Source organism: Lederbergia citrisecunda, from assembly GCF_018343695.1.
GTDB lineage: Bacteria > Bacillota > Bacilli > Bacillales > Bacillaceae_C > Lederbergia > Lederbergia citrisecunda.
The window spans coordinates 4,452,327-4,509,997 of the sequence record NZ_JAGYPJ010000001.1; the positions used below are offsets into that span (position 1 = coordinate 4,452,327).

At 37.7% G+C, this 57,671-nt stretch carries 60 protein-coding genes, 1 riboswitch and 2 other annotated features (2 of these 63 cut by a window edge); of the genes, 47 read left to right on the forward strand and 13 right to left on the reverse strand.

The genetic code is table 11. The features are described 5' to 3' along the window. Nucleotides 1–166, forward strand: partial view of a carbohydrate ABC transporter permease gene (locus tag KHA93_RS21695; RefSeq protein WP_432806358.1) — the final stretch only. The gene continues 782 nt to the left of window position 1, outside the view; the window shows 166 of its 948 coding nt (coding positions 783–948); the start codon falls outside the window, past its left edge; the stop codon is at nucleotides 164–166. Then, nucleotides 163–987, forward strand: a complete 825-nt coding sequence (locus tag KHA93_RS21700) for a carbohydrate ABC transporter permease (RefSeq protein ID WP_213112624.1) — start codon at nucleotides 163–165, stop codon at nucleotides 985–987. The genes KHA93_RS21695 and KHA93_RS21700 overlap by 4 nt, the downstream gene beginning before the upstream one ends. Nucleotides 988–1,101: 114 nt before the next feature. Here the strand turns inward: KHA93_RS21700 and KHA93_RS21705 are convergent, their stop codons facing one another. Then, nucleotides 1,102–1,809 carry a Crp/Fnr family transcriptional regulator gene (locus KHA93_RS21705; protein WP_432806332.1) on the reverse strand — a complete coding sequence of 236 codons (708 nt, stop codon included), beginning with the start codon at nucleotides 1,807–1,809 and terminating at the stop codon, nucleotides 1,102–1,104. Further along, on the reverse strand, nucleotides 1,802–2,473 hold the full coding sequence (locus KHA93_RS23770; protein ID WP_213112625.1) for a hypothetical protein: 672 nt from the start codon (nucleotides 2,471–2,473) through the stop codon (nucleotides 1,802–1,804). Before KHA93_RS23770 ends, KHA93_RS21705 begins: the two co-directional genes overlap by 8 nt. A gap of 261 nt (nucleotides 2,474–2,734) precedes the next feature. Here KHA93_RS23770 and KHA93_RS21715 point away from each other — a divergent pair, with 261 nt between their 5' ends. The 4 genes from KHA93_RS21715 to KHA93_RS21730 are packed head-to-tail and all read left to right on the forward strand — an operon-like array spanning nucleotide 2,735 to nucleotide 6,102. Beyond that, entirely contained in the window at nucleotides 2,735–3,637 is a 903-nt protein-coding gene (locus tag KHA93_RS21715; RefSeq protein ID WP_213112626.1) for an ABC transporter ATP-binding protein, read from the forward strand. 1 nt (nucleotide 3,638) lies between these two features. Beyond that, nucleotides 3,639–4,376, forward strand: coding sequence for an ABC transporter permease (locus tag KHA93_RS21720; protein ID WP_213112627.1), 738 nt, complete (start codon nucleotides 3,639–3,641; stop codon nucleotides 4,374–4,376). Between the two features lie 3 nt (nucleotides 4,377–4,379). Next, entirely contained in the window at nucleotides 4,380–5,522 is a 1,143-nt protein-coding gene (locus KHA93_RS21725) for an ATP-binding protein (RefSeq protein ID WP_213112628.1), read from the forward strand. Continuing rightward, complete coding sequence (locus KHA93_RS21730) at nucleotides 5,500–6,102, forward strand: response regulator transcription factor (RefSeq protein WP_213112629.1); 603 nt, start codon at nucleotides 5,500–5,502, stop codon at nucleotides 6,100–6,102. Before KHA93_RS21725 ends, KHA93_RS21730 begins: the two co-directional genes overlap by 23 nt. A 38-nt stretch (nucleotides 6,103–6,140) precedes the next feature. Here KHA93_RS21730 and KHA93_RS21735 read toward each other — a convergent pair whose 3' ends face one another. Then, entirely contained in the window at nucleotides 6,141–6,902 is a 762-nt protein-coding gene (locus KHA93_RS21735) for a methyltransferase domain-containing protein (protein WP_213112630.1), read from the reverse strand. 95 nt (nucleotides 6,903–6,997) lie between these two features. On the opposite strand from KHA93_RS21735, the gene KHA93_RS21740 reads away from it, so the two are divergent. Both KHA93_RS21740 and mscL read left to right on the forward strand, forming a co-directional pair. Then, nucleotides 6,998–8,476 carry a GGDEF domain-containing protein gene (locus KHA93_RS21740; protein ID WP_213112631.1) on the forward strand — a complete coding sequence of 493 codons (1,479 nt, stop codon included), beginning with the start codon at nucleotides 6,998–7,000 and terminating at the stop codon, nucleotides 8,474–8,476. A gap of 71 nt (nucleotides 8,477–8,547) precedes the next feature. Further along, nucleotides 8,548–8,946, forward strand: a complete 399-nt coding sequence (gene mscL / locus KHA93_RS21745; RefSeq protein ID WP_213112632.1) for a large conductance mechanosensitive channel protein MscL — start codon at nucleotides 8,548–8,550, stop codon at nucleotides 8,944–8,946. Between the two features lie 56 nt (nucleotides 8,947–9,002). Here mscL and KHA93_RS21750 read toward each other — a convergent pair whose 3' ends face one another. Next, a complete protein-coding gene (locus tag KHA93_RS21750; protein WP_213112633.1) occupies nucleotides 9,003–9,539 on the reverse strand; it encodes a YceI family protein in 537 nt (178 codons plus the stop codon). Between the two features lie 201 nt (nucleotides 9,540–9,740). Between KHA93_RS21750 and KHA93_RS21755 the strand changes: the two genes are divergently transcribed. From KHA93_RS21755 to KHA93_RS21780, 6 genes are all read left to right on the forward strand, one after another. Next, nucleotides 9,741–11,036, forward strand: coding sequence for a pyrimidine-nucleoside phosphorylase (locus KHA93_RS21755; protein WP_213112634.1), 1,296 nt, complete (start codon nucleotides 9,741–9,743; stop codon nucleotides 11,034–11,036). 108 nt (nucleotides 11,037–11,144) lie between these two features. Further along, complete coding sequence (locus KHA93_RS21760) at nucleotides 11,145–11,699, forward strand: nitroreductase family protein (RefSeq protein ID WP_213112635.1); 555 nt, start codon at nucleotides 11,145–11,147, stop codon at nucleotides 11,697–11,699. Nucleotides 11,700–11,900: 201 nt separating this feature from the next. Continuing rightward, a complete protein-coding gene (locus tag KHA93_RS21765; protein ID WP_213112636.1) occupies nucleotides 11,901–12,053 on the forward strand; it encodes a hypothetical protein in 153 nt (50 codons plus the stop codon). Nucleotides 12,054–12,326: 273 nt separating this feature from the next. After that, nucleotides 12,327–12,791 carry a MarR family winged helix-turn-helix transcriptional regulator gene (locus KHA93_RS21770; RefSeq protein ID WP_213112637.1) on the forward strand — a complete coding sequence of 155 codons (465 nt, stop codon included), beginning with the start codon at nucleotides 12,327–12,329 and terminating at the stop codon, nucleotides 12,789–12,791. Beyond that, on the forward strand, nucleotides 12,779–15,907 hold the full coding sequence (locus KHA93_RS21775; protein WP_213112638.1) for an MMPL family transporter: 3,129 nt from the start codon (nucleotides 12,779–12,781) through the stop codon (nucleotides 15,905–15,907). The genes KHA93_RS21770 and KHA93_RS21775 overlap by 13 nt, the downstream gene beginning before the upstream one ends. A gap of 254 nt (nucleotides 15,908–16,161) precedes the next feature. After that, nucleotides 16,162–16,956, forward strand: a complete 795-nt coding sequence (locus KHA93_RS21780) for a phosphotransferase family protein (RefSeq protein ID WP_213112639.1) — start codon at nucleotides 16,162–16,164, stop codon at nucleotides 16,954–16,956. A 40-nt stretch (nucleotides 16,957–16,996) separates the two neighbouring features. Here the strand turns inward: KHA93_RS21780 and KHA93_RS21785 are convergent, their stop codons facing one another. Beyond that, on the reverse strand, nucleotides 16,997–19,135 hold the full coding sequence (locus KHA93_RS21785; RefSeq protein WP_213112640.1) for an MMPL family transporter: 2,139 nt from the start codon (nucleotides 19,133–19,135) through the stop codon (nucleotides 16,997–16,999). 610 nt (nucleotides 19,136–19,745) lie between these two features. On the opposite strand from KHA93_RS21785, the gene KHA93_RS21790 reads away from it, so the two are divergent. From KHA93_RS21790 to KHA93_RS21815, 6 genes are all read left to right on the forward strand, one after another. Continuing rightward, nucleotides 19,746–20,273 carry an RNA polymerase sigma factor gene (locus KHA93_RS21790; RefSeq protein ID WP_233711272.1) on the forward strand — a complete coding sequence of 176 codons (528 nt, stop codon included), beginning with the start codon at nucleotides 19,746–19,748 and terminating at the stop codon, nucleotides 20,271–20,273. Further along, complete coding sequence (locus tag KHA93_RS21795; protein WP_213112641.1) at nucleotides 20,257–20,997, forward strand: hypothetical protein; 741 nt, start codon at nucleotides 20,257–20,259, stop codon at nucleotides 20,995–20,997. Before KHA93_RS21790 ends, KHA93_RS21795 begins: the two co-directional genes overlap by 17 nt. A gap of 176 nt (nucleotides 20,998–21,173) precedes the next feature. Continuing rightward, entirely contained in the window at nucleotides 21,174–22,628 is a 1,455-nt protein-coding gene (gene gucD / locus KHA93_RS21800; protein WP_213113086.1) for an alpha-ketoglutaric semialdehyde dehydrogenase GucD, read from the forward strand. Between the two features lie 26 nt (nucleotides 22,629–22,654). After that, entirely contained in the window at nucleotides 22,655–23,527 is an 873-nt protein-coding gene (locus tag KHA93_RS21805) for a fumarylacetoacetate hydrolase family protein (RefSeq protein ID WP_213112642.1), read from the forward strand. Between the two features lie 6 nt (nucleotides 23,528–23,533). Further along, on the forward strand, nucleotides 23,534–25,531 hold the full coding sequence (locus KHA93_RS21810; protein WP_213112643.1) for a YjhG/YagF family D-xylonate dehydratase: 1,998 nt from the start codon (nucleotides 23,534–23,536) through the stop codon (nucleotides 25,529–25,531). Between the two features lie 134 nt (nucleotides 25,532–25,665). Beyond that, complete coding sequence (locus KHA93_RS21815; protein ID WP_233711276.1) at nucleotides 25,666–26,577, forward strand: aminoglycoside phosphotransferase family protein; 912 nt, start codon at nucleotides 25,666–25,668, stop codon at nucleotides 26,575–26,577. 36 nt (nucleotides 26,578–26,613) lie between these two features. Here KHA93_RS21815 and KHA93_RS21820 read toward each other — a convergent pair whose 3' ends face one another. Further along, the gene (locus KHA93_RS21820) at nucleotides 26,614–27,489 is read right to left on the reverse strand and encodes an NAD-dependent epimerase/dehydratase family protein (protein ID WP_213112645.1); all 876 of its coding nucleotides are present in this window, start codon (nucleotides 27,487–27,489) and stop codon (nucleotides 26,614–26,616) included. 298 nt (nucleotides 27,490–27,787) lie between these two features. Here KHA93_RS21820 and KHA93_RS21825 point away from each other — a divergent pair, with 298 nt between their 5' ends. The 8 genes from KHA93_RS21825 to KHA93_RS21860 all read left to right on the forward strand — a co-directional run bounded on the left by KHA93_RS21825 (nucleotide 27,788) and on the right by KHA93_RS21860 (nucleotide 36,650). Beyond that, complete coding sequence (locus KHA93_RS21825) at nucleotides 27,788–28,930, forward strand: glycerate kinase (RefSeq protein WP_213113087.1); 1,143 nt, start codon at nucleotides 27,788–27,790, stop codon at nucleotides 28,928–28,930. 270 nt (nucleotides 28,931–29,200) lie between these two features. Then, nucleotides 29,201–30,313, forward strand: coding sequence for a DUF4362 domain-containing protein (locus KHA93_RS21830; protein ID WP_233711278.1), 1,113 nt, complete (start codon nucleotides 29,201–29,203; stop codon nucleotides 30,311–30,313). Between the two features lie 88 nt (nucleotides 30,314–30,401). Then, nucleotides 30,402–31,619, forward strand: coding sequence for a translocation protein TolB (locus KHA93_RS21835; RefSeq protein ID WP_213112646.1), 1,218 nt, complete (start codon nucleotides 30,402–30,404; stop codon nucleotides 31,617–31,619). Between the two features lie 151 nt (nucleotides 31,620–31,770). Then, on the forward strand, nucleotides 31,771–32,595 hold the full coding sequence (gene larE, locus KHA93_RS21840; RefSeq protein WP_349772330.1) for an ATP-dependent sacrificial sulfur transferase LarE: 825 nt from the start codon (nucleotides 31,771–31,773) through the stop codon (nucleotides 32,593–32,595). Then, the gene (larB, locus tag KHA93_RS21845; protein WP_213112648.1) at nucleotides 32,592–33,401 is read left to right on the forward strand and encodes a nickel pincer cofactor biosynthesis protein LarB; all 810 of its coding nucleotides are present in this window, start codon (nucleotides 32,592–32,594) and stop codon (nucleotides 33,399–33,401) included. Before larE ends, larB begins: the two co-directional genes overlap by 4 nt. After that, on the forward strand, nucleotides 33,398–34,765 hold the full coding sequence (gene larC, locus KHA93_RS21850) for a nickel pincer cofactor biosynthesis protein LarC (RefSeq protein ID WP_213112649.1): 1,368 nt from the start codon (nucleotides 33,398–33,400) through the stop codon (nucleotides 34,763–34,765). Before larB ends, larC begins: the two co-directional genes overlap by 4 nt. A gap of 281 nt (nucleotides 34,766–35,046) precedes the next feature. Further along, a complete protein-coding gene (locus KHA93_RS21855; RefSeq protein ID WP_213112650.1) occupies nucleotides 35,047–35,580 on the forward strand; it encodes a dihydrofolate reductase family protein in 534 nt (177 codons plus the stop codon). A 101-nt stretch (nucleotides 35,581–35,681) separates the two neighbouring features. After that, the gene (locus KHA93_RS21860; RefSeq protein ID WP_213112651.1) at nucleotides 35,682–36,650 is read left to right on the forward strand and encodes a phosphotransferase enzyme family protein; all 969 of its coding nucleotides are present in this window, start codon (nucleotides 35,682–35,684) and stop codon (nucleotides 36,648–36,650) included. A 163-nt stretch (nucleotides 36,651–36,813) separates the two neighbouring features. Here the strand turns inward: KHA93_RS21860 and KHA93_RS21865 are convergent, their stop codons facing one another. Then, nucleotides 36,814–37,245, reverse strand: a complete 432-nt coding sequence (locus tag KHA93_RS21865) for a hypothetical protein (RefSeq protein ID WP_213112652.1) — start codon at nucleotides 37,243–37,245, stop codon at nucleotides 36,814–36,816. 320 nt (nucleotides 37,246–37,565) lie between these two features. Here KHA93_RS21865 and KHA93_RS21870 point away from each other — a divergent pair, with 320 nt between their 5' ends. After that, entirely contained in the window at nucleotides 37,566–37,769 is a 204-nt protein-coding gene (locus tag KHA93_RS21870) for a zinc ribbon domain-containing protein (RefSeq protein ID WP_213112653.1), read from the forward strand. Nucleotides 37,770–37,811: 42 nt separating this feature from the next. Here KHA93_RS21870 and KHA93_RS21875 read toward each other — a convergent pair whose 3' ends face one another. The 4 genes from KHA93_RS21875 to KHA93_RS21890 are packed head-to-tail and all read right to left on the reverse strand — an operon-like array spanning nucleotide 37,812 to nucleotide 42,303. Beyond that, nucleotides 37,812–39,356, reverse strand: a complete 1,545-nt coding sequence (locus KHA93_RS21875) for a hydantoinase/oxoprolinase N-terminal domain-containing protein (protein ID WP_213112654.1) — start codon at nucleotides 39,354–39,356, stop codon at nucleotides 37,812–37,814. Further along, complete coding sequence (locus KHA93_RS21880) at nucleotides 39,353–40,447, reverse strand: S-methyl thiohydantoin desulfurase family protein (protein WP_213112655.1); 1,095 nt, start codon at nucleotides 40,445–40,447, stop codon at nucleotides 39,353–39,355. Before KHA93_RS21880 ends, KHA93_RS21875 begins: the two co-directional genes overlap by 4 nt. A 1-nt stretch (nucleotide 40,448) precedes the next feature. Further along, nucleotides 40,449–41,726 (reverse strand): cytosine permease, encoded by a 1,278-nt coding sequence (locus tag KHA93_RS21885; protein ID WP_233711282.1) that lies wholly within the window; start codon nucleotides 41,724–41,726, stop codon nucleotides 40,449–40,451. Then, complete coding sequence (locus tag KHA93_RS21890) at nucleotides 41,716–42,303, reverse strand: TetR/AcrR family transcriptional regulator (protein WP_213112657.1); 588 nt, start codon at nucleotides 42,301–42,303, stop codon at nucleotides 41,716–41,718. Before KHA93_RS21890 ends, KHA93_RS21885 begins: the two co-directional genes overlap by 11 nt. 187 nt (nucleotides 42,304–42,490) lie before the next feature. Here KHA93_RS21890 and KHA93_RS21895 point away from each other — a divergent pair, with 187 nt between their 5' ends. From KHA93_RS21895 to KHA93_RS21930, 8 genes are all read left to right on the forward strand, one after another. Continuing rightward, entirely contained in the window at nucleotides 42,491–43,393 is a 903-nt protein-coding gene (locus KHA93_RS21895) for a TIGR01777 family oxidoreductase (protein WP_213112658.1), read from the forward strand. A gap of 34 nt (nucleotides 43,394–43,427) precedes the next feature. Further along, a riboswitch (TPP riboswitch) is annotated at nucleotides 43,428–43,537 on the forward strand. Between the two features lie 93 nt (nucleotides 43,538–43,630). Continuing rightward, nucleotides 43,631–44,608 carry an ABC transporter substrate-binding protein gene (locus KHA93_RS21900; RefSeq protein WP_213112659.1) on the forward strand — a complete coding sequence of 326 codons (978 nt, stop codon included), beginning with the start codon at nucleotides 43,631–43,633 and terminating at the stop codon, nucleotides 44,606–44,608. Between the two features lie 15 nt (nucleotides 44,609–44,623). Beyond that, the gene (locus KHA93_RS21905; protein WP_213112660.1) at nucleotides 44,624–44,914 is read left to right on the forward strand and encodes an MTH1187 family thiamine-binding protein; all 291 of its coding nucleotides are present in this window, start codon (nucleotides 44,624–44,626) and stop codon (nucleotides 44,912–44,914) included. An 11-nt stretch (nucleotides 44,915–44,925) separates the two neighbouring features. Continuing rightward, nucleotides 44,926–45,666 (forward strand): ABC transporter permease, encoded by a 741-nt coding sequence (locus tag KHA93_RS21910; RefSeq protein ID WP_233711284.1) that lies wholly within the window; start codon nucleotides 44,926–44,928, stop codon nucleotides 45,664–45,666. Nucleotides 45,667–45,670: 4 nt separating this feature from the next. Continuing rightward, nucleotides 45,671–46,405 carry an ABC transporter ATP-binding protein gene (locus KHA93_RS21915; protein ID WP_213112662.1) on the forward strand — a complete coding sequence of 245 codons (735 nt, stop codon included), beginning with the start codon at nucleotides 45,671–45,673 and terminating at the stop codon, nucleotides 46,403–46,405. Between the two features lie 2 nt (nucleotides 46,406–46,407). After that, nucleotides 46,408–47,181 (forward strand): TatD family hydrolase, encoded by a 774-nt coding sequence (locus KHA93_RS21920; RefSeq protein ID WP_213112663.1) that lies wholly within the window; start codon nucleotides 46,408–46,410, stop codon nucleotides 47,179–47,181. 85 nt (nucleotides 47,182–47,266) lie between these two features. Then, the gene (locus KHA93_RS21925; protein WP_213112664.1) at nucleotides 47,267–48,148 is read left to right on the forward strand and encodes a YitT family protein; all 882 of its coding nucleotides are present in this window, start codon (nucleotides 47,267–47,269) and stop codon (nucleotides 48,146–48,148) included. A gap of 27 nt (nucleotides 48,149–48,175) precedes the next feature. Continuing rightward, nucleotides 48,176–48,403, forward strand: coding sequence for a hypothetical protein (locus tag KHA93_RS21930; RefSeq protein ID WP_233711286.1), 228 nt, complete (start codon nucleotides 48,176–48,178; stop codon nucleotides 48,401–48,403). A 30-nt stretch (nucleotides 48,404–48,433) separates the two neighbouring features. On the opposite strand, the gene KHA93_RS21935 is transcribed toward KHA93_RS21930, so the two are convergent. Further along, on the reverse strand, nucleotides 48,434–48,781 hold the full coding sequence (locus KHA93_RS21935) for a hypothetical protein (protein ID WP_213112665.1): 348 nt from the start codon (nucleotides 48,779–48,781) through the stop codon (nucleotides 48,434–48,436). Continuing rightward, entirely contained in the window at nucleotides 48,781–49,260 is a 480-nt protein-coding gene (locus tag KHA93_RS21940; protein WP_233711288.1) for a hypothetical protein, read from the reverse strand. The genes KHA93_RS21935 and KHA93_RS21940 overlap by 1 nt, the downstream gene beginning before the upstream one ends. Nucleotides 49,261–49,737: 477 nt before the next feature. Further along, nucleotides 49,738–49,987: a binding site (T-box leader), on the forward strand. A gap of 32 nt (nucleotides 49,988–50,019) precedes the next feature. Beyond that, nucleotides 50,020–50,298, forward strand: a binding site (T-box leader). 65 nt (nucleotides 50,299–50,363) lie between these two features. Here KHA93_RS21940 and trpD point away from each other — a divergent pair. The 10 genes from trpD to KHA93_RS21990 form a co-directional block, all read left to right on the forward strand. Then, complete coding sequence (gene trpD / locus KHA93_RS21945) at nucleotides 50,364–51,389, forward strand: anthranilate phosphoribosyltransferase (protein ID WP_213112666.1); 1,026 nt, start codon at nucleotides 50,364–50,366, stop codon at nucleotides 51,387–51,389. A 1-nt stretch (nucleotide 51,390) separates the two neighbouring features. Continuing rightward, nucleotides 51,391–52,179, forward strand: a complete 789-nt coding sequence (gene trpC, locus KHA93_RS21950) for an indole-3-glycerol phosphate synthase TrpC (RefSeq protein WP_213112667.1) — start codon at nucleotides 51,391–51,393, stop codon at nucleotides 52,177–52,179. A 6-nt stretch (nucleotides 52,180–52,185) separates the two neighbouring features. Beyond that, entirely contained in the window at nucleotides 52,186–52,818 is a 633-nt protein-coding gene (locus KHA93_RS21955) for a phosphoribosylanthranilate isomerase (protein WP_349772368.1), read from the forward strand. Continuing rightward, the gene (gene trpB / locus KHA93_RS21960) at nucleotides 52,796–54,001 is read left to right on the forward strand and encodes a tryptophan synthase subunit beta (RefSeq protein WP_213112669.1); all 1,206 of its coding nucleotides are present in this window, start codon (nucleotides 52,796–52,798) and stop codon (nucleotides 53,999–54,001) included. Before KHA93_RS21955 ends, trpB begins: the two co-directional genes overlap by 23 nt. Next, nucleotides 53,994–54,785 carry a tryptophan synthase subunit alpha gene (gene trpA / locus KHA93_RS21965; protein ID WP_213112670.1) on the forward strand — a complete coding sequence of 264 codons (792 nt, stop codon included), beginning with the start codon at nucleotides 53,994–53,996 and terminating at the stop codon, nucleotides 54,783–54,785. The genes trpB and trpA overlap by 8 nt, the downstream gene beginning before the upstream one ends. A gap of 61 nt (nucleotides 54,786–54,846) precedes the next feature. Next, a complete protein-coding gene (locus KHA93_RS21970) occupies nucleotides 54,847–55,125 on the forward strand; it encodes a YbyB family protein (protein WP_213112671.1) in 279 nt (92 codons plus the stop codon). Between the two features lie 391 nt (nucleotides 55,126–55,516). Beyond that, nucleotides 55,517–55,759 carry a hypothetical protein gene (locus KHA93_RS21975; RefSeq protein WP_213112672.1) on the forward strand — a complete coding sequence of 81 codons (243 nt, stop codon included), beginning with the start codon at nucleotides 55,517–55,519 and terminating at the stop codon, nucleotides 55,757–55,759. A gap of 227 nt (nucleotides 55,760–55,986) precedes the next feature. Further along, nucleotides 55,987–56,832 carry a metallophosphoesterase gene (locus tag KHA93_RS21980; RefSeq protein ID WP_213112673.1) on the forward strand — a complete coding sequence of 282 codons (846 nt, stop codon included), beginning with the start codon at nucleotides 55,987–55,989 and terminating at the stop codon, nucleotides 56,830–56,832. A 529-nt stretch (nucleotides 56,833–57,361) separates the two neighbouring features. Continuing rightward, nucleotides 57,362–57,505, forward strand: a complete 144-nt coding sequence (locus tag KHA93_RS21985) for an anti-repressor SinI family protein (RefSeq protein ID WP_349772331.1) — start codon at nucleotides 57,362–57,364, stop codon at nucleotides 57,503–57,505. Nucleotides 57,506–57,641: 136 nt separating this feature from the next. After that, nucleotides 57,642–57,671 carry the start of a DUF2512 family protein gene (locus KHA93_RS21990; RefSeq protein WP_213112674.1) on the forward strand. The gene runs 330 nt beyond the window's last position, so the window shows 30 of its 360 coding nt (coding positions 1–30); its start codon is at nucleotides 57,642–57,644; its stop codon lies off the right edge, out of view.

Sequence of the window (57,671 nt, forward strand, 5' to 3'; positions counted from 1 at the left end):
GGGAGCGGGTTTTGTAACGGATGTTCCCGGTACGTTTATGTTTGAAACGACGTTTAGAGGAAATTACTATGCGAATGGATCTGCTATTTCGATTATTATGCTTTTATCCGTCGCAATCTTCATCGTTCCGTATTTGATTAAGAATCGAAGAGGTGATATGTCATGACAGCAAAGCGCATAGGACTTCGAACAACTCTTTATCTGTTCTTGATATTATTAAGCTTGTTTTATCTCATGCCGCTTTATGTCATGATCGTCACTAGTTTAAAACCTTTTGCAGAAGTGTCATTAGCTACGATGTGGAAACTACCATCCACATTTGATTTTTCTAGTTATAGCTTTGCTTTTAAAAAATTGGCACCAAACTTAATGAATAGTTTTTATTTAGTCATTCCTGCTACGATTTTGGCTGCCATGATTGGATCAATGAATGGCTATGTATTATCAAAATGGAGATTTAAAGGATCCGAATGGGTTTTTACGGCACTATTATTTGGAATGTTTATTCCTTATCAAAGTATACTAATTCCACTTATTGAATTTTTAAGAAGCATAGAACTGTATAATAGTATTACTGGTTTAGTGTTTGTCCATGTCGTATATGGGATTCCTGTTACAACACTGATGTTTCGAAATTTTTATGCCAATATTCCAATGGACCTAATTGAATCGGCCAAAATGGATGGGGCAGGATTTTTACGTATTTATTGGAATATTATGATCCCTCTATCAATTTCAGGATTTGTCGTCGTAGGAATTTGGCAGTTTACAAATATATGGAATGAGTTTTTATTTGCCGTGACAATCACGACAAACAAACAACAGCCTGTTATGGTCGCGCTACAAAATTTATCGGGGAGTCAAATTGTAGAATGGAATGTGCAAATGGCAGGTGCGCTCTTGGCAGCACTGCCCACTTTACTTGTCTATATTATTTTAGGGAAATACTTCGTTAGAGGATTATTAGCGGGATCGGTAAAAGGATAATGATATAAGAAGCGCACGGCGCCTGGAGCTAGACAGCAAAAGCCTTATTTCAAAATTTCTTAATAAAACTAATACTTTACTTTAGAAAAAGGGCGACCTCCGTGGTCAGCCCTTTTAGTCTATCTTGCATATTTCTATTGGACATATTTCACAATGATTTTCTTCTCTTAAATATTCCAAATCATGAACGAGAATTTTCCCATCTTGCATTGAAAGTTTGCTGTCTTTTTTTAAGGTGCTTAACATCCGATTAACGACTTCGCGACTCATGCCGCAAAAATTGGCAAGCTCTTGATTGGTAAGTGACAAATCAATAAGAATGCCGCCTTCTTGCTCTACTCCATAACTGTTCGTCAAACGTATTAATGTTGAATATAGTGCACCTTTTTTTCCGTGTAAAATAAGGTCGCGGAATTTAGACTGCATTTTTTTATGATGGAGGCTCATCATTTTCATAAATTCAACATTTAAGCTTGGTTTAAGAAGTAGGTTCTCCTCTAAAACATCTTTTTTGATTTTAGCGCAAACGCTATCCTCGATTGCTCTTGCGTGAACAGTGTATGGTGAAGAGTCAGCGTACAAAGAAATTTCATAAATAAAATCGCCTTCGCTAAAAATTTGAAACGCAATCTCACGTCCATCCGGTGATACCTTTCCAATGCGAATTTTTCCTGAGCGGATGTAATAAATCCCGTCAGCAAGATCGCCTTCTTGAAATAAATATGCATCTTTTTTCAATTCAATATCATGATGGACAATGGCAAGAAGACCTTCTAGATTGGCGGATTCGACCTTTCCATTCATATGATCACACCTATTCATTATAGAAGGAGATGTCCCCTTCTTCATTAATACTCATTTTGCGCCCATCTTTAAAAGTAATCTCAAGAGGATGTGTTTCACTCATTTTTTTGGAAAAATACCATCTTCTACCTGGTGGAACAAGGACGATAAAAGTATCTCTCTTTCCAAGAAAATTTAATTCATCGGGCACGATATTTGAGCTTCCAAACAGTGAAATACCAAAATCCTGTATTTCCTCTCCAACATTTGCAACACGAGGAGTTGTTATGCTAACTTCACTTATATTTAAAAAAGAAGCTACCGATAAATCTCCGAATAAATCTCTTTTTCTCCTTCCGATTAATTCAATCACATTTCCAGCTGGATCCTCGAAATACATTGAATCGGCATCGAAACTTCGAAAATACACTTCATTACGCCCATTTTCTCGGTTTAAAGGAAGTCTGTTTTGTATCCAGTCTTTCATCATCGAAAACTGATTTCCTGGTATGTTGATGGCAAAATGATAAAATGCTCTTCGTTCTAATTGTTTAAATGTAATAGTTGATTCGCCGACTTGCACAGTGAACTGATCAGCCATTGCTTCAATAATTTGAAGCTCTAAAATATTACCATAAAATCGTCTTAGTGCCTTTACTTTATCTGTATAAAACGTGACGGATTTAAACATAACATCACCCACAATTGTTCAGCCTCAGCGCCTACTGAAAAAGACTTCTCCCTCTAATAAGCAACAGCGATTCTCTTGTTGGTTCATTTATCTAAGTCGAAGTCCCAGTAGCTATACGTCGATTAGTAAGGCGCTTTCGCTTTTCTTTCATTATATCATTATTGAAGCTTGATAAGATGACAAATGTCATCTTATTTTCATGACATTACTTACTGATGTTCCCTCTCGATCATTTATAAAATGGTATTAAAGATTTGTGAGGGAGAGGTTTGAATGGAACGCGTAATTGACATTAAAGGGTTGACGAAATCGTTCAAGGAAAAGAGAGCAGTAAAGGATGTTTCTTTTACCATAAAAAGAGGGGAAGTAGTCGCGATTCTTGGCCCAAATGGAGCAGGGAAAACAACGACTATGTTAATGATGCTCGGTTTGTTGAGCCCATCTAAGGGCGATGTAAAAATATTTGATGAAGAAGCTAATTCTAAGCATGTTCGTGAAAAAATAGGAGTCATGCTCCAAGAAGTAAGCATTATGGATGGGCTGAAGGTGAAGGAGATTATAAGTTTGATTCGGAATTATTACCCTAACCCGTATTCATTAGATCACCTCATTCAAATTACAGGACTGAATCAAGATGATTTGAAGAAGCGGACAGAGAAACTTTCAGGAGGTCAAAAAAGAAGAGTTGGTTTTGCGTTGGCACTAGCAGGAAATCCAGATCTATTATTTTTTGATGAGCCGACGGTAGGAATGGATATAACAGCGCGAAAGATATTTTGGGAAACCGTGAAGGAGCTTGCAAACCAAGGAAAGACGATCCTTTTTTCAACTCATTATTTACAGGAAGCAGATGATGTCGCTAATCGCATTTTATTATTCAATGATGGAACTATTATCGCAGATGGAACACCAGAAGAGATTAAGAAAAAATTATCCAAGCAATCTGTTTCTTTTATAACGAATGACGTAATTCCAAGAAAAATGTTTCTCGAACATCCTTTTGTAACCGATATGTTTGAAAAAGACGGTAGGATCTATCTCGTGACGGAGGATACTGATTTAGTGCTTGCTAAAATTTTTGAACTGAAATTAAACGTAAAAGACATTCGAGTAGAAAAAGGACGACTAGACGAAGCTTTTGAACAATTGACAGGTGAACATAAGGAGGTTATTTAAAATGAATGTATTATTGCTTCAATGTAAAGCTGAAATATTGCGTATGTTTCGAAATCCCTATTATATTTTTTGGTCACTTTTTATGCCCATTGTATTTTATATCGTTTTTACAAAAGTAGTAAATATTCAGGTGCCTGACAAAAAGGTTTGGGATGCGCATTATTTAATGTCCATGACCACATTCAGTGTAATGGGAAGTGCCATCATGACGATGGGAATCAGGATCGTACAAGAACGCAAGGAAGGCTGGACTACTTTTATCCAAACAACGCCTCTTTCGGGTTCAGTGTACTTTTTGGCAAAAATGACTGGCCAGACAGTTGTACATCTCTTTTCCATTATCGTTATATTTATTGCGGGAGTATTAATAAATGGAATTTCACTGCCAATCCATGTTTGGTTATTGAGCGGGGCTTGGATTCTTCTTGGATCATTGCCATTTCTCGGACTTGGTGCATTAGTTGGAACGATGAAACGAGTTGATACTGCAACGGGTGTAAGTAATTTCATTTACATGCTTCTTGCTATTAGCGGCGGGATGTGGATGCCAATGGACATATTACCTAAGATGGTCCAAAAGATAGGAAGTTGGCTTCCATCATATAACTTTGGGAATGGCGCTTGGGAAATTATTCGTGGGAATTCACCGGAATTTAAGAATTATATGATTCTAGCAGGTTACCTTCTTATTTTCATGGTATTATCGACATATATAAGAAGGAAACAGGAAGCGGTGTAATGATTGAAAAAATTTGAAGTTTTTCCTAAAAAATTCGGTGTTTTACCTTATATATTTCTAATTTATTTAGTCCTTCCGTTTTTTTATGTGGTAGAGGAACAAGGAATGAAAGCAGTTATTGGATATCTTCTTATACTGCTTTTCCTCATTTCTTATCGGCAGTTATATTTTTTAATTCCCTTTAAAAAATTTTCTATTTGGATAATAATACAATTTATCATTATTAGTATTCTTAGTATTTGGTTTAATCCCAATAACTTGTTTATGGGCTTTTTTACTGCAAATTTTGTTGGGTGGTTTCCAGATAAGAAGCTTTTTAGATGGGCATTTATTTCTTTCACAGCAGTGCTTGCTGCATCTATGATATTTATCGTTATACAAGGACATTTTTCTAATTTTTATTACTTTCTCCCATTTCTTTTAGTGATGCTTGCTTCTCCTTTCGGCATCCGATCGATGAATGTAAAAATGGAATTAGAGAAAAAGCTCGATCAAGCCAATATGCAAATTAAGGACCTCATTAAACGGGAAGAAAGAGTACGCATTGCAAGGGATTTGCACGATACGTTGGGACATACGCTGTCACTCATCACGCTTCAAAGTCAGCTCGTACAAAGACTCACTGAGAAAAATCCTGAACGTGCGAAGCAAGTGGCAAAGGAAATTGAATCAACTTCTCGATCAGCTCTGCGCCAGGTTAGGGAACTCGTATCCGAAATGCGATCTATTACGATTGTGGAAGAATTAACGGATATGGATCAATTCTTAAAGACTGCCGGAATTGATTTCCATGTTTATGGAGACGAGGATTTTTCTCATATCCCATTACTTAAACAAAATATTATTGGAATGTGCCTTCGGGAAGCTGGAACCAATATTGTAAAGCATAGCAAGGCAAAGCATAGTACAGTATCGTTTGAAGAAAAGGAAGGCTTCCTCTCTATTACTGTCAAAGATGATGGGGTTGGATTATTGGAGCAACATCAAAACGGGAACGGTTTAAAAGGAATGAGAGAGCGGCTTGCCTTAATTGATGGAACTCTAATGATAAGTTCAAATAAAGGAACAGTACTAACAATAACGGTACCTATAATAATAAAGCAGACTGAGGTGAAGGATGCCGATGATACGCATAGTAATTGCTGAAGATCAGCGGATGTTAAGGGGAGCGCTCGGAGCTTTGCTAGATTTTGAAGAAGATTTAGAAGTAGTTGGTCAGGCAGAAAACGGTGAAGAAGCACTGAAACTTGTAAAGGAGCTTAAACCGGATGTTTGCCTGATGGATATTGAAATGCCTTTGAAAAGTGGGTTGGAAGTGGCAAGTGAATTAAAACAATTAGGATCTCCAGTTAAGGTGATTATGCTGACGACCTTTGCGCGACCTGGTTATTTTGAAAAGGCAATGAAAGCAGGGGTTCATGGCTATTTATTGAAGGATGGATCGATAGATGAACTAGCCAGTACGATTCGTAAAGTCATGGAGGGTAAAAGAGAGTTTGCCCACGAATTAATTATGAATTCGTATAAAGAAGATAACCCTTTAACTGAACGTGAACAAGAAATATTAAAATTAGCGGCAGAAGGAAAAACGGGGAAAGAAATATCAAACATATTATTCCTATCCCAAGGGACAGTCCGGAACTATATGTCTGAAATTCTTCAAAAGCTAAATTCAAAGAATAAGATAGAAGCAATATCGATTGCTCAAGAAAAGGGCTGGATATAAGTAGGGATGTTCCAAAATGATGGAACATCCCTTTGAGCTTACATGGCTTTTGCTTTCAAATAAAAACGATGCTGCTTCACGTCAAAATATCCTTTATCTTGGATCAGTTGATGAATTTCATACAATTTCTGCTTTTCTTTTTCTACATTAAATTCTGGTGCTTGCCAAGGGATGGCTTTTAAATAATAGACTAATGCACCTATATCAAAGAATCTTTGAATTGGAAATTCCTCACGACTTTCTAAAATCTTAAAACCATTATCCTCCAAATCAGATGCCGCTTTAGCCAAATTCCAATCTATAAATTCCTCATTATAAGGTAAACCTAATGCATCGTTTATATCGTGGCAATCTAATCCTCCTACTTGTTGAGTAAGAAACAGGCCGTTGTCCGTTATAATTCTTCGAACTTCTTGATTAGAATATGCTTCATGTTTATTTATAATGAGGTCAAAAAAGCTGTTATCAAATGGTAGTTGGTGGTCATCTTCAATTTCAAATACCTTAACACCAAGTGATTCTAGTCGATTTTTAGCAATTGGAACATTTGGTTTATATGCTTCCGTAGCATATATGATTGGTGGAAAAGGACGTAGCATCGATAAAAATTCGCCGCCTCCCGTTCCCATATCGAGCATCGAAGAAGAATTTTTAATAAGACCCAAAGCTTTGCTTCCATATGACCAAGATAGCGGCTCACTAACTATTCTTCCTGTACCATTCACATACGAAAAATCCCAACCGGAAAAAGGGCGATTACTGCTTTCGATTAATTGTTCAAATTGATTGTCGAATATCATTCTAAATACCTCCATATAAGGAAAATCAGGTGGAAACTATTACTAGGAACATAGTATAATGGTCCTGATTGTGTTTAATAAAGGAGAATTTTTTCTTGAAGAATTTCAGATTGCATCTTACGTTGATCATTATTGTTTTTTCCATTTTTATATCTTTTATAGTAGCATTTTTTGATCAAGTTAAGTTGAAAAATAGATTAATAGAAGAATACGAGTCTAAATTAAGTGCAACAGAAGATAGTATAATCGACTCTTTGCATACGATTGATAAGGCCTATATGTTTTTTGACGATGACATAGCTCAAAAAATGAAAAAGATCTCGGGAGATTTACTTACTCTTTATGAAAAAAACCGAGATTTTGATGAGTGGGATTTTCAAGCCCTTAAAACGTATTATGGGATGGATATCTACATTATAAACGAAAAAAACGTCATCACACATAGTAGTTTCCATGAGGATGTCGGTCTTGACTTTCAATCTTGCTGCACACGATTATCAGAATTGCTAGATACAAGGAGAATTGAAGGAGTATTCGTTGATGACGGAATGGATATTCAACAGGCAAATGGAGGAATAAAAAAATATAGTTATGCCCCTACGCCTGATAAAAAATATATCATCGAATTAGGAATAGAATTATCAGATGGAGAGATTTTTAAACACTTTAATTTCCTACAATTAAAAAATGAGTTAGAAGAAAAATATACTTTTATTAACAATATTAATATATATAGTCGTGGTGGGAACACACTCCTTGTCGATAGTAATAAGCGAGAGGAAGACATAAAGCGTGGTTCCAAAAGATGGTCATATTTCAGAAAGGCGCTAGAGAGTGGAGAACCGGTTGAGGTAAAAGGGAAATGGCATGATTTAGACGTTACATATCGCTATGTCCCATATGAAGCAACGGAAAAAAGAGGGGTTTCTACTAATAGAGTGGTTGAAATTGTGTATAATGACTATCCATTAAATAAAGAATTAGTAGATAATAAAAAACAATTCGTTTTGCAGCTGCTTGTCATTTTAATCGGTGCTATATTACTTTCTCTTTTTATAGCACGATGGATTGGAAGGCCGATGTTTTTAGCGTTTCACGATAGTTTGACAGGACTTAAAAATCGAGCAGCTTTCGAGGATTTAGTTAGTGATCAATTGAAAAAGAAAGATGTAAACACAGCTTTAATGATGATTGATCTAGATAATTTTAAGCTTGTTAATGATCGGCTAGGACATTCCGAAGGTGATCGTATTCTTAAAGTGACCGCAGAAGCAATTGCTTCTTTTTTAAGTAAAAAGGATAGTGCCGTCAGAATTGGCGGGGATGAGTTCGGTGTCATTTTTGCTAATATTCAAGTAGAAGATCTTAAGAAGACCGCTTTAGGGATGCTAAACTTGATGGAACAGCGTTTCCACGATCTGCCTGAGGAGATCGATGTATCGATGAGCATTGGGATTGCGTTTGCGGATGAACAAGATAATGTCGATACGCTATATGCCAAAGCAGATAGTGCATTATATCGTTCAAAAAATAATGGGAAGAACCAATACCATATTTATGGTGATACGGAATAAAAAACTAGACTTTATCAAAAACATACTATTATTGTAATATAAAAGTATGTTTTTTTTAGGAGATGGTAAAGATGTGGGAAGAATTTAAGAAGTTTGCTATAAAAGGAAACGTATTAGACTTGGCGGTTGCAGTTGTCATCGGAGCAGCATTCGGTAAAATTGTTTCTTCGCTTGTTGATAATATTATTATGCCACTTGTTGGAGTGTTGCTAGGCGGCAGAAGTTTTGAAAAGCTTTCTTTTACAATCAATGATGCAGACGTCAAATACGGAATGTTCATTCAAAGCGTAGTTGACTTTTTCATAATTTCCTTTTCGATATTTATGTTTGTAAAATTATTAAACAGCTTTAAAAGTAAGAAAGAGGAAGAAGTTATAGAGAAAGAGCCAGAGGTTGCACCGGAAATAGAGCTGTTGGCTGAAATTCGCGATTTATTAAAAGAACAAAAACAAGAAAAAGCAGATAACTGAAAGTAGATGAAAAACACCACACGAAATTTTCGCGTGGTGTTTTTCAATTATTAATGTTAAGCCTCTCTTGCGACTTGAATTTCCATCGTAACTTTAATGTCATCACCGACAAGAACGCCACCTGTTTCAAGGGCTGCATTCCAAGTTAAACCATAATCGCTGCGTTTGATTTTACCTTCTACGCTAAAGCCTGCTTTTTCTGCACCACTCATTGGGTCTTTCGCAAGTCCTTCAAACGTAACAGTAAAGGTTTCAGGTTTTGTTACTCCGTGCAAGGAAACGTCTCCTGTTACTGCGTATTCATCTTCTCCCTTTTTCACAATATTTGTTGAAGTAAATGTTAAATTAGGGTATTTTTCAGTTTCAAAAAAGTCAGCTGAACGAAGATGATTATCACGATCTGTGTTTCGTGTATCAATGCTTGCAACATCAATTGTAAAACTGATATTTCCAGTTGTTAAATCAGTTGCGTCTACCACGATATCCGCAGAAAAATCATTAAAAGAACCTTTTACTTTAGAAACCATCATATGTTTTACAGAAAAATCAACGTTGCTGTGAGCATTATCAAGATTCCATTTAGAAATTGCCATTGTTACATCTCCTCCTCATGATTGTTACAAAAAGTAAGTTACTGATATTATTATAGTTAATAATCTTTAAGATGTAAAGTTGTTTTTTTGACATTACTTTTAGAAAAATGAATAATAGAGCAAAATAGTATAAGTTTTCTTTGTGTTTCAGTTTATCCTAAAAGTTTGATCATAAACCTAAAAAAGAGAGGTGTTTGTACTATGCGAATGGTAGATATTATCGCAAAGAAAAGGGATGGATCAGATTTATCAAAGGAAGAAATCCATTTTGTCATTGAAGGATATACAAATGGACAAATTCCAGATTATCAAATGTCAGCTTTTTTAATGTCGGTATTTTTTCGAGGGATGTCTGCTAAAGAAACGGCTGAAATGACAATGGCGATGGTACAATCAGGAGATCAAATCGATTTATCGGGAATTGAAGGGGTCAAGGTAGACAAACATTCGACTGGTGGTGTAGGTGACACAACGACTCTAGTACTTGCTCCATTAGTCGCTGCACTTGGAATTCCTGTTGCAAAAATGTCAGGTCGTGGACTAGGGCATACAGGTGGAACCATCGATAAGCTTGAAGCGGTTCAAGGATTCCATGTTGAGATTTCCGAACAGCAATTTATTGAATTAGTCAATCGAAATAAAATCGCTGTTGTAGGACAATCGGGAAATTTGACTCCTGCTGATAAGAAAATTTATAGTCTTCGCGATGTGACGGCGACCGTAAATTCTATTCCTCTCATTGCAAGTTCTATTATGAGTAAAAAGATCGCTGCTGGTGCAGATGCCATCGTTCTTGATGTAAAAGTAGGTGCCGGAGCTTTTATGAAGCAACTTGATGATGCCAGAGAGCTCGCCAATGCCATGATGGAAATTGGAAATCAAGTTGGAAGAAAAACATTGGCTGTTATTTCGAATATGGAGCAACCGCTAGGATATGCGGTGGGAAATGCTTTGGAGGTAAAAGAAGCAATCGAAACGCTGCAAGGAAAGGGTCCCGAAGATTTGCATGAACTTTGTCTTGTTTTAGGGAGCAAAATGGTTGTATTAGCAGGAAAAGCTAATTCCGAAGAAGAGGCAAGATCAATGCTTGAAGAAGTGATTGACAATGGCAAAGCTCTTCAAGCGTTTAAACAATTTTTATCAGCTCAAGGTGGAGATCCATCTGTTGTAGATGATGTACAAAAATTACCTAAAGCTAAATATCAAATTCCGGTAAAAGCAACCGAGAGCGGTTATGTAACCGGAATTGTCGCTGATGAAATTGGCGTAGCCGCGATGCTTTTAGGGGCTGGTCGTGCAACGAAAGAATCCGAAATAGATTTAAGTGTAGGAATAGTTTTACATAAAAAAATTGGAAATGCAGTTGAAGTGGGAGAAGCGATTGCAACTATATACAGTAATACAGAAGAGGTTAGTGAGGTTATAAATCGGATTTCCAAAGCATATGATTTTTCTATAGATAAACCCTCTCCAATGCCTTTAATATATAACTTATAGGTAATTTTGATGTGAGTCTTCTAACGAAGGCTCTTTTTTCTTGCAATATTGTTTATGAATGATATGATAAGTGATAATGATTATCATTATTATTTAAGGAGGTACTCCATGCTAGCAGTTAAGTCAATTGCGGATACAATCCGCGAAAGAACTTCGGTTAAAAATGGATATATCGATAGAGAGATTACACAAGAACTTGTTTTGTCATTATTAAATGATGCCGTTTGGGCGCCTACACATGGCGTTCGTGAACCATGGCGTTTTATATTTGTTTCCAAAGATCGTAAAGAGGATTTTATTGAAGCGATACTTCAATGTCATGAAAAAGGAAAGCACGAAATTATTCAAAATAAATTTATTAATGTACCGGCATTTTTAGTCGTCATTATGAATGAGGATCCACGGCAAAAAGTGCGGGAAGAAGATTTCGCCGCAACAAGCTGTATGCTTCAAAATCTGCAATTGCTTGCGTGGGAACAAGAAATAGGAATGGTTTGGAAAACGCCTGCCCATATTCACGATCCAAAATTCCGTCAAGCACTGGGAGTTCAACCAGGTGAAAAAATTGTGGGAGTATTAAATATTGGATATTTTGATAAAGAGATAGCAGCAAAAAAGATTCGAAAAAGGACAAATCCCGTAGAAAAGATGGTCGCTTTTTAACCTTTAAACAACTCATAACATAAATATTTTAGGGTGATTGTGTCTAGCGCAAGCAGCCATCGCTAGCGTTTTTCCGAAAAGGGATATGGACTAATGCCGCGAGCCCCTGTGTGCAAGGCCCTATCGCATTCTAAACATTGGTTTGCTTTTCCTAAATAAGGGTATTACAAAACCATGACCCTTAATAAAGGAGAGGTTAATATGGACGAGCATAAGGAAATTGAAAGGACCGAAAGAAAATCAGATTCCAGTCAAGTAGCTTCTACTTTTATTAAATACACTGCTTATTTAATCATTTTTTTCGGAGTCATGTGGTTTATCATTAGTTATTTGATTCCGATGATAAGAGGGTAGTAAATGAATGAATAATGATCTTATCAAATTGATCTGAACCGTAAATGTTAGACAACAATCTAACATTTACGGTTTTTTATCGTTTTGTAAAATATAAATTGAAACTTTATGGGTAAATTTCTAGGAAATAGTTTCCGTCTAGCTCCAGAGCTGCGCTATTGTTCTTGTAAATAAAAAAGACTCTTCCGTTTTTCTTGTCACATAATCGTCATTGACCGTGCATATGCATTATAATATAGTTGAGTGGGTCAACTATTGATGAGGTGAATTAATTTGAACAAAGAGAAAATCCAACTAATTTTTGATCGTTATATGGATATATTTATGTTTGGTTCGAAAAGTATTTCTTCTTTAATGTCGTCACAGTTAATGGAGGAACTATCAATTGAGCAGTTTTCGCTTGTAAGATTACTTTATATGAAGGGGCCAATCCGTGCTTCGGAACTTGCTGAAAAACAACTTGTACATAAAAGTGCGATTACAGTGAGGGTTGATAAGCTCGTCAAAAAAGGAATAGTCGAGCGGCAAAGAGATGAAAATGACCGTAGAAATGTGTATTTGCGTCTTACAAAAGAAGGAACGGAATATTACGAGCATCTCGCGAACAAAATTAATGATTTCGTAGAATCCATTGTACGAAAAATACCAGAAGATGAGATGGAAAGTTTTCTTAATGTATATATGAAGATAGCTGATTATATCGAGAACTATAAGGGGGGAGAAGAATGCGGTCTGTAATACGTTTTAGATGGGCGATACTTGCTAGTTGGATTATTGCCGCAATCGTCCTTACAATGAATTCCCCCAATATGGCTCAACTTATAAGGGAGAAGGGACAACTAGAAGTAGCGGATGGTTATCCATCTAAGGTCGCTTCGGAAATTGTTGCCAAGCACTCTTCAAAGGAAAAAGGGACGAGCGCCTTTATCGCGGTTTTCCATGACGAGAAAAAGTTTTCTGATTCTCAGGTTTCCAATATTGAATCCACAATGAAAAATCTCGAAGCAAATAAATCAAAGCTTGGCATTAGTAATATCACCACACATTTTAATGATGAGGAACTTAAAGATCAATTTGTTTCGAAAAATGGAAATACAATCATTGCTTTGCTTGATGTCAAAATAGGTGACAAAGAATTAAGGGATGTCCGCGAGCAGTTGGACAAAGCGATTAAAACAAAAAGTGTCGACACATATATGACTGGAAATGCGTTGATTACGGAAGATGTCATTATCAGTTCAGAAAAAGGTCTTGCTAAGACAGAAGTCATCACAGTCATTTTTATCATGGTTATCCTTTTACTTGTGTTCCGCTCAGCTATTGCACCTTTTATTCCACTTCTAACAGTTGGAATGACGTATTTGGTGAGCCAAACGATTGTCGCATTTTTAGTAGATAAACTAAATTTCCCTGTATCCAATTTTACCCAGACTTTCATGGTCGCAGTCCTCTTTGGAATTGGAACCGACTATTGTATTTTGTTGCTCAGTCGTTATAAGGAAGAACTTTCAAATGGCCAGGATAATCAATCCGCCATCGTTACGACCTATAAAACTGCAGGGAAAACCGTTATTTTTAGTGCGTTAGCTGTTATGATTGGCTTCGCGTCTATTGGCTTTGCAACTTTTAAATTGTATCAATCGGCAGTTGGTGTTGCCGTAGGGGTATTCGTATTGATCATTGCTCTCTTTACAATTGTCCCATTTTTCATGGCTACGTTAAAAACCGCCCTTTTCTGGCCAGTAAGAAAAAATATTTCCCATTCTGAAAGTAGGCTGTGGGGCTGGATGGGAAATCTCGCTATCACAAGACCACTCATTGCGCTTGGAATTGTCGCTTTGTTCACTGTGCCTCTTCTTGTCAGCTATGACGGGGACTTGTCCTTTAATTCGCTTGATGAAATTGGGGAAGATTACGGTTCTGTAAAGGGCTTTAATCTTGTAGCAGATAACTTTGGACCAGGAGAGATCATGCCGATTCAAGTTGTCCTTGAAAATGACGATTCTATGAAATCGAAAGAGTATATAACTTTAATAGAATCGATCAGCAATAAATTAGAAAACCTTGATCATGTTCATAAGGTCCGAAGTGTAACTCGGCCGATAGGTGATAAAATTGAGGATTTCTATGTAAAAAATCAGGCGGATAAACTAGGGAAAGGAATTGGAGAAGGAACGGAAGGAATCGCTACAATCAAAGACGGATTGAATGAAGCGGCAACTTCCATTAAAGAATCCAAGCCGGAAATTGAAAAGGCAACTTCCGGAATTGGGGAGTTAAATAATGGTACGAAAAAGTTGCAGTCCGGAGTTGGAGAGCTACAAACAGCTTTAAGCACCATTGAAAATGGAATTCGTCAAGGTACAACAGGTGCTGGCGATTTGAAAAAAGGTGCTTCTGAAGCGAGTAAAAAAGCACGTGAGCTACAAGCGGGCACCGCACAATTATTGAAGGGTTACGAGCAAGCTCAAGCTGGTCTTGCCAAACTAATAAGTGAGTATGAAAAAGTGCCAGCTTTATTGCAAGGTGCACAAAACAAGATTTTGTCACTTCAGGAACCTCTCACGAAGCTAGTTCAAAATCATCCGGAAATTCAAGACGATCCGAACTTAGCTGAAATCCAAAGTATTGTAGGCGAAGCAACGAAGCAAGTTGCGATTGCAAATGGAACAGTTTCAGCGTTAAATGCGGAGTTGCAAAAAGTGAGTGGCGGGTTAAAAGAGGCCAACACTAACTTAGCTAAAATCAGTGGCGGATTAGGTGGTTTTTCTAAAGGCTTAGATGAAATTGCGAATGGATTGTCTAAGCTCGAATCCGGATTAGGTCAAGCGACAAATGGTCAGCATCAAGTTGTTAAACAAATACCTTCCATTGCATCAGGTCTTGGTGAAATTGCAAAAGGCCAGGAACAGTTAAAAACAGGATTTGGTGATATGGGTGGACAGCTTGATGAATTGAGTGACGGTCTTGCCCAAAGCAGCGAAGGTCTTGGGAAAATTGAAGATGGATTTGGAGAAGCAGAAACCTATTTAAATAAACTTGCTAATGATACGGATCTTCAGCAATCTGGCGTCTATATACCAGATGAGCTTTTAACAGATAAAGAGTTTCAAAGAGTATTTGATATTTACATGTCCAAAGACGGAAAAATGACGACAATGGATATCGTGCTTGATACAAATCCATATTCAAAGCAATCGATGGAGATGATTTCAGAAGTCGAGAAAACGGTGAAAGATGCAACGAAAAATACGAAACTAGAACAAGCAAATATAGGGATAGGCGGGGTCACGAGCATTAACCATGATCTTGAGACGATGTCCAATTCTGATTATACAAAAACAGTTACATTTATGATGATTGGGATTGTTCTTATTTTGATCATTCTGCTTCGTTCACTCGTCATGCCAGTTTATATTATTGCATCACTCTTATTAACCTATTACTCATCTATTGCGATGACAGAAGTTATATTCGTTAATATTCTAGGTTACCCTGGAATTAACTGGGTCACACCATTCTTTGGATTTGTTATCTTGATTGCCCTCGGAGTAGATTATTCTATCTTTTTGATGGATCGTTTCTCAGAATATAGAGAACTTGATGTAAAAACAGGCATGATGATTGCGATGAAAAATATGGGAACAGTTATTATGAGTGCAGCCGTTATTTTGGCAGGTACCTTTGCCGCTATGTTGCCTTCAGGCGTATTGTCGATGCTACAAATTGCAACACTAGTGCTAAGCGGCCTACTATTTTATGCTTTAATCATTTTGCCATTGTTTGTACCTGTGTTAATCAACATACTTGGAAAAGCGAACTGGTGGCCATTTATGCCGAAAAAAGATCATTAATAAATGAGTGAAAACGTCCCAAAGTGTACCTTTTGGGACGTTTCCTATTTTTATGGAATCCTCTGGATCTTGATTAAACTTTCATCATGTTTTTCAAAACATATGTTGGACATATTACGGTGTATGGAATCATTATGTTTTTATCAAAATCATAATCTACGTCTAGGCGATGAAGTTTGTACATCTATAAGCTTGCGCTTTTATTACTTACAACGAATAATAAGGAAAACAGCAAAAAATAGGGGGGAAATGCTTTGGCTCCAATCACTGAACAGGAAATTCCTATAAAAATATTAAAAACAATAGGAAAGATTGAAAAAATGACGTTTCCAGAGCAGGGATGTACGTCAAATGTAGGGATTGTTACGGGGGAAAATGGGGTTTTCGTTTTAAAAAGATCGAAAGGGGAGCGATATTCTGGATGGCTTGAACGAGAAGCTTTTATCTTAAAAAGTCTAAGTGAAACAGATCTTCCCATTCCTGTCATTCATGCATTTGAAAAGAAACCCGAACTCAATGAGTCTTGGATTTTAATGAACTTTATACAGGGCGAAACGATGGGAGAAGCGCTTCAAAAAGAACAAGATCCAGAAAAAAAGCGAAGCCTCATTTATCAATTTGGAAAGGTTCTAAAGGAGATCCACTCGACAACATGTCCAGCTGAAATTTATCAACCTGACTTAAATTGGCTCGATTATATATTTGATAAGGCTGAAATAGAGTTAAAGCTTTATGATTTAGATGGTACGCCTGAACTTTTGGAGAAGTTGAGAAGAGAAAAACCAAAGAATATTAAGCAGACTCTTATCCATGGTGATTTTACAGTTGATAATGTTCTTGTACACGATGGAAAAATAGCAGCTGTCATCGATTGGAGCGGGGGAGCATATGGAGATTCAAGGTTTGATGTTGCCCTTGCTATTCAACCCGAAGAAACTTTTTTTACAAGCGAAGAAGATAAAAAAATCTTTTTTGAGGGATATGGAGAAACGATTTTAAACGAAAAAGAATATGAGTATTTTGCGAATGGTGTATATGAATTTTTATGAGTGAAAATGGAGCGGGGCAAGACACCCCACTCCATTTTTCTTATTCAACTTGTTTGATACGTTGTCGTTGTTTTAGAGGCGACCACCAGTTTACATCGCCAAGCAGTTTCATTAAAGATGGAACTAACACCATCCTTACAATCGTAGCATCGATAAAAATAGCTAGTGCAATCGTAACTCCCATTTGCTGCACGGGAATGATGCCGGTAAAACCAAATGCACCTGTAATGACAATCATGATGGCAGCCGCAGAAGTAATGATTTTACTTGTAGAAATTAAACCTTCTAAAGTGGCCTTATCGTTATCTCCCGTTTCAAGATAAATCTCATAAATTCGAGAAATAAGGAAAACCTCGTAGTCCATACTTAGTCCAAACACGATACTGAAGGCAAAGACCGGAATCATTAACGCAATATCGGATGCATGAAAACCGAGGTGTCCCTCTTGGAAAATCCATACGATTATACCAAATGTACACCCTAAGCTAATCACATTCATCAAAATGGCTTTCAATGGAATTAAAACGGAACGGAATGCAATGAATAAGACGATATACGTTGAAATTAAGATGAAAGCCAAACTGTACACTATTTTATTTATAATTTCATCGAAAATTTCCTGGTGAAACTTTGATTCACCACCAATTTTTAATGCTAGAGCTGTTTTCTTTTTCTCCCAGTCTCTGGCCCAATCTTTTGCCTTCGGAGAAGAGTTCTTCGCGTTTAATTTTACTTGAAGTAGCGCCTCATTCCCATTTGTTAGCTGCTCGAAAGCTGGTGCCAATTGAGATTTTAGTTCAGGAACTTCAGACGCTGCAATCAGTTCTTCAGCTGACATTTGTGTTGCTGAAAAAATGGAATCTACTTCGACTACAAGAGGATCGGATTGAATGTTTTGAACGACTTTCTCCAATTTTTTCAATGAATCCTGATCTTGTATATCCTCGTCGTTGCTTGCAACAATATATACAGTCGTCTTGTCTTTGTCTCCAAAGGTTTCTTTATATTTCTCAAAAGCGGTCCTAGATTCATATGAAGTTGGCAATGCGTCGGCTTCTGGAATGGCTAACCGCATATCACCAACAGGAAGTAAACCTGTAATGAGTATGATAGTTGCAACAAGCGCCATCACGACAGGTCTTTTCATTACATAACGAGCAAATGTATGCCAGCTGCCTTCCTTTCCGTTTTTTTGTTTTAAAATCATCCACTTATTAATATATGGACCAAGGACGGATAGTAGTGCTGGTAAAAATGTATTTGCCGCTAAAACAGAAGTAAAGACAACGGCAATACCGGCTAATGCGACAGATTGAAAGACTCCGACTTGAATAAAGAGCATTCCTATTAATCCGAGAAGAACGCAGAAACCAGAAAAAAGAATAGCTCTTCCAGATGTAGAAACGGTTTTTACAATAGCCTCATCTGTCGTTTTCATTTCTAATTCTTCACGGAAACGATTCACAAAAAGAAGGGCAAAATCAATCCCAAGAGCTAAACCAATCATTGGGGTAGTATTAAGAACAAATATTGAAAGATCCAATTTATGCCCGGTAAAATAAAGCATTCCCATAGCGACAACAACACTAATAAATCCAGTGATAAGTGGTATAAGTGCAGCTATTACACCGCGAAAAGCGAATAGAAGCACAATTAATGCTATCGGAATCCCAATTAATTCCGCACGCACTAAATCCTCCTGTGCCGCATGATTCATATCATCTTCAATGACGGCTCTTCCTGTTAAACCAACAGAAAAAGACCCTTCGTCTTTAAGCTTGTCCCGCACATTTTCTATATTTTGAGGCATTTGATCTTTATTGCTAAACGAAAGAATAACAAAAGCCCGGTTGTCTTTGATTTGAGGCGAGGATTGCTGTATCTCTAAATCTTTGACTACTTTAATGCGAGACAAAGTACCTTCTATGTACTCTTTAAAATTTTGTTCTGAAGCATCATCGCTTTTTTCAAATAACAATATTAAGGAAGAGGAAGGAATATTGAAATCTTCATCCATGATTTTTTCGACTTCTTTATATGAGCCATCATATTCAAAGCCACTACCACCTAAAACAGAAGGTAGCTTTAATGCAAAAAAGCCTGAAAGTAAGAGCAACAATGTCCATATCATTAAAACTAATTTTCTATACTTAAATATTAATTTTCCGAGCTTATTCATTTTATGTCCCCTTAAAAACAATTTCGCTGATCTTATCATATCGGAAGTACAATAAGTACGCCAATAATTTCCAATGTCTTTTTGGAAATTATGTTAAGCGTATAGGAGAGATTAGTGTGCCAAATCCCCAAGATGAAAATTAATGTTTTTTCATTGAAAAGGGATATTAACATGATCTCGTCAAGTTATGAGCGGAAAAATTTGATGAGGGGTCTATATACAGAGAATAAGAAGAAAATGCCGATTCGTAGGTTCAAAGATTCAGCGTAGTGTAGAATGTTTTAAAACAAATGGTAAGAAAGAGTGTTAGATGGAAGTGAATATTAAAATGAGGGATTAATCCCCCCGTCTTTAGGTGGTAAGGAACTGATCCCGTTGCACTTTCTTCACCTATATAAAATGATAAAACACAATCGACTAACCCTCTTTTTTGAAAGAGCTCCATCTCCAGTCAGGTAAGGCAGAAATCAAGGATTTAGAAGGAGAATAGAAAATATAAAAGATTTTCTTCTAAATTTCACAACTTTATTTAAAGTCAGCCGTCTAAACTATGAATAAGAATCAGTTCCAAATTTTTCTTATAGTTTAAATTAAGAGAGAGGTGAAATTTTTGCTTGATTACAATAAACAGGAAATATCTAACTGGTACACGGATTATAGCGACTCTATTTTAAAATACATTTTTATGATGGTACGTGAGTTTTATCAGGCAGAAGATTTGACTCAAGAGACATTTGTTAAAGCTTACGTCAAAATTCAATCTTATAATCGTAGCTCTTCTCCGAAGACTTGGCTATATAGTATCGCCCATAACGTTACGATAGATCACATAAGGAAGCAGCGACCTATTATGTTGTTTAAAGAAGTTTTTCCAAACAGAAGAGATGAAGATCCATTGCCTGATGATGCGATTGTCATAAAGGAAAATGCAAAAGAACTGTATGCTGTACTTGGAGAATTGAAAACTTCATATCGTGAAATCATCATCTTAAGAAAAATTAATGAATTTTCAATTGATGAAACGTCGGAAATTTTACAATGGTCGGAAAGCAAAGTGAAATCTACATTATTTAGGGCAATGAAAGCACTAGAAAAAAAGGTTAAAAAGGAGGGGCTGCTAAATGAAATTATCGTATGATAAAAGTTTGGACCAATCATTAAAAAACTTAAACAGTCAAATAGTATGGAAGCACGAGAGGCTGGAACTTGTACATGCAAAGGTCATAAGTGAAATTGATAGGCTGCCAGTAAAAGCTAGGAGAAAAAAATATTTTTCTATCATGTCATATGGATTGGCTTTTAGCCTAATGTTACTGTTTAGTTACAATTACTTATTGCATGAGAATTTCTTTATGGACGAAAGTAATACTCAAACCAATTTAGAAAAATCAGCAGGTGCAAAACAGACAAAAGAGCAGCAAATGGCCACTAATGCAGATTATTATGAATGGAAAGAAATTGACGGGAAACGCACCCTGACTTTTACTGAATACGGATTGAAAAATTCAGTCATTCCCCTTAATGCTAAAGAAAAAATTCCTTCGATTATTAGTAACCCAATAGTATATGCAGATGAAATATACGGTAAGGGATTTGTCATGCAAGCCTTTTATCATACCGTTAACCACCATTTTATTTCTATTGATAATCATTTTAACGAAATCGGTACTGCTAATGAAACAGTCGATTATTTATTAGAGGCTTACGGAACGGAAGAATTGCAAGTTGCTAACAAACGTGCAGTAATGTCAAGTACAGGAATACAAATATATATTCCAACGGATACGTATATATGGTATATAACAGGAAAAACGAAGGAAGAGATAATAGCACTGGCAAATTTATTTAATTTTGAAGATTGATTGTGAATCCAGCTTGGATAATTCAGGCTGGTTTTTTAGTTGTGTTTTTTTGTGGTCTAGCTATTCTATGTAATTTTCTCTTAAAAAAGGATTTCAGAGTTCCATATAGAATTGTACTAACATGGTAGAGTGTCGAAATAAGGATTTAATTATTTCATCAAACATGATTAGGAGGAATCAACAAATTGAAAACGTATTCAAACTACATCGTTGGGGAATGGAAAGAATCCATAACTGGAGAAACAAGAGAAATAATAAACCCTGCCACAAGAGAAGTTGTAGGAAAATCAGCAGTTTCAACATTGGAGGATTTAGATAGAGCAGTGGAAGCAGCTGCAGAAGCAAGATTTGATTGGAGCCAGCTTTCAGGAGCGGCGAGAGGGGATTATCTTTACAAGGTTGCCAATATTCTAGAGTCAAGATTGGATGATATTGCAGAGACGATGACGAGAGAAATGGGGAAAACTTTGCCCGAAGCAAAAGGCGAAACGGCTAGGGGAGTTGCTATTTTACGCTATTATGCGGGAGAAGGAATGCGTAAAGTTGGAGATGTGATTCCTTCCTCAGACAGTGAAGCATTGATGTTTACAAAACGCGTACCTTTAGGTGTGGTAGGAATCGTTACTCCGTGGAATTTTCCAGCGGCGATTCCAATCTGGAAAATGGCACCGGCTCTCATTTATGGAAATACGGTTATCATTAAGCCGGCATCTGAAACGGCTATTACAGCCGCTAAAGTAATAGATTGCTTTCACGAAGCAGGTCTTCCGAAAGGTGTCGTCAATATGATTACCGGTTCTGGGAGTGTCATAGGAAATGGAATTGTCAATCACCCAGGAATTGCCGGGATTTCTTTTACTGGCTCAGACGTAGTTGGAAAACAAATTGCAAAAGGAGCCGTTGAAAGAGGGGCAAAGTTTCAACTTGAAATGGGCGGGAAAAATCCAGTCATTATTGCAGAAGACGCGGACCTTGATAAAGCGGTCGAAGGAACTATTAGTGGCGCATTCCGTTCGACAGGACAAAAATGTACGGCAACTAGTCGGGTTCTCGTACATAGAAATATAAAACAGGCCTTTGTAGACAAACTTCTTTCAGCTTCCGAATCAATCAAAGTCGGAAACGGATTGGAAGATGGGGTTTGGATGGGCCCGTGTTCTTCCGAGGCACAAATGGAAACTGTTCTTTCTTATATTGAAAAAGGAAAGCAAGAGGGAGCTAGACTTCTTTTTGGTGGCAATAGATTAACAGGTTCAGATTATGACCAAGGCTATTATATAGAGCCAACTATTTTTGATGATGTTGACAGTAAGATGCAAATTGCCCAAGAAGAGATTTTTGGACCTGTCATTGCCATTATTCCATTTGATGACCTAGAAGAAGCTTTTACATTGGCCAATGATACACAGTTTGGGTTAAGCGCCTCTATTTATACGGAAAATGTAGGTGCAATGTTAAAGTTTATTGATCGCGTTGATGCAGGACTTGTAAGAATCAATGCTGAGACGGCAGGTGTCGAACTTCAAGCTCCTTTTGGAGGGATGAAGAGTTCAAGTTCCCACTCGCGGGAACAAGGAGAAGCTGCAATAGAATTCTACACATCTATTAAAACAGTGTTTGTGAAAAGTTAATTTTATAAAAGATAGGAGATCAGATCATGAGAATCATTCGTTATGCGGAATCGGAAATGTCACAATTGGCTGCAGTAAAAGAAGATTCGAAGATTTATCCATTGCCTTATCAAGACTTTCAAGAACTACTGAAAACATGTGAGGAACAACAAAAGAACTGTCTGACATTGATTAATGAAGTGTTAGATGGAATAGATCCCATTCAAAAATCAATAGATGAATTAGACCTTAAACTCCCAATCAATGCCCAGGAAGTTTGGGCAAGCGGGGTTACGTATTTAAGAAGTAAAGACGCCAGAAACTATGAATCTCAAGGAAGTGAACCGACCGTTTCTTATTATGACAAAGTTTATGTAGCGGAACGGCCGGAACTTTTTCTAAAATCAACAGATAAAAGAACAATTGGACCCAACGAGCCACTTTACTTACGTTCTGATTCAACATGGCAAATTCCGGAACCAGAGTTAGGGCTTGTCATAGATGGTGCTGGAAATATTGTCGGATACACAATTGGAAATGATATGAGCTGCCGGGATATTGAAGGGGAGAATCCGCTGTATTTACCGCAAGCGAAAATGTGGAAGCATTCATGTTCAATTGGCCCTGCGATTTTACTAGCAGAGACGGTTGAGGACCCTTATGCGTTTGATATTAACTGTAGAATCTTACGGAATGGTGAAAAGGTTTTTGAAGATGCGGCCTGTACTTCTCAATTAAAAAGACGATACGAAGAATTAGTCGAATTTTTAAAGAGAGATAATGAATTATTCCCTAGTACTATCTTGCTAACAGGCACCTGTATCGTACCTCCAAACGATTTTACGTTAAACGATGGTGATGTAGTCGAAATTGAGATTTCAGGCATTGGTTTATTGCGAAATCCAGTGGCAGCGCAATAAGGGGGTATGGAAATGGATCAGTTATTATCAACCGCGTCTGAAACCATCGATAATATCCAAACAAAAGCAAAAGGCCCAGAAGGAAAGCTTCCGTTAACCGATTATATGCTACGAAACTCCCCGAGTGGCGACTTATTTGGATTGTCTCAAAATGTAGGAATGGGCTGGTCACCAAATAATCTGCGGGGAAAAGAAATATTACTCCTTAGTACACAAGGCGGCATGAAGGATAGTAACGGATTTCCCATTGCGTTGGGGTACCATACCGGCCATTGGGAAGTCGATCAATTGATGAAGGAAGCAGCAATGGAAATTAATCGTTCCGGCGGAATTCCTTTTGCTGCTTATGTAAGTGACCCATGTGATGGAAGATCCCAAGGAACGAGTGGGATGTTTGATTCTTTTCCATACCGAAATGATGCTGCGATCGTGTATCGCAGATTGATTCGTTCTCTCCCGACGCGGAAGGCAGTTGTGGGAATCGCGACATGTGATAAAGGCTTGCCTGCCATGATGCTAGCACTCGCTGCCATGCATGAACTACCAACTGTTATCATACCAGGAGGAGTCACACTTCCACCTGAGTATGGGGAAGATGCTGGGAAAATACAAACGATCGGTGCACGATATTCCGCTAATGAAATTACACTTGAAGAAGCTGCGGAAATGGGGTGCAGAGCATGCGCAACGCCTGGTGGAGGGTGTCAATTTTTAGGGACGGCTGCAACTGCTCAAGTGGTTAGTGAAGCACTCGGATTGTCACTGCCGCATTCCGCTCTAGCGCCATCAGGACAAGATATTTGGCGGGAGATGGCAAGGAATTCAGCACGAGCTGTTATTGAAATGGAAAAAAGCCGAATCACAACGAAGGATATTATAACGGATGCTTCCATCCATAATGCAATGGTTGTCCATGCTGCATTCGGAGGCTCTACGAATTTACTTTTACATATCCCAGCTATTGCACATGCGGCGGGATGCACAATTCCAACTGTAGAAGATTGGATTAAAGTAAACCGACAAACTCCAAGGCTAGTAAGCGTCCTTCCGAATGGGCCAGAATACCATCCAACTATTCGTGCTTATTTAGCTGGTGGAGTTCCAGAAGTGATGCTTCATTTAAGAAACTTAGGATTATTAAATGAAGATGTCATGACTGTAACGGGAAAAACACTTCGTGAGAATCTAGACTGGTGGGAGCAATCTGAACGAAGAAGACAAATGAAACAGCGATTAAAACTATCTGACGGTATTGAGGCGCATGAAGTCATCATGTCAAAGGAACAAGCTGAAAAGAAAGGAATGACATCGACCATTACTTTTCCGACAGGAAATATTGCTCCTGAAGGATCCGTTATCAAGTCAACTTCTATCGATAAAGAAAAAATTGACGCGAATGGGGTTTTTTATCATAAAGGTGAAGCAAAAGTATTTACAAGCGAAAGAGATGGCATAAGGGCAATTAGGCAGGGGAAAATCGTGGCGGGTGATATTATGATTGTCTCCGGATGCGGACCGCTCGGAACTGGTATGGAGGAAACATATCAATTAACGTCCGCATTAAAGCATCTGTCCTTTGGAAAGCATGTGACGTTGATTACGGATGCAAGATTCTCTGGAGTTTCAACAGGAGCTTGTATCGGGCATGTCGGTCCTGAAGGGTTGGCAGATGGTCCAATTGGAAAACTACGAGATGGAGATGTTGTGGAAGTAATGATTGATACTGTTCACTTAGAAGGAAGAGTTAACTTTTTAGGCACGAAAGATCATCCAGTTACTCCTGAAGTAGGTGCAAACATTCTATGCGAGCGGAAACCAAATGATTTGAAGCCAGCAGATGGCTTGCCAGACGATACTCGGTTATGGGCAGCATTGCAAAAGGTAAGTGGTGGCACTTGGCGTGGAAGTATTTATGATGTGGATCGGATTATAGAAGTATTAGAAGCTGGTGAAAAGGCGTTGAGTAAGGGCATGAATGAGGTAGAGGTCCCCTTGAACGAATAGTGTTTCCTACTATTTTGACTGAGCAAATCTAATGCTTAGTCCTTTTTTATTTTACTGGAAGGAAAATACCTACTTTTGAAGAATAGTAAGAAGGATACATTGTCTCAATCTTTACAGAAGTGGAGGTTCTAAAGTTGAGCTATCGTTTTAAGCAAGAAGAAATCGAAAATATTATCAATCATTTTGATAAAAATTTTTATGAAAAAGTTTTAAGAGATATTGAAGTGTATGCTGAAAAATGGTCGTTAACCTCTTTTCAATTTATCCCTTCCTATTCCGCGAACATCGTTTTTACATGTTTTTCGGAGAATTTAGGTAGTGTTGTGCTTAAAATCGGAAATTCAAATTCAAGAGAAATTTTTACAGAATTCAATACATTACATGAATACGATGGAAGAAGATTTTGCAGAGTTTTTGATGCTGATATTGAAAATGGTGTGATATTAGAAGAATGTATAAAACCGGGGATTCCTCTAAGGGATGAGAGTTCTTTAGATAAAAGATTATCCGTTTTTTCATTACTTTATAAAGACTTACATCAAACGCCTGCAAATGCAGAAATGTATCCAACTTATACAGAGTGGGTCGATAAAATAACGAAATACATGAGCCAGCGACAAGATTGTAAAGAATTATATTTGTTTATGAAAAAAGCACAAGATATATGCTATTCTCTGTCTAGTATGTATAAAAAAAGAATGTTGCTTCACGGAGATTTTCACCATGATAATATTCTGCTAGGAAATGGTGAAGAATATAGAATCATCGATCCGAAAGGAGTCGTTGGTGATCCTATCTTCGATGTGCCACGTTTTATATTAAATGAATTTGGCGATGAAATAACTCCGGAATTATATGAGAAAATAAACTATATCATCAATGTTTTAGAAAAAAGCCTAGATATTCCAAATAAGATTATTAGGGAATGCCTTTTTGTAGAAACTGCAATGGGGATTTGTTGGCAAGTTGAAGACGGCTCAACTCCTGAAGAATACGATGATTTAGTAAAAACTGTTGCTTTTGCAGAAGCAACTATGGACAATTAAAGCAGAAAAATACCGCTTTTTGAGCGGTATTTTCGTTTAAATAATATTATTATAATAATCAATCAAACTAGGCAACCAATCCTTCAAGTTACTAAACTCATAGCCCAGATCCGTCGCCTTCGTGTTATCCATCGTCCAAGTTTCTTTTATTCCGTAAGGCGAACGGTTTTCATCCGTTATACTATTCGTCAATATAGGACTTTTACCAGTTTTGGATTCAATAAGGTTAACTAATTCTGTTAATTGAATGTCTCCATTTGCACATGCGTTGACTGGTCCTGTAAATGCCTGCGACCCAATCCATGCAAGAAATTCACCAGCTTCACGGGCAGAAATAAAGTTAAGTCGTGCCTCTAGGTTTGGCATTCCGATTTCTTCTTCGCTTTTTATTTTTTTTACATGGAAAAGCAGTCGCTCTGTATAATCTTCTTCACCTTGAACAATTGGAATGCGTACTGCCACTGCTGGTAATCCAGTTTTCGCGAATAGAGCTGTTTCCGCAAGCTTCTTTCCTTCACCATATGAAACATCCTTACTATTTACCTCTTTTAGAGGATATGTATATGGATTGAATTCCTCTTCATTAAGGTTATTCCCATATTCATACACAGCCATGGTAGAGGTGAATACATACTTTCCTACTTTATCTTTCAACGCTTCATACGCAATATTGATATCCTCCGAAGAGTATCCAATTTGATCATAGACAACATCGAAGTGTAATCCTTCACAAGCTGATTTTAATGAGTCTATGTCATACCGATCAGCTATAAGTTGATTTACTTTATCCCCAAATGGATTACCGCTGTTTCCTCTCGTAGCGATAGTTACGTTGACTCCTTTGGCAAGTAAGCTGCGAACAAGTTCTTTTCCAAAAAAGCGGGTTCCGCCAAGTACTAATGCTGTTTTCATAGTTTTGTCTCCTTTTTTAATGAACTTATAGGATTCTTCTTTTTAGTTAATAATACTATTTTTGGTAAAAGTATTTAAACATTGTACTCTTTTCATTTATTTTATATGTATTAACAAAAATTTAATAGAACTAAATAAAATGATTCTAAGTACCTTTTTCTTAATCTCAAATAAAAATGCAGGACATTTAAAATAATTGTGGAAGTTTCTATATGAATTGTAGAAACTTTGAAGTTAATGTTGTGGAAAGAACATCTTTGTAGAAATTTCAATTTTATCCGTCAAGGAGATGATCATCATAAAAATCGTGATTGCACCAGATTCATTTAAAGGTAGCGTTTCAGCGATAGATGCCGCTTTAGCAATTGAAAAAGGAGTAAAAAATGCTTTCCCGAATGCTAAAACAGTGATGCTTCCAGTAGCAGATGGTGGAGAAGGTACGCTGGAAACTTTAGTAACGGTAACAGATGGACAAAAGGTACATACAAAAGTGAAAGGTCCTCATGGAAAAGAGGTTAATGCCTATTTCGGAGTACTTGGAGACCAATCTACCTGTGTCATTGAAATGGCAGTCGCCTCTGGTCTTAATTTAATCGAGGAAAGTGAAAGAAACCCATTGTTGACCACTACATATGGGACAGGAGAACTAATTAATGCGGCATTGGATAAAGGATACCGTAACTTTGTTCTTGCGATAGGTGGGTCGGCAACAAATGACGGTGGGGTAGGCATGCTGCAAGCACTTGGCATGCAGTTTAAAGATAAAGATGGAAATGAGATTGGATATGGTGGTGGGGAGTTAGGAAAAATTCATCACATCTCCACTGAACATTTCGATCAAAGAATTAAAGAAAGTACATTTTTAATCGCTTCAGATGTTGAAAATCCTTTAGTAGGTGAACAAGGGGCTAGCTATGTTTTTGGTCCACAGAAAGGTGCAACTGATGAGATGGTGAAAGTATTAGATCAGAACCTCTTACACTATGCAAATCTTGTGGAAGATATAACAGGAGTAAGGTTGCATGATATGCCAGGTGCAGGAGCTGCAGGAGGCATTGGAGGCTCCTTTTTAGCATTTTTCCCTTCTGACATGAAAAGAGGAATCGAAGTGGTGTTAGAGTATGCTAAATTTGACGAATCACTAAATGATGCTGATTTAGTAATTACAGGCGAAGGAAAAGTGGACTTTCAAACCGCATATGGAAAAACGCCAATGGGGGTCTCACAAGCTGCTCAAAAGAAGGGAATACCGACCATCATCCTTGCAGGTTCAGTTGGGGAGAATATTCAAAACCTTTATCAATATGGAGTCGTCGGCATTTTTAGCATCATCAATCAACCAATGTCACTAGATGAGGCAATGAAGGAAGCGGAAAGTTTACTTGAAACGAGCGTAGAACAAATATGTAGGACGTATTTTTGGAATCAAGTGAATCAGTAAACGCAGTTAACTTTATGGACAGCATAGTTTGATAAACCTTGAATAGGACTGGGTTTGGGAGTTTTAGTGAAGTTCCTGACTTAGTACTGTGATTATTCAATGGTGTGCTTCTCTTTTAGCAATTGGTTTTGTTTATTTGCTAAACATAAAGCTGAAGAAGCCAACAAAAATTGAAATATTTCTATTTACAGATGTAAATTTTATTAACACTCTTACATTGTAAAAGTTGCTTGCTAGAGGTACATATATCGCAAGAATGGTCGTGAGAATATGATGAAGAAAGTGGTATTTATAAATCTACTGATCATCTTAATTTTCACTTTAGCTGCATGTAATACAAGCGAAGGTGAAATTAATAGTGCTGGTGCTGTCAGTGGATCTAAAGAAGGTACCAAGCTATTCGTCAAAGGAGTAGGGAATGTAGATGTGCTGGATAGCCACGGAGGCATTGAAGGGTTGGAAAGAATGAGAAGTTTTTATGACAATATGCAAAATGCTGTTCCGTCTGGTTTACGAATTGTTCACTACACAATTGAGGGAGCACCAATTGTTACAGATCTAAAATATAACGGTGAATCGCTTGAAGTAAAATATGATAGTACCCGAGATGCATTTGGAAGCGGGGAAATAACAACCAATCGTTGTGGCAATATGGTTGAGGAAGTAAATCCAACCAATACCTCCTACATCGCAATCGATTGTAAAAATGGACCCTATGGAATGGAAGAAATCTTGGGAATACGATACAACATGAGTCAACAGGATTTATTTGAATTTGAACTAAAATACGGAGGAAACAAGGAAAGCGAAATTAATACGAAAACAAATACGGTAAAAAAGGAATCAAATGTTAATGGCTTTGACCTGCCGGCAAGTGTAAAGCAAGAAGTGTACAAAAGATTAGTTTTCGCGAATTACTTAGACGAAAAAGATTTGGAAACGACTTGCGAGTCTAAAGAAGAGAAGAGTTATTATTTAAAAGTTTATATTAACGGAGGAGAGCGCGAATTATCTTGGTCTGCTTGTGATCAAAGCCTTGATGGTACGAAGCTTACTAAAATAGCAGAGTATATTATCGAACAATCCGAAACGAAGCATAGTGAAAATCAAGAAATGACAGTTCAAGGTTATGTGCTCCAAGTGAAGGATAATACATTGTTAATCGGCGAAGATCTTAATAGGCTAGACTATGAATGGCTCAAAGATGAAATCGATCAAATAGACCTAGATGCTTATATCTTTGACTTTATCATCTTAGAAGGTGCTAATTTAGAGGAGTTTAAGGTAGGAGATAAAATAAAAGCAAGTATAGAAGGAAATATAACAGGCGCTAAACCAGGTAGAGGAGAAGTAAAGGATATTAAAAAATTAGAAGTTTATTAAATAAAAGTAAAAAAAGTAATCCTGTACTAGTACTTAAAACGAATTTTCATTATTAATCAGGCCAACCTATAAGTAGGAGGGATTGATTGTGGGAATTCGTATTTTATTACTGCTAGTCTTCATTTGCTTCCTTTTACCGACATTAGCCCGTGCAGAAGTTCCATTCACAGCTGCATTTATCCGTGACCATCAGCTATGGATCAAAAAGGGAGAACAAGAAATACAAGCCACAAAGAACCGATATGTGTATTCGCCAAAATGGTCATATGATGGTCGTTTTATTGCTTATATTGATGGTGACGAGCAGGGAGAAAAATCTAGTTTGTTCATATATGATACAAAGGAAAACGAAAGCTATCAGCCATATATAAGGGTAGAAACATCAGACTTTAAATGGTCCCCGATAAAAAATCAATTGGCTTACAATGCTCAAGGGATATTAAATGTTACAAAAATGAAGAATGGCCGCCCATATGGATTTGAAAATGTCTCTTTAGGGGTAAGTGGCTTTGAATGGTTTCCGAATGGGAAGGAATTTATTGTTTCCTCACAATCTGCTTTACGTCCTACTGGTTGGGGGCCAATCCCGCTTTTTAGAATCCCAGTCGATGCCAATCTCGATGCTGATAAAATGAAGCCTTTTTATACCATAAAAACAAATACACCCGATTTGTTTGCTATTGACGCTGATTACTTTAAGTGGAGTTCTAATGGAAAGTGGGTTAGTTTTTTAGCGATTCCTACTGCTTCCTGGGCAAACGATAGTAATACATTATGTGTTTTATCATCAGAAGGAGAAAAGTTTCTGTCAATAGGAAAAATGCTTTGGTATAGAGACTGGTTTAAATGGGCTCCTACAGCAAATCAACTAGCTTATATATCAGGAGAGGGAAGATTTTTCGTTGAAAATAAGAAAACCACTGTTGCCGACATACCCATCTCCAAGCACCAAAAGGAGTATACACCTTTAGGTTATGTAGACCTTAACTTAGAATGGTACTCTTCGGACGTGGTGATTGTCGCTCGTGCAAAAGAGAATAAAGAGTGGAAGGAAGGGCCTGTTCCAACGATGTTTACAGCACTTTATGCAATCAACATCAAATCAGAACAACAACAACAAATCTCGTTTCCTGCTAAGACTGAACTTGATACAGATCCGCAAGTTGTTGGATCAAATCTTACATGGTTTCGAAAAAACTCAAAGGAGAATATAGCTGATATTTGGGTTAAGGATGGCCTAAATGGTAAAGAGCACATATGGATAAAGAATGTCGATTCTGCTCCTTCGTTTTTTACACAAAAGTAAATTACCCCCGTTCTAAAATAGGGACGGGGGTATATATGTTTTACATGGTTTCTCTTGACGCTTTACTATAAAATCAGAATTGATGAATAATGATATTCTCCCCTTATTAGAAAATATGATATCTTTATAGATACATGGAAGGAGAATGCGTGTGGATCCTATATTAATAGAGAAAAAACAAAACCTAATCAATATTTTACAAGATATGGATGATGTGTTGGTCGCTTTTTCAGGAGGCGTTGATAGTACATTTCTCTTGGCAATAGCAAAAGAAGCCCTTGGTGACAAGCTATTATCCGTGACTGCCGCGTCGGAGACATTTCCGGATCGTGAGTTTCAATTGGCGAAAAGTCTTGCCGCTGAGCTTCAAGTTCAACATATTGAAACACGGGTCAATGAACTTGCAGATGCCGAATTTGTAAAAAATGATTCAAACCGTTGTTTCCATTGTAAAAACGGATTATATAATCATCTTCTTGAATTAGTTTCGAAGTACGGAGATCGTTACACGATTGTCGATGGATCTATCATGGATGATCTTGGTGAGCATAGACCAGGGATGCATGCTGCTAGAGCCTTGGGTGTTCGAAGTCCACTCCAAGAAGCGAATTTTTATAAAGAAGAAATAAGAACGCTTTCAAAAGAAATGGGCTTAAGAACATGGAATAAACCATCATTTGCATGCCTTTCCTCAAGAATTCCATATGGAACGATAATCACGAAAGAAAAAATCAATCAGCTTGATTTAGCAGAGGATTTTTTACTTGGCCTTGGATTATATCAAGTTCGTGTTCGCCATCATGATAAAATTGCTAGAATTGAAGTCGATCAACAAGATATGAAAAAAGTGGTCGAGCAACATGAAATAATTGTTAACGCTTTAAAATCATTTGGCTTTTCCTATGTGGCCCTTGATTTACAAGGATACCGCTCGGGAAGTATGAATGAAGTATTGAAAGAAAAGGCGTCCATATGAAACATTCAATGGAACATATTTTAGAGGCGGTACAAAAAGGGGAGCTTTCCGTTCAAGATGCCATAGAAAAACTAAAGCCTCAAGAAGAACTGGGCTATGCCACATTGGATTTGCAAAGAGAGGCTAGAACGGGGTTCCCAGAGGTAATATATGGTGAAGGCAAGACAAGTGAACAAATTTTTGGGATTTTTAATAAGCTTATGGAGCACCATGATAAGGTTTTAGCGACAAGAGTTAGTATGGATAAGGCCAATTATGTTTTAGAAAAATTACACATAAAGTACCCAAATCAAACCTTTTATTATCACGAAGCAGCTAGTACCCTCCATTGGATTAATTCCACATTCCAAGAAAAATGGAAAAAAGGTTATATTGCTGTTGTGTGCGCAGGTACATCAGATCTTCCAGTTGCGGAGGAAGCAGCCATTACCGCCGAATTAATGGGCAATAAAGTGGAACGAATTTATGATATTGGCGTAGCAGGCATTCATCGTCTGTTAAATAAGGCTCGTTTAATAGAAGATGCAAACGTTGTTATTGTTGTTGCTGGAATGGAAGGAGCATTAGCGAGTGTTGTCGGCGGACTCGTTTCCAAGCCTGTCATTGCTGTTCCAACTAGCGTCGGTTATGGAGCTAGTATGAATGGGATAGCAGCACTTTTAGCTATGCTTAGCAGCTGTGCGAGCGGAGTTTCAGTAGTTAATATAGATAACGGATTTGGAGCGGGCTATTTTGCCGCGACTTTAACAAATACGATAGAGCAAGCTGTAGAAAAGGCGTTAGCAGGAAAGGGAGAAAACGAATGAAGGCTTTATATATTGATTGTTTCTCAGGAATTAGCGGCGATATGATGGTAGGCGCATTAATTGACGCTGGCGCCTCCCCTGAAAAAATTGAAAGCGAATTAAAGAAGCTGAATGTATCAGGTTATGAAATTAAATGTTCACGGGTGATTAAAGAGGGAATTAGCTCGATTAAGTTTGATGTTATCGTTGATGAAGAGCATTCACATGAGCACGACCATCATCACGGGCATCACCACCATGATCAAAACCATCACGAGCACAGTCATGATCACGGACACCATCACCATAATCATGACCACTCGCATCACGAGAATAACCACGCTCACAGCCATAACCATGATGGACATCACCATGGTCACGACCATTCCCACGATGGGCACCATCATCACCATCACAGCCGTTATGCGGATATTGTTAAGCTTATTGACGAGTCGGAGCTTAGCCCAAAGGTGAAGGAACGAAGTAAACAAATCTTTGCACCAATTGCGAAGTCAGAGTCGAAAATACATAATATGTCCATTGAAGATGTGCATTTTCACGAAGTTGGGGCAGTTGATTCTATTGTCGACATTGTCGCAACTGCAATCGCGCTGGAAGAGTTGGAAATTGAAAAAATCACTACATCTCATGTCCCGCTAGGCTCTGGAAAAATTCGCATTTCACATGGAATCTATCCTGTTCCGGCACCGGCGACACTCGACATGATGAAAAATGTCCCGATTGCTCCGAGCGATTTGCCGTATGAATTGACAACGCCTACGGGAGCGGGGATTGTCGTTAGCCAATCAGATTCCTATGGAACTATGCCTGCGATGAAAATATCCTCAATTGGTTATGGCGCAGGTACACGAAATATTCCTGGTCGCCCGAACGTATTAAGAGTAATGGTCGGTGAATTATTGGAAGGAAATGAGCATATCGTAGGGAAGCAAGAAACAATAACGGTACTTGAATGCCATATGGATGATATGACGGGTGAAGCCTTCGGATATGTTATGGAAAAATTACTGAAAGAAGGGGCACTTGACGTATATTACACACCTATTTTTATGAAAAAAAATCGACCAGGTACGCTAGTCACTGTTCTTGCACCTGAAAATCGCGAGGCAAAATTAACTGAGATTTTATTCAAGGAAACGACAACGCTAGGCGTTCGTAAAAATTCGTGGTCACGAAGTATTTTAGATCGCAATATTATCGTAGCAGAGACTGCATTTGGTCCTATTAAGATTAAACAAGCGTTAAAAAAAGGTGTCGTTATTAGAGAAGTTCCAGAATATGAAGATGTAAAAAAAGCAGCTTTGGAACATGGTGTAGCTTTTCAAGAAGTGTACAATGCTACATTAAGAACAACATTTAATTAGAAAAGTGTCAGAGCCTTGCTCATTGCTGTTCAGCTCCGCACAATGTGGGGCTGTCTACGTTCCTACAATATGTGGAGCTTTTTGGCGATGTTCTTTTGATTAGGATAAAAAACAACCTTCGAAGGACGAGCGATGTTAACTTGTCTTATGGAAAAGCACAAATATTTTCCTTGTCGATAGACTCTTATACAATCTATTAAAAAAGCTGGTCCGTTTGGTTCAAAAAGAGTAAAATTATAAGAACGTACATTCTTGTATTGAGTGTGGATAGGAGGCGTATTATGAAGAATCAACGAAGGATAGTATTGTTTATTGCTCAAAGTTTGGATGGGTATATCGCAACAAAAGAAGACTCTTTAGATTGGTTATTTAAAGTTGAGGGTGAGGGGGATAATGGCTATACGGAATTTTATGAGACAGTAGACACTATCTTAATTGGGAAAAGAACATATGATTGGATAATGAACTACGAGAAAGGCCAATTCCCATATCAAAATAAAGATTGTTACGTTTTTTCTAGGTCATCATTATCCGATACCAATGATGTTAAATTTATAAATGAAGACATTGTTGCCTTTACTAAAAACTTGATAAAAGAAGAAGGAAAAAATATTTGGATTGTTGGTGGTGGCGACTTATTACATACATTTTTAAAAGGAAAATTAGTTGATGAACTAATTTTGACAATCGCTCCCACTATCCTTGGGGAGGGAATTCCTTTATTTAAAGTTGGCGACTATCAGCTAGATCTTAAACTAAAAGGAACTAGAACTTTCAATCAATTTGTTGAATTGCATTACATAGTAAAAAAATGAAACGAATACCCTTTAACATAGTGTTTTTCTTGAAGATTCACGATAAGCTGAAGACTACATGAGTGGAAATTATAGGACGATAGTTTGAAAGAGGGAATGGTATGTCGGAGGAAATCGTGTTAAAAAAAGCAGCAAATGCATTTGGACTTAATTTGAGTCTGCTTACACATGTTGGTGGCAATGTAAATAATGTGTATCAATACCCAGCAGAAAATGGGTTCCCTTCACGGATATTACGTTTGTCAAATCACAATTGGCGTAATGAAAAAGAAGCATTAGCTGAGCTGCACTTTATGAAATATCTATTTGAAAACGGTGTTTCTGTTCCTAAGATTTTCCCATCAAAAGCAGGAAAATTGGTTGAAAAGGTAACAGATGGTTTTCACGCCTCTGTGCTTAGCAAAGCTCCTGGTCGAATCCCTACTGAAGAAGACTGGAACGAGATAATGTTTCTTAATTGGGGACGCATAGTTGGACAGATGCACTTCCATACCCAATCCTATGTTCCTTTACAAGATGTTAAACGTCGTGATTGGAAAGAGGAATCTTGGATGGATTTGATGCGACACCTACCATATGAAGAGACAATTGCTCGGCAAAAAGCTAATGAGTTGTTAAACTGGTTAGAAACTCTTCCAAAAGATAGGAAAAACTATGGTCTTGTTCACTGTGACCTTCATGCACACAACATTTTCGTAACTAAAGACGGTGATATTACGGCATTTGATTTTGATGATTGCTGCTATCATTGGTTCGCTTATGACATCGCCATAATCCTTTACTCGGTCATCTTAAGATATAGCCGACAAGATAAAAAGGGTGATACTCTCGATGATAATGTAGCCTGGTTCCTCAACTGGTTTCTAAAAGGCTATCAAGAGATACGTACTTTCGAAAATTGGTGGCTAAAAGCAATGCCGAAATTATTAAGTTATCGTCGGTTACTCGATTATAACTTTTTGCACCAACGTTATGACTGGAATACAGTAGATGGCGAACGGAAGATGAGATGGTTACGTCTTAAAGAAGAAATTGAAGCGGATGAACCTTTGACAAATTATCCATTTTGATAGTCTTCATTTCAAAATAGATTAATTTGGGTTAAATTGTAGTAACTTACTTAAAATAGAATTTCTATTAAACTGACGAGAGTGGATAAATTCTTTTCCTAGTTGAATTATTAAATCCCGTTGTAAATTATTAACACACAGAAGAGCAGATGGTACCTGCTCTTTAGTTATTCAACAGCATTTCCTTTAGTGTTTGGGCATCTTTATTTTCTAATGTTCCTAAAGCATTTTTTTCTCTATCAAAAATCGTTGCTGATCCATCGCTCAGGTTAAACCATATAAAATATTCAAATAATCTTTCAGGCATATTTTTATCAAACGTGAAGAATAAAGTGGCTTTTACATCTTTTTTTCGAGCCATTTCAGCCTTTTCGTTCTTGTCCCAATCAATTTTCGCAAATACTTCTCTTAAGGTTTTAATCTTTTCTTCCTCTGCAATTATAATTTCATTGTCACTATTTTCACCTGTGAATATTTGAACATCAACTCTAGTTAGCTGGTTTAAATCAAGCACTTTAGGCGCTTCATTTGAGCAGCTAATAAGAGTCGTTAGGAGGATGGTAAGTAATGACAAGTTGATAATATTTATCTTCATACAAGCCCCCCTCCCCGATTATTTTATCACTCGTCTAATTTTATTTTCGACAATTACTCTTTAAACCCTTTTTAAAGTGCCCATCATATTTACTGATAAAGCTTATGTTAGTTATTGATATCTCATTATTTGTTAACATTTTTGATAAGGAAGCAGTTAGATACATGAGTCGTTTTTAAGAGAGGTTTTATTTACAAATGATGCCAAACTTATGTTAACTAGCAGGGAAAGAAGGGCAACAAAATTATCCACTGAAACTTTTTCAAGTTGTCTCCGTATTAAAGTAAAAATAAAATGGTTTGTTGGAGAGGAGAACAGCTATGTCTGAAAAAGGTTGTATTAAATGTGGAAGCAAAGATGCAGGAACAAAGGATGTTGCAATGACTGGAACAGGATTATCTAAAATGTTTGATATTCAGCATAATCAGTTTACGGTTGTATATTGTAAAAAATGTGGTTATTCCGAGTTCTATAATAAGCAATCATCTACCGGATCAAATATTCTGGATTTATTTTTCGGCTAATTTATAAAAAAATACGGGGCGTAGCACATACGCCCCATAATTCTATACTAAAAGTGGACCAGCTGCTTTAACTCTTACTAGGATTGCGTTTCCTGGTAGGTAAGCGAGCGGAAAGTCCTCTAATTGGATGATGTCAATTTTGTCCGGGTTTGCTCCTGCTTCAATCGCAGTTTGAATAGCTTCGGCCTTTGCTTCTTCTAAAATTTCTTGATGGCTGCGGTTTTCAAGAGTGTAAATCCTTTCTACCGTTCCACTAATATCACCAAGTGCAGCACCAATTGCATTTGCTACACTTGCATGTTCAGGGCGGATGACTCGACTAGCACCTTTTAATGTTTCAGGCATGAGAGCTGCCCCACCTCCAACTAAAACAACAGGAAGATCTTCTGCACTAGTTTTCATACGGTCAATCGCATTTTCAACCATGCTCACGAAATCAGGATAAATTTTATCGCATGGAATGTCAGCAACTTGTGAAACATCCGTGTTTTCAATCTCCATATAGCCTGCGCCAATCGCTACATCCGTTGTAGTTAATTCATTTCCTCCAAAAACAAGCGCTTTTTCAGTCAATTGATAACCGACACTTTCAGGTCCAATTTTCCACGAATCTCCTTCAAGATACACTCGAGTTCCGCCACCAAAACCGATAGAGTATATATCCGGCATCCTGTAGTTCGTTCTAACTCCACCTACTTCCACAGCTAATGAAGTTTGACGAGGGAAACTATTAGATAAGACACCTATATCCGTCGTTGTACCACCAATATCCACAACAATCGCGTTGGGCTCTTGGGATAAGTGTGCGGCACCTCTTATCGAATTGGTAGGACCGCAAGCGATTGTGAAAATAGGATACTTCTGTGCGAAGCTATTCGTCATTAATGTACCGTCGTTTTGTCCGAGATAAATGCTTGCATTGATTCCCTCATCGTTTAATGCACGTTCAAATCCTTGTGTTACATGGCTGATGGTTGACATTAAAGCAGCATTTAAAATTGTCGCATTTTCTCTTTCAATCAAGCCAATCGTACCAATTTCACTTGATAATGAAATGGGGATTCCAGGCAATTCTTTTTCTAAAAAGGCGGCAACTTCTTTCTCTTGATCTCCTAAAACGGGAGAAAATACACCGGAAATCGCAATGGAATCAACCTTTCCGCGAAATTGATCCGCAACCTGCTTCAATTCATCAAAGTTAAGCTGAGAAATCGGTGCACCGTTAAATTCATATCCTCCATGGACAAGCGCTGTCTCGGCTTCTAGTTTTTCAACTAAATCGTCTGGCCAGCCTAATAGTGGAGGCACAGTTGAACCAGAAGGTAAACAAATTCGAACAATCCCAACTTTGTTTAAAGCTTTTCTTTCCACGATTGCATTTGTACAATGGGTTGTTCCGAGCGTTGCAACCTTTATTTCACTAGCATTAATGTTTGTTGATTCTAAAAGTGTTTTGATCGTTTTTTGGATCCCAGTAAAAATATCTTTTGTTGTAGCAGTTTTGGAACTTCCGAGTACTTTATTTTCACTATTTAAAATGACGCCATCTGTATTCGTTCCACCTACATCTATTCCGAGTCTAATCATTTGGATGAATGCTCCTTTACTAACGTTTCTAGAGGAATATAATCGTATGGGTATTTGAAATAACGCGGTCCTGCTGTTTCGATCCCAATCGGGGTCCGCCATTTTTCATGTGCGGGGAAAGCGACGATGACCGCTCTTGCGCCATATTTTAATCCTTCCGTCGTAATCGGCATACCCGTTTCTTCATCCAATACGGCAATTAAATCCGGTGCCATCGCAATTGGTTTTCCGTCCACTTTTGCAAGAAGATGCTCGTTTTGGAAGAAAAGTGTACATGACTGATTTGCATTTTCATCAATACCTTCAAAATGGGCTTCACCGCGTGTAAAACCACCTTGGATGCCTCGCTCTATATGCATAGCTTTTCCTTTGAAAAGCTTGTATCCGCCAAGAATATCCAACATCTGAACGATAGGGTGAACAGCTGCTGTTCTTTGCTCTTTTAGTAGGGCACCGATTTGTCTAGCTAAGGATAAGGTTCCTGGGATGACACTTTTTTTCGCTTGTTTACCAGTAATCCCGTAATCACAAACGATGGAGGATCCCCCCATTGAAATTGTCACATTCCTAGCTAATTTTTCACTCCAGTATCCATCTGCCGGCTCAATCGTTACGGTATTTCCTTGTTCATCAGCAATTGTCACGAATTCAGGCTTCAATCCATCTAAATGAAAGGTAACCATTTGTGCTTCAGGAAAAGCTCGTCCCATCGCATCTCCGTCTAATATTGGAATTCTGTTCATCGCTGCAACTGCAACAGGAATAAGGGAATTAACTCCTCCAATTTCAATCGGCATGACAACATCTGTTTTTTTGCCGGAAACTTTTTCAAAAGCTTTCAAAGGAGCTGCCAATTGTTCAAATGAAGGAATTTTTTCAACTAAGACACTTGGTGAACCCATGCCTGATGCCGGAAGCACCCATTGCTCATCCATTAATTCGTCTACAGTAATAACTTGAACAGGACCGTATTTTTTAATGGCAGAAAGAGCCATCATTTTTCCGATATAAGGATCTCCGCCACCGCCAGTTCCAAGAACCGCTGCGCCTATGGCAATATTCTCAATATCTTCTTCATTTAACCATTTCATGTTAAATCGCTCCTTTTTGACCACTCTTTTTAAAAATAAGTAAGAAAATCGCCTGGAAAATAAATGCGATCACAAAACTGTCCAAGGATGGGATCGTCGTAAATGTGAAAAGCTCCAGTCCAATTGGGCGCTCAGTTGTAAACCAGCTAATTAATGTTCCAAGAGCCCAAGCGGCTAGTGGCAAGAATTTAAATGCTTTATCATTTAGCGTGTCAAAAAGCTTCGGCCCACCAATATAGTAATAAGCAGTATAAACTCCACCAATTGGAGCGATGAACAATGTCATGATGCTCAAGAAATTAATAAAATAATCATAAATACCAAGAACAGCTAGAAGCGTTCCAATTATTCCTGCAATTAAGGTAAGGACGGCTTTGTTCGTACGAGTAAAAATAACAGAAAGGCTTAGGCCTGATGAATAAGCATTACTTGTATTCGTTGTCCACTGTGCAAGAATAAGCACTAAAATTCCAGGAATCCCTAACCCAACCGTAATCATAATCGTCGTTAAACTGCTTTCGTCCATAATTCTTGATAAAATCATCGCTACAACAATCATGAAGCTATTTCCGAAGAAAAAGCCAAAGAAAGAAGCTAAAACAGCATCTTTTTTCGTTTTTGCCCATCTTGATACGTCTGGTGAAATGACGGCTCCTGTTACGAAAATACTAATAACGAGAGAAATCGCCATACCAAATGAAAAAACATTCTCCACAGGTGCTTTAAGTTCACTTAGACCAAATTTATTAATAGCTAAAATAACAGCTAAAATCACAAGAATTAACAATAAAGGTACTGACCAAGAACTTAGTTTCTCAATAGCACGATATCCAATGATAGCAGTTGTCATCATTAAGATGCCGCCAATTCCAGCAAGAAGAGGAATAGGAAGCTCTAAACCAAATGCTCCTTTTATAGCTGCGAATGCATTCTCGGCAAAGAATCCGGCTTGAACTCCAAACCAGCCTAATAACGAGATAGCGATAAATAATGAAACAAATTTTGCCCCAGAAACCCCAAATGTAAATCTCGATATCATCGATGTTGAAAGACCAGTAACGGCTCCTACATACGCACAAAATGCTGCAAGTACTCCCAATATGGCAGAGCCAATAATAACTGAAAGTAAGGCATCATTAAAATTCATTCCGTTTCCAAGCTCTGCTCCAAAGAGCATTGCAGATAAATCAATACCAACTGCAATCCAAACGAGACTTATGGATAACCATTTTTTTCTTTCACTCTCTGGTACTGCTTCTCTAGCGTAATCATTTTGCATTTTCATAGCCCCCTAATAATATCTCTAATATATGTGTAGCTTGTTCGATTTGCATCGATAATTCTGCATCATCATATAAATTGATTTCCCAAAAAACTCCGTCCAATAATAGGATGAATTTTCTTGTTAGGCTAACCGTTTCTTCATCCGATATTTCTGGATGGTCGCGTTTGATTAGGTGATGTAAAGAATCAATCATCCATGTATCGAATTTATTCATATGATCATGAAGGAACTTCTTAATTTCTGCAGGTGGAGAAGTGACAAGTGAAATATAGGCATTCGTTTCGTTCATATTGTTTTTATGGTACTCGACTGTTCCTCTCATCAATGTCGCAAAAATATCCAAGATTGGTTTCTCGTGGACTTCCTCCAGTATCGATTGCATACGTTTGAAATGGTCATCCAATAATTTTTGAAAAGCAGCGACGAATAAAGCTTCTTTATTTTTATAAAAAAAATAAATGGAGGCAGGTTTGATTCCAACCTCTTTCGCGATTTTTTGCATCGTCGCACCGTGATAGTTATGTAGCGAATACTGATGAATCGCCGCTTCCAAAATTTTGTCTTTAGTCAAAAAATTCACCACCTAATAATCATTAGGTAAATAATAAAGCATGTTTTTTCGCAAATCAAGTACATTTTTATTCACGGAAAAGTATATTTATAATCATATATATATTTCGTTCCTTATATCATCTGGTTGAATGCGCATACATACTGTATGATTTTGGTAGAAAAAGAGATGCGGGAGGTTCCGAAAGATGCACATAGTCATTGCAGGAGGAAGTGGTTTTGTCGGAAATGCACTGCAAGAACGACTTTTGAAGGACGGGCATGAAATAACAATCCTAACGAGAAATAGAGAAAAGATCACTGAGTCAAATCTTTTGCGAGCGGTAGAATGGTTGAATCCAAATAGCAAGCCGGAAAAACATCTAAAGAATGTCGATGCAATTGTAAACATAGCGGGTGAGTCGCTTAATGGCTTCAGATGGACAAAGGCTAAAAAGAAACGGATTGTTGAAAGCCGAATCCGCGCAACAAGAGAAATCGTAAGAATCATCGGTGCGCTGGACCAAATGCCAAAGGTGCTCGTTAATGGGTCAGCGGTTGGTTATTACGGCATGTCTGATGAAGATACATTTACAGAGGAATCTAAGACTCATGCAAATGATTTTTTAGCTTCGGTTGTTAGAAAGTGGGAAGAAGAAACTGCACAGGCAGAAAAGTTTGGTATTCGTACTGTTTATGCACGCTTGGGCGTTGTCCTTGGAAAAGGAGGAGCTCTTCCACTCATGGCACTTCCATATAAAATGGGATTTGGTGGTCGGGTTGGTTCAGGAAATCAATGGGTTCCTTGGGTTCATCAAGATGACGTAGCAGGATTATTTCTTTTTGCCATTGAAAACGAATCTATTTCTGGTCCTCTAAATGTTACGGCACCGAATCTTGTAAAAAATAATGAATTTAGTAAGATGATTGGTCGTGTTCTCCATCGTCCGCATTGGTTTCCGGTACCAAGTATTGCGATGAAAGTGATACTTGGAGAAATGAGTGAGATGCTTTTACGTGGACAGTGTGTAGTTCCGGAAAAAGCACTTCAGTTTGGATATACATATCAATATCCTAAATTGGAACTTGCTTTGGAAAATATTTTACGATAGTCCCTAACTCTGCTATACTAGTAACGAAAAATCATATGGAATGTGGGGGTACCGGTGTGGCCGGTTGAGAGTGCATCCTTTAGATGCTGACCCTTTGAACCTGCTCTGGCTCATACCAGCGAAGGGAACATGAATTCATTCATACATAATGAATGTTCTTTCAGATGTCCAGGTTCTAACTTGGGCATCTTTTTCGTTTTTGAGGTTCACTTTCCAGTAACGGAGGGAAAAAGTAGAATGAAAAAATGGTTGACTAGTTTGCTTGTTTTAATGTTGCTCTCGGGTTGTGGGGGCGCGAAAAAGGAAGACAGTGCCGGTTTGAAAAAGGTAACCGTTGTGTTGGATTGGACGCCGAACACGAACCATACAGGTTTATACGTGGCAAAGGAAAAAGGATATTTTAAAGATGAAGGCCTGGATGTCGACATTATCATGCCTGGAGAGGCTGGTGCCAATAATTTGGTTGCATCTGGAAAATCAGAATTTGGCATAAGCTATCAGGAAAGTATTACGGAAGCCCGCGTTCAGGATGTTCCAATTGTATCAATCGGAGCGATCATCCAGCATAATACATCTGGATTTGCTTCACCAGTTGAGAAGAAAATAAATTCCCCGAAAGATTTTGAAGGGAAGACATATGGTGGATGGGGTGCACCCGTTGAACAAGAAGTATTGGCATCGCTCATGAGTGTAGACAATGCTGATAGTAACAAGTTAGAAATAGTGAATATGGGGGATAATGACTTTTTCACTGCAGTTAAAAGAGATATTGATTTTGCATGGATTTATTATGCTTGGACTGGTGTTGAGGCTGAACTGCGCGGAGAAAAAATCAACATGATTTATTTGACGGATTACTCGGATAAACTGGATTATTATACACCGGTTATTTCTACGAATGAAAAAATGATAAAAAATGATCCTGATACTGTTAAAGCTTTTATGGCTGCTGTTTCAAAAGGTTATGATTTTGCAATCAATAATCCCGACGACGCAGCTGATATATTAATAAAGGCTGTTCCAGATCTTGACCCTGAGCTTGTGAAGAAAAGTCAAGAATGGCTAGCTGCAAAGTATCAGGATGATGCACCTCGTTGGGGAGAACAGAAACAAGAAGTCTGGAAAAATTATATGGATTGGATGCTTGAAAAGGGACTTCTTGAAAAAGAAATTGATGTAGAAAAAGCATTTACGAATGCATTTTTACCTAAATAATAGGAGGAAGTACAAATGGCAAACTCACTAATCAGCATACAAATCATCCCGAAAACAAAAAATGGAGAAAGTGTTATTCCATATGTAGATGAAGCAATCAAAGTGATTGATGAGTCAGGTGTGAAATACGAAGTTCATCCTCTTGAAACAACGATGGAAGGCGAATTGACGGAGTTAATGAAAATTATAGTGAAAATGAATGAGCGAATGATTGAAATGGGCAGCAGCAATGTCATTTCTCAAGTGAAAATTTTATATCAGCCATCCGGCATTACGATGAATCAGTTGACGGAGAAATACAGCTGATGAGAGTTTTTATGAAAGGATGGAGGCCAGCAGTGGTCCTCCTTTTTTTACTTTTTATTTGGGAAATGGTTGTTAAAATAGCTGATATCCCAGGTTGGCTAATGCCTGCACCTACGGCAATATTGAGAGAATTGATCACTGGATTCAATCGTTTTTCTGAGCATTTATTATCTACTATCGGACTTTCGATAGGAGGATTTATTATTGGGTGTTCAGTTGGGCTACTCGTTGCTATACTGTTGCACTTACTTCCTAAAGTTCAGGAAGCTGTTTATCCACTTTTAATTCTTTCGCAAAATGTGCCGATTATTGTATTGGCGCCTTTGCTTGTCATTTGGTTTGGCTTCGGCATTTTACCAAAAATCATCGTCATTACGCTCGTATGTTTTTTCCCTGTTACAATAGCAGCACTCGGTGGTTTTCGAAACACGCCACCTGAAATGAAACATTATTTGCTGATGGCAGGTGCTTCCAAAACACAAATGTTTACAAAATTGGAATGGCCGAATTCACTTCCTTCTTTATTTTCTGGCTTAAAAATATCCGCTACATACAGTGTGATGGGGGCGGTTATTTCAGAATGGCTTGGGGCTAAAAAAGGAATTGGTGTGTATATGACTTTAGCTTCGTCATCTTTTCGTACAGATCGTGTGTTTGTTGCTATTTTTATTATTATGATGTTGAGTTTGTTATTTTTTGGAGCCATATCCTTATGTGAAAAAAGGCTTGTCAAGTGGAGAAGGGAGGCGTGACATTATGGGAATCCTCGAGATTAATCACGTATCCAAGAGCTTTAACGGACGCAAAGTACTGGATGACATTAGCATAGAAGTACAAGAAGGCGAGTTTGTCACGATATTAGGTCCTTCTGGTAGTGGAAAAAGCACGTTATTTCACCTAATTGGCGGGTTGATCACTCCCGATGAAGGTTCGATTATGCTTGACGGGGGAAATATAACTGGAAAACGTGGGTCCATTAGCTATATGCCACAGCAACCAGCATTATTTCCTTGGAGAACGGTATTAGAAAATGTATTGCTGGGACAGGAATTACATGAAAAAAAAGACGTTGAAAAAGCGATAACGATGATTTCAAAAGCTGGATTAAGCGGTTATGAACATTCATTGCCAAGTGAATTATCTGGAGGAATGAAACAAAGGGTGGCGTTTATTAGAGCATTGTTAAGCCCCCAATCGCTTATTTGTTTAGATGAACCATTCTCTGCTTTAGACGATTTTACTCGACTTGAAATGCATCAATGGCTACTGTCCATTTGGGCAGATTTTAAACGGACTATTTTATTTGTAACACATAATATGGATGAAGCTTTGTTTCTTTCGGATCGTATCATCGTCTTATCAAGCAATCCAGCTAAGGTCATTCATGAGGTAAAAGTTCCCTTCGAACGTCCAAGAGAGAGTGAATTACTTTTAAAGAATGAATTTTTAGCGATTAAAAAAGAACTTTATCAGACAGTTGGGAGGGCATGAGTATGGAGAGGATTGTGGATGCGCATATTCATTTAGACCATTACTCTCAAGAAGAAATCGATTTAATTATGAAGGAATTAGACCAAATTCATTGTTCCAATCTGATATCTGTTTCTTTTGACTTGGAGTCTTGTAATAAAAACCTCCAATTGGCGAAGCAATTCCCTAAAGTGAAGCCAGCATTTGGCTTTCACCCTGAACAGGAAATACCTTCTTATCATGAGGTGGCTGAACTTTTAGACTGGATGTCTGAAAATCGAGATGAAATGGTGGCTGTTGGAGAAGTTGGTTTACCATATTATTTACGTAGTGAAAATCCACAGATTTCAATCGAACCATATATACATTTACTAGATGAATTCTTGAAATTTGCGAAGAAATGGGACAAGCCTGTTGTGCTCCATGCCGTGTATGACGATGCTCCGATTGTATGTGACCTTTTAGAAAAACATAATATAAAAGATACACATTTTCATTGGTTCAAAGGAGGTTCATCTACAATCGAACGCATGATGAAAAATGGCTACTTTATTTCAATTACCCCGGATGTTTTGTATGAAGAGGAAATCAAACAGCTTGTTCTAAAATATCCATTAGATCAAATGATGGTAGAAACAGATGGGCCGTGGCGGTTCGAAGGGAAATTTTCAGGTAAAATGACTCACCCAGCTATGATTCATGAATCAGTGAATATGATTGCAAAGCTTAAAAATGAAGACCCATCATTTGTGTATAAAAGATTATATGAAAATACGAAAAGTTTTTTTCGATTGTAAAATATCTTGCTTTTTAGAAAAAGAGTAAAACCTCTCTTTTTTGCTAAAATAAGTATGGCTATTAAAGAGAGAGGTGTAAAAAAAGATGAAAAGACAATCTCGATATATGAGAGTATGGGAATATGTTCAGATTATGTTTGGGGCAACACTCGTTGGTCTTTCATATAATATGTTTTTACTGCCATCTAAGCTTGCTGCTGGTGGTGTTTCTGGTGTTAGTACCCTCCTATTTGAAGTGTTTCGGTGGAACCCTGCACTTGTACAAATTAGTATCAATTTACCATTGTTTTTCATTGGTCTCCTTGTTTTAGGGAAAGATTTCAGTAGCAAGACATTGGTAGGTACCATTTTTGTTCCGCTCACTATTTGGCTTACACAAGGGATGGACCTGCATATTAAGGAACCAATGTTAGGTGCAATTTATGGTGGGATTGTCCTTGGAGTCGGCCTCGGGATCGTATATCGCGGAGGTGGTTCTACAGGGGGAACTGCGATGATTGCACAATTGTTAAAGAAATACACGGGTTTATCAAGTGGTTTTTCCCAGTTGCTCGTGGATGGGATCGTTGTAACCGCATCGGCATTTATCTTCAATCTGGAACTAGCTTTGTTTGCGATGATTTCCATTTACGTGACGAGCAAAGTCATCGATTTTGTTCAGCTGCAAACCTCACCTACAAAACTAGTGTTGATTATTACGGAGAATGAAGCAAAGATCCAACACATTATACGCGAAGAAATAGACCGTGGACTTACGAAAGTGAAATCCCTTGGTGGATACACGAACAGAGAAAGAACGATGATTTTTTGTGTAGTTGAGCAGTCGGAGGCAGTGTATTTGAAGAAGGTTCTTCAAGAACAGGAACCAACTTCCTTTGTTGTTTTTCTTAACGCTTCCGAAATACTTGGAAGAGGTTTTACAAAAGAAAAAGTGTTTGGCAGCGAAATCGAATCAGATCAGCATTAAATGTTTCATCCCCTTTTATTTAGGTAAATGAAAAGTAAAAGTGGAGTGATGATGATGAGTCACGAGCCAACCCAAAACAAAATAGACCGCGCCAAGACGTTGAAAGAACGAAATGATAAAGACAAAGCATTTAAAGATGATCCGGAAAAACAAGCGCAGCGAGATCAATTGCTCATGCCGATTGATGATATATCGGACGAGCTCGTTGAAGAACGAGAAAAAAACGAGAAGGATAAAAGAGGAAAGAATCCATAGGAAAGGACCCATAACGGGTCCTTTTGTCATCTACGATAATTTCCAAGCTGGAATTAATGAATGAAATTTGAAGAAATAACTCATGGCAACATGAATAACTGTGTAGATCGCAAGTATCGTTAAATATGTCAGAAACCAAATATGTAGTGGTTTTCCTAAAAAATAATATAGCATGAACATTCCAACTGGAAACGGTACGAGGACGATTAACCAAATAGGTGCTCGAAAAGCTTCCGTAATAGCGCCTAATGAAACGACTGAAGCTCCGATGAGAAGAGCTTGCCAGAAAGCTATTCCATTTTTAAGTAAGTGGCTCCCAAAAAAATAAGAGAGCGATGTTAATAGAATAGATAAAATAAAGCTAGCAGCATAATTCATTACTCTTTCCCTTTCTTGATCAATGTTCCTATGATAATATTCAAAATATAGCTTAAGAGAAAGGTATATATATTAAAAAATAAACTATTCGTATATTGATTAAACCAGCCAAAGCGGTAAATTCTTGATTCAGGCTCAGTAGGGGGCCCACCTAGGGCGATTACAAGTTCATTTTTATAATGAATAATAGCGAATAATAATAATCCGCAACAAAGTAGCGAAAAAAGTAAAATGAATCCCCTTTTCTTTATGTTAGCTTCTTTCAAAAGCTCCCTAGTCAACTTAAAGGTTAAAATATAACTTGCAAGAAAAAGAGGCGAAAATAAGATAATAATTAATATTCCCGGATTTCCATTTCCCGAAATAGATTCAGGCTTAAATGTAAAAATATGTTCCATAAGGTAAAATCCCAAAAATGAAAACAGAAGGGTTGTAAACCAAAAAATCCAATTCTTTTTCAACATACTCACCCTTTTCATTTTATTGCCCCCTTTTAAATACTACATTAACATAAATATCCATTCTTACTTTTGAATATATGAATTTGAGGAATGAAAAGATAAAATATAAAGGTTATTAATTCTTGTACATTGAACACTCCAATCGGACAGTAATCATGAAAAAGATCTGTACCTTGTCCGATTAAAGGCTACGTTCAGACAATAATCATGAAAAAGAAGTTTGTCAGGTTATATTAAATATAGAAATAGTTTTCAATGTCACGATGAAGTGCCCAATGTACCTTCAAACGTGAAAGAGAGGCGCTAAAGGTCACGATGGGGGGACTATCGCACCCTCACTATAAAAAAGCAAACTCAAATAATTCAAAGTTCAAGCTAGCCCAAAAATCCACATAAAATGCCGAATCCTAAAAATCACAAATGAAAATTAAAATAATATCTTGACATTCTTTTTTCTAACAGCTAAGATGATAAATAATTCAAACTTAATGAATATTTCAGGCATTGACGAAGAATAGTAACTGTTTTTTAGCACTAAAGAGAGCTGGTGGTAGGTGCAAACCAGTGTGCGGAAATAGTGAATGGACTTCTGAGCCTCCAAACCGAACCTTTTTAAAAAGCAAGTAGGCTTTGGCGCATGGGTCTTCGCGTTAGTAAGACAGGTAATAAGCATAACGCTTGTTGCTGATAAAGTGAGCTGATTTTTAGCTAATAAAGGTGGTACCACGGGTTCCTCGTCCTTTGGATGAGGGCCCTTTTTGTATTTTTTTCTAATAATGTAAATCGTTGATTAAGAGGAGTACACTTGGAACGTTGTAAAAGAGAGCCGGTGATGGTGGGAATCCGGTACAAACGACCTTGTGGAATGGGCTTAAGAGAGATTTCCTGAATTCAAAGTAGGGAAATCCGGTTTCCTCCGTTAACAGGATAAAGTATCGGACTGTTTTTAAAAGAAAGTGGGCAATCTGCCTCACTTCTCACATGTCCCGTACTTGATGAGATGAAGATGAAATCAATCTTCAATAGAGGTGGCACCGCGGACTAATCGCCCTCTGTAAACACAAAACCAACATGTGTTTGCAGAGGGCTTTTTTATATTCAAATTTGAGAGGAGTATAAATATGAAACTGTATTTACAAAAGTTGATGAGCGGCGAACATTTAACGATGACTGAAATGATAGAAGCTGCAAGAAAGCTATTTTCTGGAGAAATTTCTGAGAGTGAAGCGGGCGCATTACTTGGACTACTTGCATTCAAAGGTGAGACCGCTGATGAAATAGCGGGTTTGGTACATGCTTTACGTGAAATGTCACCTGCCATTTTATCTATGAAAGACAGTGTAATGGATAATTGTGGTACTGGCGGGGATGGTTCTAGTAGTTTCAACATTAGTACGACTTCAGCTTTTGTCTTAGCAGGGGCTGGGATAAAGGTGGCGAAGCATGGAAATCGAAGTGTTTCTAGTCAAACGGGAAGTGCAGACGTACTGGAATATTTAGGAGTCTCACTTGACAACAGACCTGAGGAAACGGAAGAACTTCTTACCGAAAATGGAATTGCCTTTTTATTTGCACCACATGTACATCCGGCTATGAAGGCTGTCATGAAAGTAAGGCGTGATCTTAGAGTTCCAACGATTTTCAATTTGATTGGACCCTTAACGAATCCAGTTGAGTTGGATACGCAGTTATTAGGAATTTATCGCCGCGATAAATTGAATCTAATGGGAGAAGTTTTAAAACAGCTTGGAAGAAAAAGAGCGGTTGTCATCAATGGAGCGGGCTATCTTGATGAAGGTTCACTGTCTGGAGAAAATCATCTCGTTATCCTTGAGAATGGAGAGTTAAACTCTATAACATTAAAACCTGAACATGTAGGTCTTCCAACGTATTCCAACGAAGAAATTATGGGTGGAGATGCGGAGCGAAATGCACATATTATGATGAGCGTTCTTCGGGGAGATGATGGGCCTTTCCGCGACACGGTACTCTTAAATGCTGGGATTGGCATTTATGCGAATGGAAAAGTGGATTCCATTCAAGAAGGAATTGAAAAGGCGAAAGAAAGTATTGATTCCGGAGCTGCTTTAGCAAAATTAGAATACCTCATTGAGAGAAGCCAACATACAAAGCAAGGAGTGCTATAAATTGACGATATTAGATAAAATTATTGAACAGAAAAAAGTAGAAGTCCAAGAACTGAAAGTAATCTATAGTGTTCAACAATCAGAAAACGTGAAAAAACGTCCTTCATTATATGAGAGCTTCAAGAATTTAGAGAATATCGGCGTGATTGCAGAAGTGAAGCGGGCTTCTCCTTCTAAAGGTGTCATCAATGATGAAGTAGATCCCGTTGCCCAGGCAAAAGCATATGCAAAAGCTGGTGCTGGAGCCATATCCGTTTTGACAGATCGACAATTCTTCAAAGGGTCTATGGCCGATCTTTCTGCAGTTGCAGAAGAGGTCGATCTTCCTTTACTTTGTAAGGATTTTATGATTGATGAAGTCCAAATTGATGTTGCGAAAGATCATGGGGCTAGTGTCATTCTTCTTATTGCAGCTGCCCTTCCTGAAGAGAGACTTCGCGAGCTATACCAGTATGCTAGATCTAAAGAATTGGATGTTTTATTCGAAGTGCATGATGAAGAAGAAGCGGAAATGGCACTCCGAATTGGCGCCCGCATTATCGGAATCAATAATCGAAATTTAAAAACGTTTGAAGTTGATTTGGGAGTAACAGAGCGAGTGGCGTCTATATTAAAAGATTCAAATTGCCTACTCGTTAGCGAAAGTGGTATTCGCACGAAGGAAGATGTAGAACAAGTGGCGGAAGCTGGGGCAAAAGCAATTTTAGTCGGAGAAACGTTGATGAGATCACCGAATATCACTGACACGATGAATGAAATTCGTATTCCCCTAACGAAGGCGGTGAAGTAATTGAAGGTGAAAATTTGCGGCATTATGTCAGAAGAAGCTGCCCTTGCTGCAAGTGAAGCGGGAGCAGATTTACTAGGATTTGTTTTTGCGGAGAGTAAAAGGAAAGTCACCACGGAACAGGCAGCGTACATTATTCAACAAGTGCCGCAACATGTGAAATCCGTTGGTGTTTTCGTTAACGAATCATATGAAAATATTATTCATATTGCTGAAACGGCAAAGCTTGATTATATTCAGCTACACGGAGATGAGCCACCGGAATTTTGCAAGAGTCTGCCATATCCCGTTATTAAGGCTTTTTCAATAAAAGAGCAAGATGATCTTAATCAACTAGCAGAATACGAGTGTGACTTTTATTTACTTGATAGTCCGGGAGTGAAATATCGTGGAGGAAGCGGAATTCCCTTTGATTGGAGCCTTCTCGAACATTTAGACATTCCGCGAGAAAAAATCATTTTAGCAGGCGGGCTTGATCATGAAAATGTCAAAAAAGCTATGACAACAGTAAAACCAGCCATAGTCGATGTATCCAGTGGCGTTGAGACAAATGGAGTAAAAGACGTAAGAAAAATTCAAGAATTTTTAGCAGCAGCAAAAATAGAGGAGCGTGAAGACATTGGCAGTTTACACATCACCTGATTTAAAAGGAAGATACGGTCAATTCGGAGGGAGATTTGTTCCGGAAACATTAATGACAGCCGTATTAGAATTAGAACAAGAATATGAAAAAGCAATTGCTGATCCAGAATTCCAGAAAGAAATGGATCATTATTTAAAACAATATATTGGTAGAGAAACTCCGCTATACTATGCAGAAAATTTAACAAAACTAGCGGGAGGACCAAAAATTTATTTGAAACGTGAAGACTTAAACCATACAGGAGCCCACAAAATCAATAATACGATTGGTCAGGCACTTTTGACACTACGCATGGGCAAAAAGAAAGTTGTGGCAGAGACCGGAGCAGGTCAACACGGTGTGGCAACAGCGACTGTATGTGCTCTACTCGGTTTAGAATGCATCGTTTTCATGGGTGAAGAAGATATTCGCCGCCAACAATTGAATGTGTTTAGAATGGAGCTTTTAGGTGCTGAAGTAAGAAGTGTTTCTCAGGGAAGTGGAACGTTAAAGGATGCAGTTAATGAGGCTCTCCGCTATTGGGTGGCAAATGTAGAAGATACCCACTATATTTTAGGGTCAGTTGTTGGACCCCATCCTTTTCCAAGAATCGTAAGAGATTTCCAAAGTGTTATCGGAAGTGAGACGAAAAAGCAGATGCTTGAGCAAGAAGGCAAGCTTCCGGATGCAGTTGTCGCTTGTATTGGTGGAGGCAGCAACGCTATGGGCATGTTTTATCCATTCATTGAAGATGAGGAAGTTAAAATTTATGGAGTAGAAGCTGCAGGTTCTGGAATAGAAACAGGGAAACACGCAGCTGTATTGACAGATGGAAAAGCAGGGGTATTGCACGGAACACTTACGTATCTTTTACAAGACAAGCATGGCCAAATTCAAAGTGCTCATTCCATTTCAGCAGGGCTTGATTATCCAGGTGTAGGACCCGAACACTCCTATTTAAAAGATATAGGACGCGTCAACTATACTTCCGCAACGGATCAAGAAGCATTAGAGGCTTTTCAACTGCTCGCTAAGACAGAAGGAATCATTCCGGCATTAGAAAGCTCCCATGCAGTTGCATATGCCTTGAAGCTTGCAAAAGAAATGAAAGAGTCTGAAACACTTGTTGTCTGTTTATCAGGGCGAGGAGACAAGGATGTAGATACGGTTAGAGATGCAATAGGAGGTGCAATCAATGGGTAAGGCAAAAATCGATTCAGCTTTTAAAGCAGTGTTGGATAAAGGTGACAAAGCATTTGTTCCATATATTATGGCAGGTGACGGCGGGCTCGAACAATTACAGGAACAAATTTTATTTTTAGAAAAAAGCGGTGCGACCGTAGTGGAGCTCGGGATTCCTTTTTCCGATCCAGTTGCAGATGGCCCTGTCATTCAAGAAGCGGGTTTAAGGTCACTTGCAAGCGGAACGACTTTGGATGGAGTGCTCGAAAGTCTAAACGAATGGAAAGAAGAAAGAACGATTCCAATTGTTTTGATGACGTATTTCAATTTAATTTATTCATATGGAATTGAAAGATTTGCTCAACGTTGTATAGAAGTTGGAGTAGATGGCCTAATTATTCCCGATCTACCTTTTGAAGAAGATGAAATGGTTGCTCCTATTTTTACAAAGTATGAACTTGCTTTAATTCATCTTGTTGCTCCAACAAGCCCGCAAAGTAGAATCGAACAAATCGCTAAACAAACGGAAGGTTTTCTTTATGCCGTAACGGTTAAAGGGACAACAGGAGTCAGAAACGAATATGAGGATGGTTTAGCTTCATATTTACAACTATTAAAAGAGTATTCTTCTGTTCCAGTACTAGCGGGATTCGGTGTGTCATCGCCGGAGACGGTAAGGGAATTAGGCAATTACTGTGATGGCGTAATCGTTGGTAGTAAAATTGTCGATCTCCTGTTTAAAGGTGAAAGAGAAGAAATTAAGAATTTGATCGCAGCTTCTAAAAAAAGTACTGTTCAATCTTAATGTTTTCCATCCAAAATAGTGGGTAAATATTAGGCAAAGTCAAAAAGGGAGGCAACTTCTAATGTCTAAAAATATCAATCCACTATTATGGTTAGGACTAGGAATTGCTGGGGCTTCCTATTTGTCGAAACAAGAGAATAGGGAGAAAGTGATGGAGCATTATCATTCGGTTAAAGAAAAAATAGTAGACTTTTTATGTGAACAAAACCCTAGTTCTTGCCAAGACCTTTTGGATAAAGCAGGTAACCCAGATCCTCACGATTTGGGCGATACACGAATGGTTGGCGAAGGTGCCATGTATTCAGTAGAATATTATAATAAGGAAGAACAGCAGGAATAAAAGAATGGCCTTTCTCTTTTGTAAGAGGAAGGCTTGATTTTTTTATAAGCAATAAAGAAAAATATGTTCATGAACTTTGGCAAAAAAATAATAAATTGCTAATTGGAAGTAGGGTGAATAGCTAAGAACGAACATAATATTGAGAAGTTCCTTTGTTTTTTACCTATTTTGGATTAAATCCTAACATGAAAACCCCTGATTTCGGCTGAAAATAGCAGAATTCAGGGGTTCTCTGTTTAGAGGACTTCAAACATCGGTTGTTATGTCTGTGAGAAGGTTTCTTGTCCAATTTTCGTAAACTTTGTTGTTATTGGAAAACAGGAACACTGTGTTATAGTAATATAAACTAATGACTATTTAACTAGTAGATAAATACTAAAAGAGGACGTTTTTGTGTATTTGTTTATCAATCGTTTTAGCTACAATCTTAGGCTTTCTTATGCTTATGATGGGACCATTAGTGGGTGGGGTTATTGCTTTTGGAATAGTCTTAGGTTGTTTATTTAGAGGGTTATACTTATTTAATGACTTAAGTAATCGACTTTCAAAAGTTGCACCAAAATCTGATAAGTTTAATGACGAGTTTGATAGGTATATTGATGAAAAAGAAAAACTTCAAACAAGGATAGACTAATAATTTTATATAAATTTCTCAAACAATACCTGGAGTCCCCTTCAAAGTACCTCTCATAAACATTAAAATATTGCACTTAATAGAGCGCTAATGCTCAAGTGGATAAGGATTAATTCAAGTCTTACCCCCGATTTTAATATGAGAAGGCTCTAAGTCATAAATATATTTACATAGAAATATAATGTTATGGTGTAACTATAGAGTTTTTTTCCGAAAGGAACACTTCAATGAAACGATTACTACGAATACTACTAAAACTAATATTATTTATCGCTTTTGTTTGGGCTTTTTTATATATAAATAATAATTGGCTACAAATTTCTGAGTATGAAGTACAATCTGAACGTATTCCAAAGGCATTTGATGGTGTCAGGATTGTTCAGATCTCGGACTTACATGATGCGACTTTTGGAGAAAATCAATCCCGGCTCGTTAAAAAAGTGCAAACAATGAATCCTGATTTTGTTTTTTTAACTGGGGATTTCATTGATAGCAATCGCTATGATTTACAGAACAGTTTGGACTTTGTAGAGCAAATCATTCCATTTACTCAAGTATTCTACGTAACTGGTAATCACGAAGTTGCTGTGAATAAAATTAACGAGATTACTCAGGCATTGAAGGATTTAGGAGTACATGTTCTTATGGACGAATCTTCTGTAATTGAGAAGGCGGGAGAATCTCTCATTATTGCTGGTGTTCAGGATCCATTAATAAATGCGATTTACCCTCCAGAAGAGGTTATTGCTGAATCGTTGGATGAGGCGATAAGTAGGCGGAGCGATTCTTTTAAACTACTTTTATCACATAGACCAGAAGTATTTGATGTTTACGTGGAAAAAGAAATAGATGTAGTTTTTACGGGTCACGCTCACGGCGGTCAGGTTCGAATACCGGGAGTCGGAGGTCTAATCGCACCGGGCCAAGGATGGTTTCCTAAATACACTTCCGGGATGCATGAGCAAGGAAAGACCAAGATGGTTGTAAGTCGCGGATTAGGGAATAGTCTTATTCCGTATAGGATTTTTAATAGGCCAGAAATCGTACTATTGACATTAAAGAGTTCTAGGTAGGAAACAAATATGAGATAAAAGTTGTCTTTTGTGATTTACACTAGACAACTTTTTTGTTCATTTGAAATTCTTAATAAAGAACATTTGTTTTTGTGAAATATAAAAAAATGAGTAATCTCGAGATAAATGAAGATAAAAACAGGTATGTGTTCTTTTTGAAGAAAATATTGAAGTTTTTGAAGTTTTTATTATGAGACATATTACCTTATATTTAAATCAGTTGTTCTTTAAAAAGAACAGTTGTATGTTTCGACCCAAAATGTGAAGAGTTTACAAAAAACCTGTAAAAAATACCTTAGGGAAAAAACGTGTATACCTTTTCGAACATTATTTTAATGAAGCGTGACGAGTTTTATAGAAAAGCCGCGTTCATTATTTTTTAGGATAGGCAAAAAGTAACACTTTAAGCACTAGGAAGAATATATTATAAAATTAAGGAACTTTTCCTATTTAGAAAAAAAGATTAAGGAAAAACAGTGTGGAAAGTAACGGTACAAAGGGTGGGAGTTTTATATAAGGGGGTTGGAATGTGGGATTAGGGAAATACATAATGGAATTAGATAAAGAATGGTTGACGTTAATACTCGAAGCAAAGAAAATGGGATTTGACAAAGATGAAATAAGGGACTTTTTCAAGGAAAAGGGTACAAAGGATTTCCGTACAGACCGTTAAGATTAAAGTGCTTCTAAAAGAAAGGTATGTTCTTTAGAAATGCTTTTTTTTTACAATAATATTCCAAATTGTATATTTTCTTATGTTATTTGGCATCCTTTCATTAAGCAATAAACTACAAGGAGGCCCTTTTATTATGCTTAATTTTATTCTGAAATTAATTGTC

What these genes read in the sequence shown, in the direction of transcription:
- KHA93_RS21700 (WP_213112624.1), top strand. Translation starts at nt 163, where the DNA reads ATGACAGCAAAGCGCATAGGACTTCGAACAACTCTTTATCTGTTCTTG.
- KHA93_RS21705 (WP_432806332.1), bottom strand. Translation starts at nt 1,809, where the DNA reads ATGAATAGGTGTGATCATATGAATGGAAAGGTCGAATCCGCCAATCTA.
- KHA93_RS21715 (WP_213112626.1), top strand. Translation starts at nt 2,735, where the DNA reads ATGGAACGCGTAATTGACATTAAAGGGTTGACGAAATCGTTCAAGGAA.
- KHA93_RS21720 (WP_213112627.1), top strand. Translation starts at nt 3,639, where the DNA reads ATGAATGTATTATTGCTTCAATGTAAAGCTGAAATATTGCGTATGTTT.
- KHA93_RS21730 (WP_213112629.1), top strand. Translation starts at nt 5,500, where the DNA reads ATGATACGCATAGTAATTGCTGAAGATCAGCGGATGTTAAGGGGAGCG.
- KHA93_RS21735 (WP_213112630.1), bottom strand. Translation starts at nt 6,902, where the DNA reads ATGATATTCGACAATCAATTTGAACAATTAATCGAAAGCAGTAATCGC.
- mscL (WP_213112632.1), top strand. Translation starts at nt 8,548, where the DNA reads ATGTGGGAAGAATTTAAGAAGTTTGCTATAAAAGGAAACGTATTAGAC.
- KHA93_RS21750 (WP_213112633.1), bottom strand. Translation starts at nt 9,539, where the DNA reads ATGGCAATTTCTAAATGGAATCTTGATAATGCTCACAGCAACGTTGAT.
- KHA93_RS21755 (WP_213112634.1), top strand. Translation starts at nt 9,741, where the DNA reads ATGCGAATGGTAGATATTATCGCAAAGAAAAGGGATGGATCAGATTTA.
- KHA93_RS21760 (WP_213112635.1), top strand. Translation starts at nt 11,145, where the DNA reads ATGCTAGCAGTTAAGTCAATTGCGGATACAATCCGCGAAAGAACTTCG.
- KHA93_RS21765 (WP_213112636.1), top strand. Translation starts at nt 11,901, where the DNA reads ATGGACGAGCATAAGGAAATTGAAAGGACCGAAAGAAAATCAGATTCC.
- KHA93_RS21775 (WP_213112638.1), top strand. Translation starts at nt 12,779, where the DNA reads ATGCGGTCTGTAATACGTTTTAGATGGGCGATACTTGCTAGTTGGATT.
- KHA93_RS21785 (WP_213112640.1), bottom strand. Translation starts at nt 19,135, where the DNA reads ATGAATAAGCTCGGAAAATTAATATTTAAGTATAGAAAATTAGTTTTA.
- KHA93_RS21795 (WP_213112641.1), top strand. Translation starts at nt 20,257, where the DNA reads ATGAAATTATCGTATGATAAAAGTTTGGACCAATCATTAAAAAACTTA.
- KHA93_RS21805 (WP_213112642.1), top strand. Translation starts at nt 22,655, where the DNA reads ATGAGAATCATTCGTTATGCGGAATCGGAAATGTCACAATTGGCTGCA.
- KHA93_RS21810 (WP_213112643.1), top strand. Translation starts at nt 23,534, where the DNA reads ATGGAAATGGATCAGTTATTATCAACCGCGTCTGAAACCATCGATAAT.
- KHA93_RS21820 (WP_213112645.1), bottom strand. Translation starts at nt 27,489, where the DNA reads ATGAAAACAGCATTAGTACTTGGCGGAACCCGCTTTTTTGGAAAAGAA.
- KHA93_RS21830 (WP_233711278.1), top strand. Translation starts at nt 29,201, where the DNA reads ATGATGAAGAAAGTGGTATTTATAAATCTACTGATCATCTTAATTTTC.
- larB (WP_213112648.1), top strand. Translation starts at nt 32,592, where the DNA reads ATGAAACATTCAATGGAACATATTTTAGAGGCGGTACAAAAAGGGGAG.
- larC (WP_213112649.1), top strand. Translation starts at nt 33,398, where the DNA reads ATGAAGGCTTTATATATTGATTGTTTCTCAGGAATTAGCGGCGATATG.
- KHA93_RS21855 (WP_213112650.1), top strand. Translation starts at nt 35,047, where the DNA reads ATGAAGAATCAACGAAGGATAGTATTGTTTATTGCTCAAAGTTTGGAT.
- KHA93_RS21860 (WP_213112651.1), top strand. Translation starts at nt 35,682, where the DNA reads ATGTCGGAGGAAATCGTGTTAAAAAAAGCAGCAAATGCATTTGGACTT.
- KHA93_RS21865 (WP_213112652.1), bottom strand. Translation starts at nt 37,245, where the DNA reads ATGAAGATAAATATTATCAACTTGTCATTACTTACCATCCTCCTAACG.
- KHA93_RS21870 (WP_213112653.1), top strand. Translation starts at nt 37,566, where the DNA reads ATGTCTGAAAAAGGTTGTATTAAATGTGGAAGCAAAGATGCAGGAACA.
- KHA93_RS21875 (WP_213112654.1), bottom strand. Translation starts at nt 39,356, where the DNA reads ATGATTAGACTCGGAATAGATGTAGGTGGAACGAATACAGATGGCGTC.
- KHA93_RS21880 (WP_213112655.1), bottom strand. Translation starts at nt 40,447, where the DNA reads ATGAAATGGTTAAATGAAGAAGATATTGAGAATATTGCCATAGGCGCA.
- KHA93_RS21885 (WP_233711282.1), bottom strand. Translation starts at nt 41,726, where the DNA reads ATGCAAAATGATTACGCTAGAGAAGCAGTACCAGAGAGTGAAAGAAAA.
- KHA93_RS21895 (WP_213112658.1), top strand. Translation starts at nt 42,491, where the DNA reads ATGCACATAGTCATTGCAGGAGGAAGTGGTTTTGTCGGAAATGCACTG.
- KHA93_RS21900 (WP_213112659.1), top strand. Translation starts at nt 43,631, where the DNA reads ATGAAAAAATGGTTGACTAGTTTGCTTGTTTTAATGTTGCTCTCGGGT.
- KHA93_RS21905 (WP_213112660.1), top strand. Translation starts at nt 44,624, where the DNA reads ATGGCAAACTCACTAATCAGCATACAAATCATCCCGAAAACAAAAAAT.
- KHA93_RS21910 (WP_233711284.1), top strand. Translation starts at nt 44,926, where the DNA reads ATGAAAGGATGGAGGCCAGCAGTGGTCCTCCTTTTTTTACTTTTTATT.
- KHA93_RS21915 (WP_213112662.1), top strand. Translation starts at nt 45,671, where the DNA reads ATGGGAATCCTCGAGATTAATCACGTATCCAAGAGCTTTAACGGACGC.
- KHA93_RS21920 (WP_213112663.1), top strand. Translation starts at nt 46,408, where the DNA reads ATGGAGAGGATTGTGGATGCGCATATTCATTTAGACCATTACTCTCAA.
- KHA93_RS21925 (WP_213112664.1), top strand. Translation starts at nt 47,267, where the DNA reads ATGAAAAGACAATCTCGATATATGAGAGTATGGGAATATGTTCAGATT.
- KHA93_RS21930 (WP_233711286.1), top strand. Translation starts at nt 48,176, where the DNA reads ATGAAAAGTAAAAGTGGAGTGATGATGATGAGTCACGAGCCAACCCAA.
- KHA93_RS21935 (WP_213112665.1), bottom strand. Translation starts at nt 48,781, where the DNA reads ATGAATTATGCTGCTAGCTTTATTTTATCTATTCTATTAACATCGCTC.
- KHA93_RS21940 (WP_233711288.1), bottom strand. Translation starts at nt 49,260, where the DNA reads ATGAAAAGGGTGAGTATGTTGAAAAAGAATTGGATTTTTTGGTTTACA.
- trpD (WP_213112666.1), top strand. Translation starts at nt 50,364, where the DNA reads ATGAAACTGTATTTACAAAAGTTGATGAGCGGCGAACATTTAACGATG.
- trpA (WP_213112670.1), top strand. Translation starts at nt 53,994, where the DNA reads ATGGGTAAGGCAAAAATCGATTCAGCTTTTAAAGCAGTGTTGGATAAA.
- KHA93_RS21970 (WP_213112671.1), top strand. Translation starts at nt 54,847, where the DNA reads ATGTCTAAAAATATCAATCCACTATTATGGTTAGGACTAGGAATTGCT.
- KHA93_RS21980 (WP_213112673.1), top strand. Translation starts at nt 55,987, where the DNA reads ATGAAACGATTACTACGAATACTACTAAAACTAATATTATTTATCGCT.